We start from the raw sequence: 50,081 nt of genomic DNA, 5'->3' as shown, positions 1-50,081 counted from the left end.
GGCGCGGCCGTCGGTGCCTCGCGCGCCGCCGTCGACGCCGGCTGGTACCCGCACAGCAGCCAGGTCGGCCAGACCGGCAAGCAGGTCTCCCCGCAGCTCTACATCGCCAACGGCATCTCCGGCGCGATCCAGCACCGGGCCGGCATGCAGACCTCGAAGACCATCGTGGCCGTCAACAAGGACCCCGAGGCCCCGATCTTCGAGCTCGCCGACTACGGCGTGGTCGGCGACCTGTTCGAGGTCCTGCCGCAGCTCACCGGCGAGGTGAAGGCCCGCAAGGCCTGACACCGGTCTGACGGCAGGTGACGGCGCGGGGGCGCCCCCGGGAACTCCCGGGGGCGCCCCCGCGCCGTCGTTCGCCCTGGCCCACGGGCGGCGCGCCCCGGCCCGTAGAGTCGGTCGGCGGCGCCGGTCGCGGATCCCCGCGGACTCCGTGGATCCCATGGACCTCATGGACCTCATGGACTCTGCGGCCTCGGCGTCCGGCGCACAGCGGACCGTGGGCATCCGGCCCACCGTGGACAGGGGCGAGGGCAGACGCATGACACTCTTGACGGCGCTTCGGGGCGGCTCCGGCGACTCCGCCGACGCACTGCGGATCTCCGACGGACCGGGGCTCTCCCGTGAGCAGCTGCTCGGCGCGGCCACGGCCGTCGCCGACCGGGTGGCCGGCGCCCCCGCCCTCGCGGTGCTCGCCCGGTCCACCGCCGAGACGGTGGTCGCGGTCGTCGGCGGCCTGCTCGCCGGGGTCCCGGTCGTCCCGCTGCCGCCCGACTCCGGGCCCAAGGAGCGCGCGCACATCCTGCGCGACTCGGGTGCCGCCCTGCTGGCGCACGCCGCCGGTGACAGCCTGCCGGAGGACGCCGGTGTCGCCGGGCTGCCGGTCGACCTGCGGGAGCGCTCGGCCACCACGTACGCCGAGCCGGACCCGGCGGCGACCGCCTTCGTGCTCTACACCTCCGGCACCACCGGCGCGCCCAAGGGGGCGGTGATCGACCGCTCCGCCGTCGCCGCCGACCTCGACGCGCTCGCCGACGCCTGGCAGTGGACCGCCGAGGACACCCTGGTGCACGGCCTGCCGCTGTTCCATGTGCACGGGCTGGTGCTCGGCGTGCTCGGCGCGCTGCGGACCGGCAGCCGGCTGGTGCACACCGGCCGGCCCACCCCCGCCGGGTACGCGGCCGCGGGCGGCAGCCTCTACTTCGGCGTGCCGACCGTCTGGTCCCGGCTGGCGGCGGATCAGGAAGCGGCCGCCCGGCTCGCCTCGGCCCGGCTGCTGGTCTCCGGCAGCGCTCCGCTGCCCGTCCCGGTGTTCGAACGACTCGCCGCGCTGACCGGCCACGCCCCGATCGAGCGGTACGGCATGACCGAGTCGCTGATCACCGTCTCCACCCGCGCCGACGGGGAGCGCCGTCCGGGCAGCGTGGGCCTGCCGGTGGCCGGGGTGCGCACCCGGCTGGTCGGCGAGGACGGCGGACCCGTCCCGCACGACGGCGAGAGCGTCGGCGAACTCCAGGTGGCCGGGCCCACCCTGTTCCGGGGCTACCTCGACCGGCCGGACGCCGATGCCGAGGCGTGGACCGCCGACGGCTGGTTCCGGACCGGGGACGTCGCGGTGATCGGCGCCGACGGCTTCCACCGGATCGTGGGGCGGGCCTCCGTCGACCTGATCAAGAGCGGCGGGTACCGGATCGGGGCCGGCGAGGTGGAGGCGGCCCTGCGCGACCACCCGGCCGTGGCCGACGCCGCCGTGGTCGGCGCACCGGACGCGGACCTCGGCCAGGCGATCGTGGCGTACGTCGTGCCGGACGGTCCCGTGACGGGTGAACAGCTGACGGACTTCGTGGCGTCGCGGCTCTCGGTCCACAAGCGGCCGCGGCGGGTGGTGCTGGTGTCCGAACTCCCCAGGAACGCCCTGGGGAAGGTGCTGAAGAAGCAGCTGCTGGCGGACTCCGCACACGGGTGACGGGCGGTCACCCGGCGCCGGGTCGGGTGACGGTCGCTCACCTTCCGTGAGCCTTCCTTTGGCGCACTCCACTGCGCGCTGTGACCGGACGCGTGCCTACCGTGACAAGCGGTGCGGACCGGGTCCCCAGGGACCCACGCACCGCGTCCAGCGATTGGCGACCAGCGTTCGGCGCGACCGAGACGATCGGCGCGTCAGCGCGATCAGTGAAGGAAGACAGCAGCATGACGACCGTCAACACCGGCGCACCGGGTGCCGCCGACGACGCGACCGGGCAGCCCACTGCCACCACCTCCCCCCGGCCGGCGCGCGGCGCCCGCCCTTCGCGGGCCGCGCGGGTCCGCCGGGGGATAGGCATGGTGGCCGTGATCGCGGCCGGTGCCGGCGTGATCGGCCTCGGCACCGGGGTGGGGACGGCGGCGGCCGAGCCGGCGCCGGCCCACGCCGGGTGGGACGGTTCGCGGTACTGGTTCAAGAACAGTCAGGGCCAGTGGCGCTGGACGACGCACTACGACGTCTACCTGGCGCGGACCGGCGGCTCGGCCGCGGGCACCACCCCGGCCGCGGGCGCCTCGGCGACGGCGACGACCGTCCCGTCCGGGGGCATCACCCAGGGGTGGGACGGTTCGCGGTACTGGTTCAAGAACAGCCAGGGCCAGTGGCGCTGGACGACGCACTACGACATCTACCTCGCGCGCACCGGCGGCTCGGACACCTCCTCCGCCTCGGGTTCCTCGGCTTCCTCGACGTCCGCCACGGGGACCGGTTCCTCGGCCGACGCGGCGGCCCCGGCGGCGGACGGTGACGTCGAGGCGGCGGTGCAGTTCGCGCTGGCGCAGCTGGGCAAGCCGTTCAGGACGGCCGGCAACGGTCCGGACGGCTACGACTGCTCGGGCCTCGTCCAGCAGGCCTTCCGGCGCGGCGACATCGAGCTGCCCCGGGTCGCCAACGACCAGTACGCCGCCACCACGCCGGTGACGGCCTCCCAGCTGCGGCGCGGGGACCTGCTGTTCTGGTCGGACGACGGCTCCGCCCGGGGCATCCACCACGTGGCGATCTACCTGGGCAACAACCAGTACGTGGAGGCCGCCCGGCCCGGCACGCTGATCCGGATCTCGGGGATCAGCAGCGGCTACTACCCGACCCACATGGGGCGGCCCTGAGGTCTGCGTCTGTCGGCTCGGACCGGCGCCCGGACCACCGTGGTCCGGGCGCCGGTCCGTGGGCGCTGGGGTCCGTGGGTGCTCCGGGAGTGGTCAGGAGGGGCGGGCAGTCGGGTCGATGAGGTCGGCCGGGCGGGGGAGGGCGCCGCGGGCGCCCAGGGCGGTGACCGCGAAGGCGCCGGCCGCGACGGCGGTGGCGGCGGCCTCGGGGAGGGACGCACCCTGGGCCAGCCGGGCGGCGAGGGCGCCGCAGAACACGTCGCCGGCGCCGGTGGTGTCGACGACGGCCACCTCGGGGGCGGGGACGCGGTGGAGCGCGCCGCCCGCCGCGACCAGGGCGCCCGCCGCGCCGAGGGTGACCACCGCCCCGTCGCCGAGCGCCGCCAGTGCGGTGGCCGTCGTGGCGGTGGCGTCCCCGGTGCTGTCGGTGCGGTCGGTGGCTTCGGCGCCAGGGGCCGGTCGGCCGGTGAGCTGGGCGGCCTCGACGGCGTTGGCGACCAGGAGCGGGCGGCGCAGACCCGGGTCGGACCAGTCCGGGAGGACGCCCGCGGGCGCCGCGTTGTGGATCCAGCGCGGCCCGGCGGGCAACGCGGAGGCCGTCGCGCGGATGCACTCCTCGGGCACCTCACCACTGGTCAGGACGGTGTCGGCGGCGGTCAGGGCGAGCTCGGCGAGGGCCTGGGCGACCTCGGCGCCGGTGAGCCGGGCATTGGCGCCGGGGACGACCACGATGCTGTTCTCCCCGGCCGGGTCGACCAGGACGACGGCCAGCCCGGTGGGCGCGTCCGGGTCGGTGTGCACGGCGTCGGTCGCCACTCCGGCCGCCCGGAGGTCGGCCAGTGCGGCCCGGCCCTCGGCGTCGGCACCGACCCGGGCCACCAGGCAGGTCGGCGCGCCCATGGCGGCCGCCGCCACGGCCTGGTTGGCGCCCTTGCCGCCGAAGCCCTGGGCGGAGCCGGCCGCGAGGACGGTCTCCCCGGGGGCGGGGAGCACGGGGCAGCGCAGGATGCGGTCGATGTTGACGGAGCCGATGGCCACGACGCGGCCGGGCGTGCTGGGTGCGGTCATCGTTCCTCTCTATGCGTTCGGCCGCCGATGGGCAAGCACGGGCCCGGCCCGGCGGCGCCCGCCGTACGGTGGGGTGTACGGACCTTGGGGTGTACGGACGGTGGGGCGTACGAGGTGCGGAGGGGGCGCGCGCGATGGTGTCGGACTCCGGTGTCCGAGGGTGCGCGCTCCGGCGCGGCGAGGGTTGTACCGGTCCTGTGGTAGGCCCTCTGACCTGGGCACATGCCGCTGTCAAACGGAACCGGGAACCGCCATGAGCCGGGCCGGCGTGGAGGTATGGGGAACGGCGCGGCGCGGGTACCACCTCGGGTGGCGCTGGTTCGGCTGACGGGGGCGCCGCCCGGTGCGAACGGCACCGGGAGAGGTCGAGAAACAGGGGACGTTAGTGATCGTCTGGGTCAATGGCACGTTCGGGGCGGGCAAGACGAGCGCCTGTCGCGAGTTGGTGGAGCTGCTGCCCGGCAGCATGCTGTTCGATCCCGAGCTGGTCGGCTTCGGGCTGCGGGCGATGCTGCCGGCCGACCGGATGGCGGCGGTGTCGGACTTCCAGGACCTGCCGGCCTGGCGGCGGCTCGTCCCCGAGACGGCGGCGGCGCTGCTCGGCGAGGTACCCGGGCCGCTGGTGGTCCCGATGACGCTGCTGCGGGAGGACTACCGGGACGAGATCTTCGGTTCACTGGCCTCCAACGGCATCGCGGTGCACCACCTCGTCCTGGACCCTGAAGAAACGATCCTGCGTGCGCGCATTGCCCAGCGCGAGGAGGTGCCCGAGGACCCCGAGCGCAGCGAACGGATCCGGCAGTGGTGCCTGGAGCACGTGCCCCGCTACCTCGCCGCCCGCCGCTGGCTGCGCCGGGACGCCAGGCTCGTCGACACCTCCGGGCTCACCCCGCGCGAGACCGCCGCCAGACTCGCCCAGCTGGTCGGCGACGGGTCGGCCCGCTGCCCGATCGTGCAGAGCCCCGACCCCACCGGGGACACCGTGGCCGCCGCCGTCCTGTTCTTCGACGAGCAGGACCGGGTGCTGCTCGTCGACCCGGTCTACAAGCCGGACTGGGAGTTCCCCGGCGGGGTGGTCGAACGCGGCGAGGCGCCGACCGACGCCGCGCTGCGGGAGACCGCCGAGGAACTCGGCCTCCGGCTGGACCCGGCCTCGCTGCGACTGCTCGCCGTCGACTGGGAGCCGCGCACCGGCCCGCGCCGGGGCGGGCTGCGCCTGGTCTACGACGGCGGCCTGCTGGACGCCACCGCCCGGCAGGGGCTGCTGCTCCAGCAGGACGAGCTGCGGAGCTGGCGCTTCGTCAGCCTGGAGGAGGCCTCCGGGCTGCTGCCGCCCGGGCGGTACCGGCGGCTCGCCGCGGCGCTGGACGCCCGCCGCTGCGGGGAGCTGCGCTACCTGGAGGCCGGGCGGCGGGCGGGGGTGGGGCTGGCGTCGACGGCGGACGCGGCCTGAGCGGAGCGGCGGGTCGGGTGCGGGCCCGGCCCGGGCCCCGGCGCCCGGGTCGGTGGAGCGGTCGGTCCGGCGTCCTCGGCCGGGCCGGCCGCTCCGGCGTTCCGACGGTGGTGCCTGGTGGTGCCCGGTGGGCTGCGGTGGGTGGGCCGAGCCGCGCGGGGCGGGTGCGGCGGCCGTGGCCGGGGGCGGCAGGATGGGGCCATGCCGTTCACCCTGAGTCACCCGGCCGCCGTCCTGCCCCTGCTGCGCGTGGCGGGGGAGCGCGGGCCGCTGGTCGCGTCCGCGCTGGTCGCCGGCTCGATGGCGCCGGATGTGCCGTTCTTCGCCGAGTCGCTGCTGCCCGGGGTCTACCGGTTCGGCGGGGTGACCCACCGTTGGTGGGGGGTGCCGACGGTGGACGTGGCGCTCGCGGCCGGGCTGGTGGCGGGCTGGCACGGGCTGGTGCGCGGGCCGCTGGTCGCGCTGCTGCCGCCGCCGTGGTCCGGCGCGGCCGAGGCGCTGACGGTCCGCCGGGCCGGTCGGGGGCGGCCGACCCGGGCGGACCTCGCCTGGTTCGCGGCCTCGGCCGCGGTCGGCGCGGCGAGCCACGTCGGCTGGGACGCCTTCACCCACCACGACCGGGCCGGGGTCCGGCTGTTCCCGGTGCTGGGGCGGCCGGTCGCGGGCGGGCCGCCGCTGTGCGAGGTGCTGCAGTACGGCACCTCGGCGCCCGCGCTGGCCGCCGTGGCGGGGTACGCGGTGCGGGCGGCCCGGTCGGTGGAGCCGGTCCGGCCGGCCGTCGAACTGTCCGGGCGGGCCCGGCGGGCGGGCGCGGCGGTGCTGGGTGCGGCCACCGCGGCGGGGGTGGTGCACCGGCTCGTTCCGCTGCGGCGCGGGCTGGTGGGGGAGCTGTGCTTCGGGGCGGGGGCCGGGCTCGCGGTCGGCGCTGTCGGGTGGGCGCTGGCCCGGGCCGCGGTGACGGGGGTCCGGGGTGGTGCGGACCGGACGGCCGGTGCGGCCGGGGTACGGGCGGCGCGGGGGTAGCGGCCGACGGCGCACAGGTGGAACGGGGTGGTGCGGGGAGTGTGGGCGGGGCGCGGCGGCCCCGGGACGCGCGGGCGTGCGGCAGCGCGGAGCAGGCGTGCGGGGAGGACCAGGCGGGGGTGCCGCGGACGTGACGCGGGCCGCGTCGTCCTGGTGGACGGCGCGGCCCGCGCAGCCGGGATCAGAGGGGTCAGACCGAACGCAGCTCGGCGTAGCGGCGCAGGAAGAGCGCCTCGGTGAGGGCCATCCGCTCCAGCTCCAGCGGGTCGACGCTCTCGTTGACCGCGTGGATCTGGGTGGTCGGCTCCTCGACGCCGATCAGCACGATCTCGGCCTCCGGGTAGAGCGTGCGCAGCGTGTTGCAGAGCGGGATCGAGCCGCCCTCGCCGGAGGCGACCATCGGGGTGCCGAAGGCCTCGGCCATCGCCTCGCCCATCGCCTCGTAGGCCGGACCGGAGGTGTCGGCGAGGAACGGGGAGCCGTTGCCCTGGCGCTCGACGGTGACCTGCGCTCCGAACGGCACCTGGGCCTCCAGGTGGGCGACCAGCGCCTCCTGGGCGGCGTCGGTGTCGGTGCCCGGCGGGACGCGCAGGCTGACCGAGGCCTTGGCGAAGGACTGCACGGAGGAGGTGGCGCCGACCACCGGCGGGGCGTCGATGCCGAGGACGGTGACCGAGGGGCGGGCCCACAGCCGGTCGGCGACGGTGCCGGTGCCGGTGAGCGCGACCCCGTCCAGCACCTTGGCGTCGGCGCGGAACTGCTCGTCCGGGTACTGCACGCCGGTCCAGGTCTGATCGGTGGTCAGGCCGGCCACGGCGACGTCGCCGTGCTCGTCGTGCAGCGAGGCGAGCACCTTGACCAGGGCCTGGAGGGCGTCCGGCGCGGCGCCGCCGAACGCGCCGGAGTGCAGGTTGCCCGCGAGGGTGCGGACCGACACGTCGACCACGGTCATGCCGCGCAGCGAGGCGGTGACGGTGGGCAGGCCGGCGGCGAAGTTGCCGGTGTCGCCGATCACGATGGCGTCGGCGGTGAGCAGCTCGGGGTGGGCCTCGGCGTACTGCTCCAGGCCGCCGGTGCCCTGCTCCTCCGAGCCCTCGACGATGATCTTCAGCCCGACCGGGTAGCCGCCGTCCGCCTGGCGCAGCGCCCGAAGGGCCGTCAGGTGCATCAGGACGTTGCCCTTGCAGTCGGCGGCGCCGCGCCCGTACCAGCGGCCGTCGCGCTCGGTCAGCTCGAAGGCGGGGCTCAGCCACTCGTCCTCGGCCAGCGGGGGCTGGACGTCGTAGTGCGAGTAGAGCAGGACGGTCGGGGCGCCGGCCGGGCCGGGCAGCTCGGCGTAGACGGACTGGGTGCCGTCGGGGGTGTCGAGCAGTCGGACACCGGTCAGACCTTCGGCGGCGAAGGCGTCGGCGACCCAGCGGGCGGCCTTCTCGCACTCCTCGACCGGGAACTGACGCGGATCGGCGACCGAGCGGAAGGCGACCAGTTCGGCCAGGTCGGTGCGGGCGCGGTCCATCAGGGACCGGACGGCGTCGGCCAGGGGCTGCTGCGGCATCGGGTGTGCTCCGGGTAGGGGTGGTCCGTCCGGGGGGTGCTTCGGGCGAACGGCGTTGACGGGGGGTAACGCCGATCATAGGCGGACACGAACGGACGGCCCCGGGGGGAGCGGTGCCGGGCACCGTCCGCGCGGCCGGGGCGGGCCGGTACTGCCACGATTCGTTCGCGCGTTCGGTGCGGTGCGGCCGACGTCTGTGGGGACGGCCGCATAGGATTGTTGCCCGTGACTGACTCCGGAAGCCCCGATTCTCGTAGCCCGCTCGACGCCGAGGCCGCCGGGCCGGACCGGCCGGACCCGTTGGACGGCGTCTGGGACGTCGTCGTGGTCGGTGCCGGGCCGGCCGGCTCCTCCGCCGCGCACGCCGCCGCCGCCCAGGGCCGGCGCGTGCTGCTGCTCGACAAGGCCGAACACCCCCGGTACAAGACCTGCGGCGGCGGCATCATCGGCCCGTCCCGGGACAGCCTGCCGCCGGACTTCAAGCTGCCGCTCCAGGACCGGGTGCACGCCGTCACCTTCGCCTACGGCGGCCGGTTCACCCGGACCCGGCGTTCCAAGCAGATGCTGTTCGGCCTGGTCAACCGGGACGAGTTCGACCTGCGCCTGGTGCAGGCCGCCAAGCAGGCCGGCGCGGTGCTGGTCACCGGAGTGACCGTCACCGGGGTCGAGCAGCGCGGCGGCGAGCACCGGACCGCGCTGGTGACGGCCGCCGACGGGCGCAGCTTCGAGGCCCGCGCGGTGGTCGGCGCGGACGGCAGCGCGAGCCGGATCGGCCGGCACGTGGGTGTCTCCTTCGACCAGATCGACCTCGGCCTGGAGGCGGAGATCCCCGTCCCGGCCGAGGTGGCCGCGGCCTGGGCCGGTCGGATCCACCTCGACTGGGGGCCGCTGCCCGGCAGTTACGGCTGGGTGTTCCCGAAGACCGAGTCCAGCAGCCTGACCGTCGGGGTGATCTCGGCGCGCGGGGACGGCGAGCGGACCAAGCAGTACCTGGCCGACTACATCCAGCAGCTGGGCCTCGCGGGGTTCCGGCCGAGCGTGGAGTCCGGGCACCTGACCCGCTGCCGGGCCGAGGACTCGCCGCTGTCGCGCGGCCGGGTGCTGGTGGCCGGGGACGCGGCCGGACTGCTGGAGCCGTGGACCCGGGAGGGCATCTCGTACGCGCTGCGCTCGGGCCGGCTGGCCGGGGAGTGGGCGGTCAAGGTGGCCGAGGCGGGCACGGCGGCGGAGGTGCGGCGGGAGGCGCTGAACTACGCCTTCGCGATCAAGGCCGGTCTCGGGGTGGAGATGCGGGCCGGCAAGCAGATGCTGACCGCCTTCGAGCGCCGGCCGTACCTGTTCCACGCGGCGGTCTGCCTGGTCGACCCGGCCTGGCGGGCGTTCGCCCGCACCACCCAGGGGCACACCACCTTCGCCCAGGTGATCCGTCAGTACCGCTCGGCCCGCCGCCTCGCGGCCCTGGCCTCGCGCTGAGGTGACGCCGGGTTCGGCGGGGGGGTACCCGCCGAACCCGGCGTGCGCGGACTCGGCGTGCTCGAGTCCGGTGTGCGCGGACTCGACGTGCTGTCCGAGCCCGTTGGCGTGCTACTTGAGGCCGTTGTCGATCGCCGTGATCAGGGTGCCGCCGGGGGTGTCGCCGGTCATTTCCCAGATCATCGCGCCGAGCAGGCCCTTCGATTTCAGGTAGGCCGTCTTCTTGCCGATCGACCAGGCGTCGTCGAAGGTCCACCACTGGCCGCCGGCGCCGGTGTAGCCGTAGGTCGCGACCGACTGTTCGTCGTGGTACACGGCGAGGTTGGGGAAGGTGGTGATCAGGTTGTTGTACCCGCGGGTGCCGGCCTCCTCGGCGAACTGGCCGGGGGCGGCGCCGGTCGCGCTCTGCCACTCGCCCTTGACGCCGCCGTCGGCGACGCCCTGCCAGCCCCGGCCGTAGAACGCCAGGCCGATGGTGAGCTTGCGCGGGTTGACCCCGGCGTCGAGGTAGGGCTTGACCGCCGCGTCGACGCTGAAGTGGTTGGCGTACGGGTCCTGGGCGTCCTGGTAGAGGTTGCCCTGGTGGCCGGTGCGGTTGGGCTCCCAGGAGTTGTCGCTGCCCGCGCCGTGGAAGTCGTAGCCCTGGACGTTGGCGATGTCGAGGTAGTTGAAGATCTTCGAGAGGTCCCAGCCCTGGTCGATCTTCACCGGGTCGGCCGGGGTGAAGGCGGTCAGCAGCTTGTGCGAGCCGCCCAGGGCGTCCAGCTGCTTGCGGAACTCGGCCAGCAGCAGGGTCAGGTTGGCCTTGTCGTTGGCGCTGTAGTGGTTGCCGGCGTGGCCGTCGGGCGAGCCGGGCCACTCCCAGTCGAGGTCGATGCCGTCGAAGATGCCGGCCGCGACGCCGTCGCCGCCCGCGCCGTTGTAGACCGGCAGGTTGCCCTTGATCCACACATCGAGGCAGGACTTGACGAGCTTCTGCCGGGACGCGTCGGTGGCCGCCGCGTCGGAGAAGTACTTGGAGTACGTCCAGCCGCCCAGCGAGACGACGACCTTCAGGTTGGGGTACTTCGCCTTGAGCTTCTTCAACTGGTTGAAGTTGCCGCGCAGTTTGCCCCAGCCGTCGTCCGCCACGCCGTCGACCGACTGGGCGGCGCTCATCGGGCGGGCGTAGTCGGCGTCGGCGTCGCCCGCGCCGGTGCCCTGGTCCGGGTCCTGCGGGTTGGCGGTGGTGCCCTTGGTGACGCCCGCCAGGCAGGTCAGGTTGACCGGGTCGATGTTCTCGAAGGCGTAGTTGATGACGTCGAGCTTGGCCGCGCTGCCCGAGGTGTCGAGGTTCTTGACGAAGTACTGGCGGCCGTAGATGCCCCACTGGGTGAAGTAGCCGACCCGGGCGTACTTGCCGGCGCCGACCAGGTCGGAGGTGGTGACCTTCAGCGGCGCCGAGGCGGGCGAGGCGTTGTCCGCGCCGTCCCTGGCCTTGACGGTGAAGGTGTAGGCGGTGGACGGGGAGAGGCTGCCGACGGTGGCGGTCAGGGTGGAGCCGGTGACCGTGCGGACCAGGGCGCCGTCCTGGTAGACGTCGTACGCGGCGACCTTCAGATTGTCGGTGGCGGCGTTCCAGGCGAGCGTCACCTCGCTCGAACCCACCGCGGTGGTGCGGAGGTTGGTGGGCGCGGTGGGCGGCGTCGGGTCGGTCGCCGGGTCGAAGGTGGAGGCCGTGACCGACGCGCTCAGCGGGCCGTTGTTGCCGCGGGTGTCCTTGGCGCGGACGGTCAGGGTGTAACTGGTCGCCGGGGTCAGCCCGGTGACCACCACGTCGGTGGTGGCGGTGGTGGCGACCACAGTGGTGCCGTTCAGCACCTCGTAGGAGGCCACCGGGAAGTCGCCGCCGGTCGCGGCGGGCCACTTCAGCGCGAGCGTGTGGGCCGTCGCGTCGGTCACCGCGGGGGCGCCCGGGGCGGACGGCAGGACGTCCGAACTGCCGTCGCACTTGTCGCCGTTGATCCGGCAGCCGGTCGGCGTGCCGACCGGGCCGTTGGCGACGAACCAGAAGCTGTACGGCTCGGTGGTCTTCCCCGCGGGGACGTTGGCGTTGTAGAACGCGGCGACGGCGGTGACGTGGCGGCCGTTGACCGTGGCGGTCCCGTTGTAGCTGTTCTGGACGGTGACGCCGGCCGGGAGGTCGAACTCCAGGGTCCAGCCGTTGACGGCGGCGGCGTTGTCGTTGCGGACGATGTAAGTGCCCTTCCACCAGGATCCGTTGTTCTCGGTGGTGAAGGCGGCGGTGAGCTTGCCGGCCGCGTTGGCGGGGGTCGCCAGGGCGGTGATCGCGGCGATCGGGAGGAGCAGGACGGAGAGCAGCGCCAGCAGTCTGTGGCGGGTGCGGCGCGCCTGGTCTCGGCGCGCGCGGGATCGGACGGACATGGTTCTCCCTGTGACTGTGGGGTTGGACAGGGTGGCGCAGAACCGTGCGGGTGGAGCCCGGTGGTGCCAGGTGGTGCTGGGTGGTGCCCGGTCGGGTGGTGGGGTCGGTGCGTGGTCGACCGGTGCCCGCGTCGTGGGGGACGCAGCATGGGGGCACTGTAGGAGGACTGGACCAATGCGTCAACAGGTCTGTACCACTGGCGAGTTGAGAGCGCTGGTCGCGGCCGCGCGGCGAGGGTCGCGGCGCGGCCCGGTCCTCAGCCGCGGCGCGGGTGGCCGGACAGCTCGTCGCCGAGCGGGCTGCGGCTGTACAGCACCGAACGGCCGTGCCGCGCCCGGTTCACAAGCCCGGTCCGGTGCAGCACCGCCAGATGCTGGCTGACCGCGGCCGGTGTCACCCTCAGCCGGTAGGCGAGGTCGGTGGTGCTGGCCGGCTCGGCCAGCAGCGCGAGCAGTCGGGTCTTCGGTGCGCCGAGCAGCTGCTCCAGTGCGCGCGGGGTCACCGGCGCCGCCGGAGCGGACATCCCCGCCTGCCCCCGGGCCGGGTAACTGATCTGCGGCGCCCGGTCGTTGCTGATCATCGTGATCGCGCCCCGGGCGAAGAAGGTCGGTACCAGGACCAGCCCGCGCCCGTCCACGGTGATCTCCCCGTCCCACTCCTTCCACCGGCGGTCGACCGACAGCAGCCCGTCCGTCCAGCGCAGCCGGTGGTCCAGGTCGGCGAACAGCGCGGCCGCGCCCTGCTGCGCCAGCACCCGGGAGCGGTAGACCAGGTCCGCCTCCAGCACCGCCCTGGCCTGCGGCCACCAGCTCGGTGCCAGGCAGCACTCCCAGTACTCCTCCAGGGCGTCGGCGATCCGCGCCAGCAGCCGGGCCGGGTCGGCCAGGCCCGCCGCGAGCAGCGGGGGCAGCGACTGGTGGTGGGGCAGGAAGGTCTGCTCCAGCTCGGGCCGCAGCCGCTCGGGCGGCAGCGCCCGGACGGCGGCCAGCTCGGTGCGGAAGTCCGGCCACGGGGTGGCCGGGCGGGGCGTCAGGAAGTCCGGGATCCAGCGGTGCACGGAGACCAGCGAGAGCAGCAGTGCGGAGTCCAGCCGCTCGAAGGCGGGGCGCAGTCGCTCGAAGGCGGCGGACTGGAGCGGGAAGTACCCGGGGTGGGTCCACATCCGTAGGCTGAGCGCGGCCTCCTGGACGGGGGAGCAGGCGAACCAGGTGGTGGCGAGGTCGGCCAGGCCGAGCTTGAACCGGTGCACGCGCCCCCTGGCCCCTCTCCCCGTCCGGCTGCGCCGCCGCCCGCCCGTGCCGCCGGTGCGCTGCTGGTTTTAGCCCGAGCCTAAATGATTACTGTCGAGTGGCGGTGCCGGGGTGTGATCGTGGGCATGACCACCCCACCGGCGGCGACCGCCGCGCCGAGTCCCGACCTGCCGACGTCCAGGGCGTCGCGCCTGCTGCACCCCGACCCGACGGTGCGCCGGCTCGCCCGGATCACCCTGCTCAACACGGCCGGCAGCGGCCTCTCGCTCTCCGTCGGCGTGCTGTTCTTCACCCGCTTCCTCGGCCTGAGCGCCGGTCGGCTCGGTTTCGCGCTCACCGCCGCCGGGCTCTGCGGGGTGCTCGCCAGCGTCCCCGCCGGGCGTGCCGCCGACCGCTGGGGCGCCAGGCCGGTGCTGGTCGTGCTGGTCACCCTCACCGGCCTCGGCACCGCCGGGTACACGTTGGTGGACGGCTACCCGGCGTTCGTGGCGCTCGCCTGCCTGGTCTCCGCCGCCGACCGGGGCGGGGCCGCCGTCCGCAACGCCCTGTACGCGGAGGTGCTGCCCGCCGACAAGCGGGTGGCGGGCCGGGCCTACCTGCGGGTGGTGACCAACGTCGGGATATGCCTCGGCACCGGGGTCGGCGCGATCGCGCTCCAGGTGGACTCGCGGGCCGGCTATCTGACGGCGATCCTGGCGGACGCCGCCTCGTACCTGGCCGTCGCGGTGCTGTTCCAGCGGCTGCGGGTGCCCGGGTGGTCGGGTGCCGCTGCGGGTGCTGGCGCTGATGCGGGTGCGGGTGCGGGTGAGGCGGACAAGGCTGTCGAGGCGGGCGCGGCCGGGGGAGGGCGGCGCAACCCGGCGCTGCGGGACGGGCCGTTCCTGGTGGTGACCGCGCTCAGCTCGGTGCTCGCCCTGCAGTTCGCGATGCTGGAGGTCGGGGTGCCGCTGTGGATCGTCCAGCAGACCGACGCACCCCGGATCACCGTGGCCGGCACTCTGATCGTCAACACCGTGCTGGTGATCGCGTTCCAGGTCCGCGCCACCCGGGGCACCGAACACCCGGCCGCCGCGGCCCGGGCCTGCGGGCGCTCGGGGCTGGTCCTGGCCGCCTCCTGCCTGGTCATCGGCCTCGCCCACGGCACGCCCGCCGCGCTGGCCGCGGTGGTGGTCCTGGTCGGCGTGGCACTCCAGGCGGTCGGCGAGGTGCTGGGCCAGGCCGGCACCTGGGCGCTCAGCTACGACCTGGCCGGCGAGCGCGGGCACGGCGCCTACCAGGGAGTCTTCAACGCGGGCACGTCCGCCGCGTTGATGATCGGCCCGGCCGTCGTCTCGACCGCCGTCATCGGCCACGGCCTGGCGGGCTGGGCCGCTCTCGGCGCGCTGCTCGCCGGCGCCGGCCTGGCGATGGGCCCCGCCGTCCGGTGGGCCCGGCGGCGGGGCGCGGTTCCGGCCTGACGCGGCGCGGCCTGTGGCCCGCCGGCTACTCCGGAACCACCGCGAAGGCCTCGATCTCGATCAGCACCTCCGGCAGGAACAGCGCCGCCACCTGCATCGCCGAGCTGGCCGGCGGCGGCAGCTCACCGAGGGCCTCGTTCCGCGCCTTGCGGACGGCGTCCAGGTGCCCGATGTCGGTGAGGAAGTACGTCAGCTTGACGACGTGCGAGAAGTCCGCGCCCGCCGCCGCCAGGCAGCGCCGCAGGTTCTCGAAGATCTGCCGCGCCTGTGCCTCGGGGTCGCCCGCCCCGACCAGCCGCCGCTGCTCGTCGAAGGCGACCTGCCCCGACACCGCCACCAGCCGCCCGGTGGCCGACACCACCTGGGTGTAGCCGGTACCGGGGGCGACCCCGGGCGGCTCGGTGATGTGGGTGAGGCCGCTGCCGTTGCGCTGTGATTCCGTGGTCATGCGCCCATCGTGGCCGACAGGTGATCATCGCACCACGGCTTTCACGCAGGGTATTCTCCAGGCGCACCCCGCGTGACGGGAACGACTGTCAGGGAAGGAGCCCGCTTCGTGAGCCCAGCCCCCCGACTCCCCGGCGACCACAGCACGGTGACGGATCCCGAACGGGCCCTGAAGTACGCGGTGCAGCACGTCGCGGGCGACCGGGCCGAACTCGTCGAGGGAGTCATCACCCCGCTGTCGCCGACCTGGGCGCACGAGAGCGCCGCCGAGGTCGTCCGCCGGCAACTGATGCCGAGCCTGGACGCGTTGGGCCTGGTCTCCGGGGCCGGCAATCTCGATCTGCCGGGCTCGGAAAACTGGTTCATCCCCGATCTCGCGGTGGTCCCGGCGGATCTGGCGGCCAAGACGGAGGGCGCGCTCCTTCCCGATCAGACGCTGCTCGTGGTGGAGGTCACCTCGCCCTCGAACGGGGAGACCGACCGGACGGTCAAACGCCGCCGCTACGGCCAGTACGGGGCACCGCTGTACCTTCTGGTCGACCGGCAGCACCGTGCCTGCACGCTCTTCAGCGGGCCGACCCGGCTCGGCTACGCGGTCGAGGATGGGCCGCACCCCTTCGGGACGCCGGTCCGGCTGCCGGAGCCGTTCGACCTCGACTTGGACACTTCCAGGCTCTGAGTGGTGACGGCGGTGGCAGTCGGGCGTCGGGAAGCCTGGTCGAGCGGAGGGTGGGCATGTCAGAGTCGTCCGGGCGCCGCCGCCCACCCGTGGCCGCGGACCCGTTCCGACCCACCCTCAGCCGGAAAGCAGGACCGTACCGATGACCAGTGAAGCGCCCTTCGTCCGTGTCGCCACCGAGGACGCCGTCACCACGCTGACCCTCGACTCGCCGCACAACCGCAATGCGCTCTCCCGCCGGCTGATGGCCGAGCTGACCGCCGGGCTGGCCGGGGCGGCCGCGGATCCGGAGGTGCGTGCGGTGGTGCTGACGCACGTGGGCAAGGTGTTCTGCGCCGGGGCGGACCTCTCCGAGGCGACCGGGGCGGACCCGACGGTCGGGCCGCGCGGGCTGGTCGACCTCCAGCGGGCGATCGTGGACTGCGCCAAGCCGGTGATCGCCGTCATCGACGGGCACGTCCGGGCCGGCGGGCTGGGGCTGGTGGGCGCGGCCGATCTGGCGATCGCCGGACCGGCCGCCACCTTCGCGTTCACCGAGGTCAGGCTCGGCCTCGCGCCGGCCGTGATCTCGCTGCCGCTGCGCCCCAAGCTGGACCCCCGCGCGGCCTCCCGCTACTACCTGACCGGCGAGGTGTTCGACGCGGCCGAGGCCGCCCGGATCGGTCTGGTCACCCGGGCGGCCGACGCGCCGGAGGCGGCCGAGGTCGCGCTCAAGGAACTGCTGGACGCCCTGCGGCTGGGTTCGCCGCAGGGCCTCGCGCAGTCCAAGCGGCTCGCCAATGCCGAGGTGGTGCGCTCCTTCGAGCGGGACGCGGACGAACTGGTCGAGCTGTCGGCGCGGCTGTTCGGCTCGGAGGAGGCCCAGGAGGGCATGCGGTCGTTCCTGGAGAAGCGGCCCGCCCGCTGGGTGCGGTAGGACGCCCGCCGCCCCGGCTCAGTTGATTGTGGCGGTCTCGCGCCAGAGGTCGAGGAGCGCCTCGTCGCCGGAGTGCTCCACCCGCCCGGTCCCGGCGGGCAGCCGGTTCCAGAGCAGCAGGTAGAGGTCCCGGGCCGGGCCGGTGAGGGTCAGGTCGGCCGGGGCCTCGGTGAGCTCGACGGACAGCGGTTCCTCGCTGACCGTCAGCAGCCAGCGGCCGGGCCCGTCGGTCGTGCTGATCAGGACGGTGCGCGGCTGCTCGCTGCGGAGTCGGGAGCGGCCGCGGGACAGGAAGCCGCGCAGCAGTTCGTCGATGCCGTCGAGCGCGAGCTCGGGTGCGGTCGCCGGTCCCTCGGCGCCGGCGGCCGCGTCGGCGTCGATCCGGTGCACGGCCGTCTCGTGCGCCTGTCGGCGGGCCCAGAACGCGAGCGGGCTCGGGGCCGTCGGCAGGAAGGTCCAGCAGTCCAGGTCGGCCGGGGCGGCGAGGAGCGTGTCGACCAGCGCGCCGTGGCCCGCGCGGAACCAGTCGAGCAGGACGGCGTCGTCCGGCGTCTCCGCCCAGATCGCCTGCTGGCTCGCCTCGTCCATCGGCGTCGGCCGGCCGTCCCGGACGTGGGTGGTGGCCCAGCGGTGCACATGGCCGGTGTGGAGGACGAGGTCCCGCAGTCGCCACTCCGGGCAGGTCGGGACGGGAGCGTCGAGGTCGGTGCGGGCGGCGGCGTCCGCGAGCAGGCCGCCTTCGCGGCGCAGCGCGTCGAGGTGTGCGGTGATCTCCATGATCGGGAGTCTGGCAGCATCGGCGGTATTCGGACATGCGTTCCCATGAATGGCCAACGGAAATGTTGCGGGGCACGGGGGTGGGGGTGGCGCGGCTTCGGGTCGGCGACGGGCCGTGTGACCTTGGCCGCCTCGGCGCCGGGCGGACCGTACGGACCGGTAACGTGAGCGCATGTCGATCACGCGTTCCCTGTTCAGCGCCGTCCGGGCCGGCGGCCGGCGCGCTTCGGGGCGGCTCGTCCACCGGGGCTGGCAGTGGGTGCAGCGGGCCGGCGCGGTCTCCAGCGAGAACCCCGGGCCGTACCGCTTCGGCGAGCTCGGCGCGGGGACGAAGCTGAGCTTCCCGCTCGGCGCGGTCTTCAACGAGCAGTGGATCACCATCGGCCCGTTCTCGATCATCGGCGAACGGGTGACCATCAGCGCGGGCTTCCTCCCCGGCCTGGACCTCGGGCCCGAGCCGATCGTGCGGATCGGCGGCGGCTGCGTGATCGGCCGGGACAGCCACATCGTCGGCCACCAGTCGATCGTGCTGGGCGACGACGTGTGGACCGGTCCCGGCGTCTACATATCCGACCAGGCGCACGAGTACCGGGCGACGGACCTGCCGATCGGCAAGCAGTGGCCGCGCAACGAGCCGGTGGAGATCGGCTCCGGCAGCTGGATCGGCACCGGAGCGGTGATCCTCCCGGGTGCCCGGCTGGGCCGCAATGTGGTCGTCGCGGCCGGTTCCGTGGTGCGCGGCGAGGTGCCGGACCACACGGTGGTGGCGGGCGCGCCGGCCAGGGCCGTCCGCCGCTGGACGCAGGAGGAGGGCTGGCAGCCGCCGTTCCGCAACGAGCCGCCGCGGCCGCTGCCGGACGACCTGACCGCCGCGCAGCTGCGGGCGCTGGCGGGCTGGGACCTGCGGCTGCCGGGCGAGTCCGAGGTCTGACGCCGGGCAGCCGGGCAGCCGGGATCCAGCACCCAGGAGGCGGGCCCTAATTCGGTTGCCGCCGCTCCGCGGGGTCGGATAGGAAGCTCACATGCTTCGAGGCGAGAAGATCGGGCTGCGGGCCCGGCACGAGGACGACATCCCAGTACTGCTGACCGAGCTCCACGACGACGTGGCCAACTCCTCGCGGGTCGAGAGCGCACCGTGGCGGCCGATCCCGCCCGGCGCGAAGGAGTCCCGGGTCTCACTGGACCGCACGGACGACGCGATCGTGCCGTTCTCCGTGGTGGATCTCGAAGACGGCGCGCTCCTCGGCAGCGCGAGCCTGTGGGGCATCGACAACCACAACCGCTCCGCGCACCTCGGCCTCGGACTGCGCCCCTCCGCCCGGGGTCGGGGTCACGGCACCGAGGCGGTCGCGGTGCTGTGCCACTACGGCTTCGTCGTGCGCGGCCTGCGGCGGCTGCAGGTCGAGACCCTTGAGGACAACGCCGCGATGCTGCGCGCCGCCGAGGGCAACGGCTTCGTCCGGGAGGGCGTGCTGCGCTCCTCCGCCTGGGTGATGGGCGAGTTCCTGGACGAGGTGCTGCTCGGCCTGCTGGTCCAGGACTGGAAGGCCCGGGGCTAAGGGGCGGTCCGGGTGCCCAGGGCGTGTCCTGCGGCGGCGCGTTCGGCGTCGCGGGCGGCGAGGGCGGCCGTGATCCGGGGCAGGTCGGCGGGCCGGGTGGGGTCCAGGCCGGTGCGGACGGCGATCCGCCGGAGCCGGTAGTCCACGGTGTTGGGGTGCAGGTGGAGCACCTGGGCGGTGTGGCGTCTGCTGAGACCCCCGGCGAGGTGCACCCGTAGGGTGGTGAGCAGTTCGCCCGCGTCGTCCAGCGGGGCGAGCAGTGCCGCGAGCCGCGACCGGGCCCGGCTGGGCCGGCTGAGCTGGTACTCGACCAGGAGGTCGTCCAGCCGGTGCAGCCCGGGCGCCCGTCCCACCGCCAGGGCCACCTCGAGGACCTCCGCCGCGAGCGCGGCCGCCGCCGGGACCTCGGCGGGCACCGAGGCCGACCCGCCCGCCCGGACGGTGACGCCGGCCGCGCGCGCGACGCGCCGCAGGGTCTCGGCCAGCCGCTCCCAGACCTGCTCGGGCACGGCCTCCGGGTCGTGCTCCAGCGGAACCAGCACCACACCGCCGCCGGCGGTGAGCGCGGACAGCGCCGACTGCCGGGTGGCGTGGTCGAGTTCGGTGCGCAGCCGGCGCAGCTTGCGGTGCCCCGCCACCGCCCGGTCGACGTCCGGGGAGCGCTCGTCGGGGTGCTCGGCGACGGCGAGGCGCAGCACCGCGTACGCGGGCGGCAGGCCGATCCCGGCCCGGGCGGCCGCCGACTCGGCCTCGGCCCGCGCGCCGTCCAGCAGCGCGGTGACCAGGGCCCCTCGGGCGGCCCGCCGTTCGGCGGCATCGCCGTGGCCCTCCTCCAGGTAGCCGGCGCAGGTCGCGGCGGCGGCCCGGCGCAGGTGGTTGAGCATCAGCCGGTTGAGCAGCAGCAGGTCGGCGGCGTCGCCGTCGTCGGCGTGGCGGGTGATCAGCTCCCAGCAGACCTCCAGACCGAGGTGGTGGGCGAACAGCACGGCGTCCAGCGGCACGCCCTCCTCGGCGCGCCGGGCGGCGGCTTCCCGGACGGCGGTGAACTCGCCCTCGGGGGCGGGCAGTCCGGTGCGGACGGCGTGGGCGAGGGCGCGGATCCGGCGGGCGGCGACCGGGACCAGTTCGCCGGTGGCCAGTTCGCGGGGGAAGCGGCGGTAGGCCGGCACCCGGTCCAGCAGTGCGGCGACCACGGCCTCGGCCAACTCCGGTACGGCGCTCAGCAGACGTTGGTCGGCGGCGGTGCCGCCGATCACCGGGATCCGCCAACCGGCTGCGGTGGGGGGTGAATTGTGACCGGTCACAGAGAACTCCGTCGAGGTCTGGAAGCCGTCCGAGGCCCAGGTCGGAGGGGCGACCGCAGGATGGAGGCACTCGGGTTACCTGTTGGTAACAAACTTCCGCTCCGGAGGCAACCGTTGAGAACCCCACTTCTCCGCTCCGCCGCAAGGCCGTTGCGCCGCAAGCTCCTTGGGGCTGCTGGTGCGGCGCTCCTGGCCGGCGCACTGCTCGCCGGCACCCCCGCCGGTGCGGCCCGGGCGGCGGACGCGACCCCCACCGCGCCCGCCGCCGCTGCCTCCGCCCAGGCCGCGGTCCCGGCCGCCGCGGGTCAACTCCCGCCCGACGGTGACACGGTGGCCTCGCCGCCCGGAGCCAACGACTGGACCTGCCGGCCGACCGCCGCCCACCCGAACCCGGTGGTCCTGGTGCACGGCACCTTCGCCAACCGGTACGAGAACTGGCTGGTGCTCTCGCCGCTGCTGAAGAGCCTGGGCTACTGCGTCTTCGCCCTGGACTACGGCACGGTCCCCGGCATCACCTCGTCCGGCAGCGGGCTGCTGCTGCCGATCGGCGGGCTCGGCCCGGTCACCGACTCGGCGGCCCAACTCGGGCGCTTCGTCGACCTGGTGCGCGGGGCGACCGGCGCGGCCGAGGTCGACCTCGTCGGCCACTCGCAGGGCGGCATGCTGCCGAACTACTACCTGAAGTTCCTCGGCGGCGCGGCCAAGGTCGGCAAGCTGGTCGCCCTCGCGCCGTCCAACCACGGCACCACGCTGGACGGCATCACCAACCTCGCCCCGTACTTCCCGCGGGTCGCCGAACTGATCTACACGGCCTGCGCGGCCTGCCGCGACCAGGCGGTCGGCTCCGACTTCAACCGGCGGATGGCCACCCGGCCGGACACCGTCCCCGGCGTGCGCTACACCGTGATCTCCACGGTCTACGACGAGGTCGTCACGCCCTACCGGAGCCAGTTCCTGGACGGTGCGGGCGGCGCCGGTACGGCGGCCGTGGACAACGAGGTGCTCCAGGCGCACTGCCCGCTGTCGCTCGCCGAGCACGTGGCCGTCGCCTTCACGCCCACCGCGCTGCACCTGGTCACCAACGCGCTCGACCCGGCCCACGCCACCCCGGTGCTCTGCGGCTGAGGCCGCTGCTCGGGAGGACCCTGCGACCCGACTCCCCCTGGTGCGGGGGAGTCGGGCCGTGCGTGTTCCGGCCGGATCGGACGGGTGGCCCGCCTGCGGCGCTGCGGCCGGTCGTCCGCTCTCCCAACCACCCTCCGTGGACGGACCGTTGGCGTGATCTTCACCCCGCCTTGTTGACCTTGCTCATGTCGCACCCGAAGCTTTCACGCGGCCCGCACAACTGTCGCGTCCTCGTCACCACGATTCCCGGACAGGCGGGTCTGCCCGGTCTCCCTCGTCGTAAGGACTTCCCCGTGCGCCGTATCGCCTCACTGTTCGCCACCGCCCTGCTCGCGGGAGCCGCCGCGCTCACCGCGCCGGCCGCCGCCGGTGCCGCCGAGAGCCCCGCGACTGCCCCCGCCCCGGCCCCCGCCGCGCTGTCCGCAACGACCGTCCCGGGCCCCGGCGGTGTCGGGAGCTGTCAGGACTACGGTGCGTCCGCCACCTGTACCGGCCTCGACCCGATGCAGACCTGGACCGTCGGGGGCACCTGCGCGACCTACGACTTCAACACCGGCTTCTACACCTACTCGCCGGCGTGGAACAGCTGGGTCACCGGCGACGGCACCACCTCCGCGGGCTGCTTCGGGTCGTCGATGTTGTGGTGGGGCAGCGGCGTCACGTTCGGGCCTGCCGTCCCGGCCGGTCCGGTCGGGCAGGTCACCGGTCTCGCGGGCAAGTGCCTGGACGTGCGCGGTGCCAGCACGGCCAACAAGACGCCCACCCAGATCTGGGACTGCCTCGGCAACGTGAACCAGCGGTGGCGGATCGGCACCGACGGCACCATCCGCGCCGTCGGCGTGTGCCTGGACATCTGGGACGGCCGCACCGGCAACGGCACCCAGGTGCACACCGGCCCGTGCAACGGCAACGTCGCCCAGCAGTGGTGGGTCCGCAGTGACGGCGCGATCGTCAACACCAAGTCCGGCCGCTGCCTGGACGTCCGGGACTTCAACAGCAGCAACGGCGCCATCGTGCAGATCTGGGACTGCAACGGCACCTCGAACCAGCTCTGGCACCTGCCCGTCTGACCCGACCGGGCCGCCCGGTCCCGGGGCCGCCCCGTACGGACGCCGTGAAGCAGCAGGCCGGACTGCACGCCGGCCTGCTGCAACCGGCTTCAGGGCTGCGGTCGGAAGGTCAGGACAGCGGTGGTGCCCGCGGGGTGGAACAGGTGGCTCGCCGGGGCGGTGAGCAGGGCGGCGTCGTAGCGGGCGAGGGCGGTGGCGCTGTCGAGGGTCGCGGTGCCGGAGAGGCAGACCAGCAGGACGGTGGCCCCGGCCGGGACCACGACCGGCCGCGGCCCGGTGACGAGGTCCAGCTCGGCGGTGGCCAGGCCGCGCCGGGTCATCACGTTGAAGTCGACCAGCGGGCCGCCCAGCAGCCGGCAGTCGGTGGCCGCGTCGCCGGAGAACGCGAACGGGCGGAACGGCGCGTCGACGACGTGCTCGGTGCCGTCCACGGTCAGGGCCATGCCCGGGCCCTCGACCAGGGTGATCACCCGGTCCACCCCGGGGAAGGCCGAGAACGGTCCGGCCGCCCCGACGTCGGCGAGGCTGACCCGCCACTGGAAGTCGTCCAGCCCCGAACCCGCCGGGTACCCGGCGACCTCCCTGGTCACCCCGCCGCCGTTGCGCCAGGCGGTGGCCGGGCGTTCGGCGGCGCGGAGGAGCTGGACCGGTCCGGTGCTGTTCGTCATGGCGCGATCCTTGCACGGGCCCGGCGGCGTGGGGGAGCCTCCCGGCGCGGACCCGGTGCGGACCCGGTGCGGACCCGGCGCGGCCTCAGGGCGGCTCGGTGCCGCTCAGTGCCGCCGGACGGCCAGCGGGAGCAGGGCGGCGACGACGGCCGCGGCCGCGACCGTGGTGAGGGCGAGCGGCAGGCTGGTCGCGTCGGCCAGGAAGCCGATCACCGGCGGGCCGATCAGCATGCCGCCGTACCCGAGCGTGGAGGCGAGGGCGACACCCCGGGGGCCGCCGGCGGCGCCGGCCTGGGCGATGGCGAGCGGGAAGAGGTTGGCCAGGCCGAGCCCGACCAGCACGAACCCGGCCAGGGCCAGCGGGACCAGCGGGGCGAGCGCGGCCAGCAGCATCCCGGCCGCCGCGGTGAACCCGCCGAGCAGCATCACCCGGTGCTGGCCGAGCCGCACGGACAGCCAGGTGCCGCCGATCCGCCCGGTGGTCATGGCGAGCGCGTAGGCCACGTAACCGGCGGCGGCCACCTGCGCGCCGGCGTGGACGTCGTCCGTCAGGTGCACGGTGGTCCAGTCGGCTATGGCGCCCTCGCCGTACGCGGTGCAGAGCGCGGTGAGGCCGAGCAGCAGGACCAGCACGCGACCGGCACCGGAGGCGCTGCCGGACGCGGTGCCGGACGCGGTGCCGCCGGAGGAGGACGCGGCGGCGGACGCGGTGCCGACCGGTCGCGCCGCGGGGCTGCGGAGCAGGGCGGCACCCGCGAGGGCGGTGACCGCGAGGCCGAGCAGTCCGGCGGCCGCGAGCCACTGGGCGGCCGTCAGGGTGCCGGCGAGCAGGCCGCCCGCTCCGGCGCCGAGCAGGCCGCCGAGGCTGTAGCCGGCGTGGAAGCTGGGCATGACGGGGCGTCCGAGCTCGCTCACGATCTCGACGGCGGCGCTGTTCATGGCGACGTTCGCACCGCCGTAACCGGCGCCGAAGAGCAGCAGGACGCCGCCGAGCGCGGGCACCGAGTGGGTGTGCGCGGGAAGCGGGACGGAGACCGCGAGCAGGGCGAGCGAGGCGACGGTGATCGGCCGGGAGCCGTAGCGCAGGCAGAGCCGGCTCACGACCGGCATGGTGGCCACGGCGCCCGCCGACACGCAGAGCAGGGCGAGGCCGAGCGCCCCGTGCGAGGCGCTGACCTGGTTGCGGATGTCGGGGATCCGGACGACCCAGGCGGCGAAGAGCAGGCCGTCGACGGCGAAGAAGGCGGTCAGGGCGAGCCGGGCGCCGCCCCAGGAGGAGAGGGCGGACGCAGGGAGGGTGCGGGATCGGGCGGCGTTGCTGCGAGACTGGGGGGACGGCCGGTCGGCGGGGGCATGGGGACGAATTTTGTTTCGGAGCGGCACAAAGTAAGAATAGGGACGTGCAGCTCTCACCTTCAAGTCCGAAGCCCGGGACCGGGGCCGAACTCGACGCGCAGCGCGACGCCCACCGCCGCGCGGCCCCCGACCGCGGCCGGACGCTGCTCGGTCCGGCGCTCCAGCTGATCCACACCGGCCAGACCCCGACCCGCTCGGCGCTCACCCGCGCGCTCGACGTCACCCGGGCCACGGCCGGTGCCGTCACCGCCGAACTGGAGGCGCTCGGGCTGATCACGGTCGACTCCCGCCCGGCCGGCGGTGGCCGCGGCCGCCCCTCGCACCGGCTCGCCATCGACCCCGCGGGCCCGGTGGTGGTCGCCGGACAGATCCACGCCGACGGGCTGAGCGTCACCCTGGCCGGCCTCGGCGGACTGCTCGACCCGCCGGTCCACCTGCCGCTGCCCGCCGCCACCGACCCGGTGCGGATGCTGCGCGCGGTGGCCCAGGCGGGCGCCGAACTCGCCCGCGCCACCGACCGCCGCTGCCTCGGCGCGGCGCTCGCCCTGCCGAACCCGGTCACCGAGCCGGACGGCACGGCACTGGCCGCGCTGCACTTCGCCTGGCCCAGCGGCACCCCCGTTGCGGACCTCTACGACGTCGAGGTGGGGCGCGCCGACCACGGTCCGAGGGCGCTCGACCCGCTGCCCACCTCGATCGCCAACGATGCCAACCTGGCCGCCCTCGCCGAGTACCGGCACGGCGCCGGCCGGGGCGCCCGGCACCTGCTGCTGGTCACCTCCGGCCACCGCGGGGTCGGCGGCGCGCTGGTCATCGACGGGCGGCTGCACACCGGCAGCGCCGGGCTCGCCCTGGAGGTCGGCCATCTGACCGTCGATCCGCAGGGCCGCCCCTGCCAGTGCGGCAACCGGGGCTGCCTCAACTCCGAGACCGACCCGGACGCGCTGTTCGCCGCCGCCGGTCTGACGCCGGACCCGGAGCGGCCGCTGCTCGACCAGGCCGGTGAGCTCTGCCGGGCCGCCGCCGTCGACGAGCGGGCCCGGGCGGCCGTGGAGCACGTCATCGACCGGCTGGGACTCGGCCTCGCCGGGGTCGCCAACATCCTCAACCCGGACCGGGTGGTGCTCAGCGGGCTGCACCGCGACCTCCTGGAGGCCGCGCCGGACCGGCTGCGGGCGGTGGTGGCCGACCGCAGCCTCTGGGGGCGCAGCGGCCGGGTGCCGATCGTCGGTGCCGAGCTGGCGCACAGCGCGCTGGCCGGCGCGGCGGAGCTGGGGTGGCGTCCGTACCTGGCCGACCCGCAGTCGGTGGGCGGGGTGGGCGGATAGCGGCCCGGCGGGGCAGGGCCGTCAAGCGGGGTCGACAAGCGGGGTCGACGGGCAGGGTCGACGGGCAGGGTCGACAGGCGGGGTCGACGGGCGGGGTCGACAGGCGGGGTCGATAAGAGAGGTCGGCAAGCGTCGATAAGCGGAGCCTGGGGCTACGCATAATGTCACTTATCGTGACACTCGTACACTCGTAGTGAGCGCATCGAAGGGGGGCTTCGAAGGACTCGCACGAGGAGAGTGGCAGGCCATGGGGACCGAACCGACCGTCGACGTCGACCGTACCGACCCGGAGTACCGGAGCTGGCTCAAGGAGGCGGTCCGCAAGGTCCACGCGGACGCGAACCGCTCGGCCGACACCCACCTGCTGCGCTTCCCGCTGCCCGCCGAGTGGGGCATCGACCTCTACCTCAAGGACGAGTCCACCCACCCCACCGGCTCGCTCAAGCACCGGCTGGCGCGCTCGCTCTTCCTCTACGGGCTCTGCAACGGCTGGATCCGCCCCGGCAAGCCGGTCATCGAGGCGTCCAGCGGCTCCACCGCCGTCTCCGAGGCGTACTTCGCCCAGCTGGTCGGGGTGCCGTTCATCGCGGTGATGGCCAAGTCCACCAGCCAGGCCAAGATCGACCTGATCGAGTTCCACGGCGGCGAGTGCCACCTGGTGGACCGGCCCGACGAGGTCTACGAGGCCTCGGCCCGGCTCGCCGAGGAGACCGGCGGCCACTACATGGACCAGTTCACCTATGCCGAGCGGGCCACCGACTGGCGCGGCAACAACAACATCGCCGAGTCGGTCTTCGCCCAGCTGCGCCTGGAGCCGCACCCCGAGCCGGCCTGGATCGTGGCCACCGCCGGCACCGGCGGCACCTCGGCGACCATCGCCCGCTACGTCCACTACATGCAGTACGACACCCGGATCTGCGTCGCGGACCCGGAGAACTCCTGTTTCTTCGACGGCTGGGTGCGGGAGGACCCGGACGCCGTGTGCGACCGGGGCTCGCGGATCGAGGGGATCGGACGGCCCCGGATGGAGCCGAGCTTCGTGCCCGGGGCGATCGACCGGATGATGAAGGTCCCGGACGCCGCCTCGATCGCCGCCGTCCGGGTGCTGGACGGGGTGCTCGGCCGGAAGGCGGGCGCGTCCACCGGGACCGGGCTGTGGAGCGCGCTGCGGATCGTCGCCGAGATGCGGTCGGCGGGGGAGCGCGGCAGCGTGGTCACCCTGCTCTGCGACCCGGGCGACCGCTACCTCGACAAGTACTACGCGGACGAGTGGCTGGCGGGGGAGCGCATCGACATCGCGCCCTACCGGGCCGGGCTGGAAGCCTTCCTGGCCGGCGGCGCCTGGACGGGCTGACCGGCGGCGGCCGTCCCCCACCGCCCTCCCGCGCTACGGCAGTCGGGGCGCGGGAAGGTCGGTGGGGACGAGCAGTTGGAGGTCCTCGGTGGACGGGTCGTCGAGCTGCGCAACCCGCATGGCGTGCCGCTCCACCATGGTCTCGAAGACCTGGCGGGCGGTCCGGCCGTTGCCGAAGGCGGGACCGCGCTCGATGCCGGCGAAGTGCTCCAGCAGCGCCAGTGCGGTGGCGTCGGCCAGCGCGTACTCGTGCTCGGCGCACTGGGCGCGGGCGATCTCCAGCAGCTCCTCGGCCGAGTAGTCGGGGAAGGTGACGGTCCGGGAGAAGCGGGAGGAGACCCCGGGGTTGGCGGACAGGAACCGCTCCATCTCGGTGGTGTAGCCGGCCACGATGACCACCACCTCGTCCCGGTGGTCCTCCATCAGCTTCACCAGGGTGTCGATCGCCTCCCGGCCGAAGTCGCGGGCGCCGTCCTCGGGTGCGAGCGCGTACGCCTCGTCGATGAAGAGCACCCCGCCGCGGGCCCGGTCGAAGGCGGCGGCGGTGCGGATCGCGGTAGAGCCGATGTGCTCGCCGACCAGGTCCACCCGGGCCACCTCGACCAGGTGCCCGCGCTGGAGCACCCCGAGCGAGGCGAGGATCTCGCCGTAGAGCCGTGCCACCGTGGTCTTGCCGGTGCCGGGGGCGCCGGTGAAGACCAGGTGGCGGCGGAGCGAGGGAGCCTTGAGGCCGGCCTGCCGGCGCCGCCGGCCGACCGAGATGAGGTCGATCAGGGTCCGGACCTCCTGCTTGACGGTGGCCAGGCCGACCAGCCCGTCGAGTTCGGCCAGCGCCTCGTCGGCGGGCCGGCAGTCCGGGATCGGCCCGATCACCGCGGGCGCGGCGGAGGCCAAGGATCCTGCGGCAGTGGCGAGTTGGACGCGCGGCCCGGGGATCTCGGTGGCCGGCGACGGCAGCGCCGCCACATCGTCCGAGGTGCAGCCCTCCACCACCGGGCCGGGCTCGGAGAATTCGAAGCCGGCCCGCTCGTTCTGCTCGGCCCGGCAGCGCGTCAGCACCGTGCGGCAGCCGTCGATGATGTGGAAGCCGAAGCCCTTGCCGTGCGAGACCCGGCAGTCCTCGAAGGTGCCCCGGCCCTGGGCGGAGACGTAGACGCCGGCGTCCGAGCCGGCCCGGACCGTGCAGTCCCGGAACACCGGGTCGGCGCCCTTGGTGACGATCACTCCGGTCGCCACGTCGGAGATCTCGCACTTGGTCAGCAGGCCGCCGCTGCCGTGGTCGCGGAACCACAGCCCGGTGCCCGCCTCCTGCACCCGGCAGCCGCTGAGCGTCACCGTGGCGCCACCGCTGACCGACACCGCCGAGCTGCGGATCCGGCTGAACGAGCAGCCCTCGGCGACGGCGGCGGAGTCGCGGTCCAGTACGAACAGGGCGTCCGGCAGGTCGTGCAGGGCGCAGTCGGTGAGGGCGAGCCGGGCGCCGTCGCTGACCCACAGCGCCGGGTACTCGCCGTTCGAGCCGTGGATCTCGCAGGACTCGGCGCTCGCCTCGGTGCCCTGGTCCCAGACCGAGAGCGCGCCGCGCCCGAAGTCCCGCACCGTGGAGTGGGCGAGGCTGAGCCGGGCCCGGCCGCGCAGGTCGGCCGCGTTCTCCGGCAGGTCGTGCACCCGGCAGCCGGTCAGGACGAGTTCGGCCTCGCCGTCGAGGGTGAGGCCGTTGCCGGTGACCCGGTGGATGTCGCAGTCGACCAGCCGCCCGGCGGCCTGGGCCTCGGCCTGCACCCCGCTGCCGCGGATCTCGTAGATCTCGCAGCCGGTCAACTCGGCGGCGCTGCCCGGGTCGGAGAGCAGGACGCCCGCGCCGGTCGCGTGGTGCACCCGGCAGCGCTCCAGTGCGACGGTCGCGCCGCCGAGCACGGCGAGCCCGGCCTGGCCGGCGGCGGACACCTCGCAGTCCTCGAACGCCGCCGCGGTGCCGGGGCCGCGCAGCCGCAGTCCGAGTCCGTCCGGATTGGCCACCACACAGCCCTTGAGGGTCGGCCGGGCGCCGTCGGTGATCTCGACCCCGGCGGCGGAGCGGGTCTCGACCCGCAGGCCGGTGAAGGAGGGGGACGCGTCCGCGCCGGACACCAGCACGGCGGGGGAGGACCGGTCGCTGCCCTCGATCACCAGGTCCCGGACGGTGGCCGAGGCCGTCACGGTGAGCGGGACGCCGCCGGGAGGGTCGATCCGGACGGTGCCGGGGCCCTGGGCGGGGACGATCGTGACCGCCTTGTCCACGACCACGTTCTCCCGGAAGGTGCCCGACCGCACGGTCACCGTGTCGCCGGGTTCGGCGGCCGCCAGGGCCTCGGTGAGCGTGTCGTACTCGCCGGCGCGGCGCCGCCAGCGGGATGCGCTGTCCTGGGTGACCCGGACCCTGTGCTCAGCCATGACGGTTTGTTGTCCCCACCTTCATCGAGCCGGCGATCTGCGGACCGGACGCACGCGGGCGCCGTTCGCCCGGACGCGGCGCACGGGGTGCGCGGGTCGTCCGCCCACCGTAGCGCGCCCGCACGGATGCTCCCGCCCGTTCGGTGCCGCCCGGTGGCGGGCGGGGCCGGGCGCCGTCGCGGGTTCACCACATGCTTCAACGAGTGCGCACAGTTCCGGTTCCGGGACGCGGGTGCGGAACCGGCCGGGGGCCGGTGGGGCGCCGGTGGCGGAGCAGCGGTTGTGGGGCCGGCGGGGAGCCCCGGGCGCGGGAAACGCGCGCGGGAACCGGCGCGTGGGCGCCGGCCCCGTGCGCCGGGAGCGCCCGGCCGACCCCGGCCGCTGGCCCCGGCCGCCGCACCCGACCGCCGTGAGCGGCGGCCGGGCGGGCCGGTCGGTCAGAACAGCCGGTCGGTCAGAGCAGCCGGTCGGTCAGTGCAGCCCGTCGGTCAGAGCACCCGGTCGGACGGCCACTCCATGCCGCCCTCCAGTACCTCGACCTCGTCACCGAGTCGCAGCGTGCCCAGCGCATCGCCCTCGACGCCCGCCGGCCGCTCCGGAATCAGGTTCTGCCCGAACGCGGCCTTCTTCAGCAGCCGGTGGTGCCGGGCCAGGGTGCGCAGCGGCTCCGGGCCGCGCCGCTCGCCGCTCTCCTGGTCGGTGGTGGTGACCACGCAGCGCCCGCACGGCTTGACCACCCGGAAGGTCAGTCCGCCGATCCGGATCCGGCGCCAGCCGTCCTCGGCCCAGGCGTCGCTGCCGGAGACCACCACATTGGGGCGGAACCGCTCCATCGGCAGGGTCTCGTGGCCGTCCGGCTGCGCCTCGGCGATCAGGGCGTTGAGCTCGGCCAGCGAGGCGGTGGTGGTGAGCAGCAGCGGGAAGCCGTCGGCCATCGAGACGGTGTCGCCCGGCGAGGAGAAGTCCGGGTCGACGGGCCGGGCGCGCGGGTCGTCCAGGTGCACCAGCCGGTAGTCGCCGAGCTGCTCGGCGATCCACAGCTGGGCCTCCTTCCCGGCCTCGGCGGCGTGGAAGCGGGTGCCCCAGACCTCGACGTCGGCGAGCTGGTCGCCGACCGCGACCGAGGGGGCGGGGATCTCGGCGCGGGAACCGCCGGGCGTGGTGAGCACCAGGGAGCCGGCGGCGGTGAGCTCGGTGCGGACCTGGCCGAGGGCCGGGTTCTCGCGTTGGCTGACGAAGCGGCCGTTGGCGTCGGCGAGCATCCAGCGGCGGTCGCCGGCCAGGCCCCACGGTTCGACGCGGGCGCTCTCGGGGCTCAGGCGGTACATGGACTTGACGGGGTAGACGTGGAGTCCGGTGAGCTGCATCCCTCCATCCTGCCAGCCCCGCTCGAACCGGCCGCAGGTGAGTCCGGCGTCGTTCGCGGACCTGCGGTCCGGTCCGCGCAGCCGGATCGCGCGGTCGGACCGTGACCGGACCCGTGCGGCCGGAAGACGCCGGGGGCGGTGCCGCGACAGGCTGCCCCGACACGCTGCCCGAACGCGCACGGACCGCCCGGAACGCCTGGGTGGGGCGGCGTTCCGGGCGGTCCGTGGATGACCCGTTCTCCGTACGCCCGGCGTCGTTCGGTGCGCGCCGGGTGGTGCTCAGGTGGTGCGGGTCCGGGCCGGGTGGGGGTCCGGTCCGGGGTGGTGTCAGTAGCCCTGCGCCTGCGGCTGGTAGCCCTGCTGGTACTGGCCGTGCTCGCCGTACGGGCCGGGCCGCTGCGGCTGCATCGGGCGGACCGGGGCGACCGGGGTGACGGCCGGACGCAGCTGGGCGCCGCCGAAGGACTGGTCGGCCGAGCCGCCGAAGCCGCCCTGGTGGCCGCCCTGGCCGCCGAAGCCCTGCTGGCCGCCGAACGACTGCTGACCGCCGAAGGACTGCGGGCCGCCCTGGGGCTGGCCGGCCGCGCCGTGCGGACCGGCCGGCTGCGCGCCGAAGGTCTGCTGTCCGCCGTTGCCGCCGACGAAGGTGTTCTGGCCGCCGAAGCTCTGGCCGCCGGAGGGCTGGTACCCGCCGGTGGAGGCCTGGGTGAAGCCCGGGGTCGGGGCCTGCGGGCGCTGGCCCGGCAGGTAGGGCTGCGGAGCGCCGTACCCGGGGACCGCCGGCTGGGGCGCGGCGGCGTACGCGGGGGCGGGCTGCGCCGGGATGTACGTGGTGGCCGGACCGGAGGGGGTGCTGCTCGGGCCGGGGCCCAGGGCGAGGCGGGCCGGCGGCAGGGCGGGGAGGTTGCCACCGGGACTGTCGTACCCGGAGCCGTACCGGTTCTCGTAGGACTGGCCGGGGAGGCCGGATCCGTAACCGGTCGACAGGGCCGGCGGCAGGGCGGCCGGCACATTGATGGGCGCGATCTGGGGGACACCGCGCTCTGCGACGAGGCTGTCGTAGATGGGCGTGCCGGAGGAGAAGGACGGAGAGGGGTAGCCGACTCCGTCGTAGGAGCGGGGCGAGGTCATGGGGCATACGGTAAGCCCACAACGAGCCTACTGAGGAGACTGGGAGGCGGAGCAGTTCGAGTGTTTACACAAGCTTCGCTCGAACAAAGGTTTCGAAAGTAGTAAGAACGGACAAATTGGCGATGACTTCAGGCCACCCGCCGCCCGCTCCGGAGGCTCGAACGGGGGCCGGACGCGGCCACCGAAGCCCCGTGCGGTGACGGGGCGGTGGACGGTTCGGGGACTGTCGAAGAAACTTCTGCGGGCAGGGCGTGTACCGGCGCATTCGAGCCCCCGCCGACGGCGCGGTGGGGGCTCGTGAATGTTTCGGGGATAAAGTCCCCATCAGAGCTTTCGCGGGGTTTGTCCGGACAGGGGAGGGGCCGGGTCCGGGCCGCCCGGGGCCGCTCGCGGCCGGTCGGAGCCGCTGAACGCCACTGGAACGCCCCCGACTTGCCGCGACCTGCCGCCGACCTGGTCCCGACCTGCCGCCGGATCGCCGCCGGAACGCCTTCGGACCGCCTTCGGACCGTCGCCCGGTGGCCACCGAACCGCCACCGGGCTGTCGTCCGCGTCCGCTCAGTGCACCGGGGCCGGCCGGGGAGCGCTGCCGTTCTGGGCGGGGAAGCCCGGCAGACCGGCCACCTCGGAGGTGCAGAACGAGCAGCGCACCGCCGCGACCGGGATCTTGCTCAGGCACTCCGGGCAGTCCGCCTTGGCGACCGGCGCCGGCTTGTCCCCGTCGAGCCGCGCCTGGAGCTTGCCGACCGGCACCACCACGATGAAGTAGATCACCGCGGCGACCAGCAGGAAGCTGATCAGCGCGTTGATGAAGACGCCGTACGGGAACCGGGTGCCGGCCACCTCGAAGGTCTTCAGGGTGAAGTCGCCGACCGCACCGGTCGCGACCCCGATCAGCGGCGTGAGGAAGGCCGTCACGAACCCGGTGACCACGGCCGTGAAGGCCGCGCCGATCACGATGCCGACCGCCAGGTCGACGACGTTTCCACGCAGCAGGAAGCTGCGGAATCCCTTGAGCACCGGGAACTCCAAATCCGTACGGGGGAAGGTGGGATGGGACCACGGGCCCCGGCCGGACATCCTGCCGACCGGGAGTACCCGCGGTCCAACCGCGTTCACCCGATCCGCGTAACGGCGACGCGGTCCGGTGCGGTCGGCTCAGGCGGAGCGCAGACGCTCCGCGTACGGCTGGATCCGGGCCACCGCCTCGGCGATCCGGCGCACCGTCGGCGCGTCCATCTGGGACCACAGCGGCACGGTGAGCACCGAGTCGGCGAGCCGGTCGGTGAGCGGCAGCGCCTCGGCCTGGCCGAGGTGGGCGTAGGCCCGCTGGCGCTGCACCGGCGGGTGGAAGTAGCGCCGCGAGTCGATCCCCTCCGCCTGCAGGGCGTCGGCGAGTTGACGCGAGTCGAGGCCGAACGCGGCGGCGTCCAGGATCAGCGTGAGGTCCTTGAAGGTGGAGGTGTCGCCCTCCTCCGGCAGGGCGAGTCGCAGCCCAGGGAGGCCGGCCGTGACGGCGGCGAACTCGGCCACCAGTGCGCCCCGGTGGGCCACCCGTTCGGGCAGTCCGGCCAGCCAGTTGAGGCCGACGGCGGCGTGCAGTTCGCTCATCCGGGCGTTCAGGCCGGGGAACAGCGTGTCGTAGTCGCCGGGGTTGCCGTAGTCGCGGGCGGTGCGCAGCCGCCGGGCGAGCGCGGCGTCCCGGGTGGCGACCAGGCCGCCCTCGCCGGCCACCGCGACCTTGGTGGGGCTCATCGAGAACACCTCGGCGTAGCCGAAGTTGCCGATCGGCACCCCCTTGCGGCGGCTGCCGAAGCCGTGCGCGGAGTCGTACACCAGCGGCACCCCGGCGGCGTCGGCGACCTCCTGGAGGCGCTCGACCTGGCAGGGCGTGCCGTAGACGTGGGTGGCCATGAGCGCGGCCGGGCGGTCGGCGGCGGCCAGCCGGGCGGCGGCGTCCTCCGGGTCGAGGGTGATGTCCCGCTCGCGGGCCTCGGCGAACACCGGGGTGCCGCCGGCCCAGTGCGCGGCGTGCGCGGTGGCGGAGAAGGTGAATCCGGGCATCACCACCGCGCGTCCGCCGTCCACCTCGGCGGCCTGGAGCACCAGCATCAGTCCGGTCGTGCAGTTGGAGACCGCCACCACGTGCGGCACCTCCAGCAGCGCGGCCGCGGCCTCCTCGAGTTCGGCGACGGTGCGGCCGTTGGTGAGCTGTCCGCTGTCGAGCACGGTGCCGAGCCGCTCCAGCAGCGCGGCGCGGTCGGGCACCTGGACCCGGGTGAGCGGCAGCCCGTCGGGGAAGGCGGGAGTGCCGCCGAGGGCGGCGGGCAGGGCAAGGGTGTCGGTGGTCATGGCGCGGTCGATCCCCCCTGGGACGTTGACGGTGACGGTGACACGATGAACGGCGGTGCGGTGGAGGACGGTGCGGTGGTGGAGGACGGTGGGACGGTGACCCGGACCGCTGGTGCTGCCGCCGGGCCCCCCGGTGGCTCGGGCGTCCGCCGGGCGCCCCACTGCCCGGGCGAGACCCGCCAGACCGGTGGTGGCCGGCGGGCCGAGGTCCTCCCCCGGCTCGCGGTGGCGGCCGGGACGACCAGCAGCACCAGGGCGAGCGGCAGTACCTGGACCCGTTCGCGGGACAGGATGCCCATGTTGTTGATGGTCGAGAAGGCCCAGCAGAACAGCAGCGTGTAGACGGCGGCGAAGGCCACGTACGAGCGCTGCACGAACAGCCGGGGCAGCCGGGACAGCCGGGGCCAGGCCCGGACGAACATCACCAGCAGCGCGAAGCACTCCACCGACTGGATCAGGTTCTGGATGTTGGACGCCTCGAACGGGAACGGCCGGAACAGCACGCTGATCACCGCGACCGGCAGCCCCGCCGGATTGAGGCTGAACTGGGGCGAGGCGTCCTCGGGCGCGGTCGCGTTGATCATCGAATTGCCCTGGCTGGTACGTCTGGAGGTCTCCGAGAGCACCTGGTTGACGGCGTCGCCGCCGGTCCCGTCGGTGCCGAAGAAGGTCGAGACCTGCTGGAGCATCAGCACCGCCATCGCGCCCAGCACCACGGCGGTCAGGATGGTGCGCAGCGGCCCCAGTGCGCTGACCTGCTGCGGACGGCGGCGCAGCACGTACGCCACCATCAGCCCGGCCCCGGCCAGCGCGGTGACGTGCGGGCGGACCATCGCGGTGCCCACCGAGCCCAGCGCGATGCAGAAGAAGGCGCCGAACCGGCGGTCCAGCAGCCGCGCCGTGCCGTAGGTGGTGAGGCCCAGACAGAACATCATCCAGGCGTCCTTGCCGATGCTGGACGGCCAGAACAGCAGCGAGGGCAGGAAGAAGACCAGCTTGGCGTACTTGCGGGTGTCCGCCTCCGGGAAGGCGATCTGCAGCGCCCGCCAGAACAGCAGCAGGCCCCAGAAGCCCAGCCAGGAGAAGACCAGGAAGCCGCCGATCAGCGAGGGGCCGGTGATCGCGTACACGATGCCGGTGACGATGATGACGAAGCCGGTGCCGGCGACCTTCATGCCCAGGTCGTAGTGGACGCCGCCGAGCAGGTCGGCCTGGTCCAGGTAGGCGGCGAGCTCGCTGCCCTTCTGGTGGTACATCTTGGCGTCGGCCGCGCCCCCGTACAGCACGAAGGCCATCAGGTAGCGGGGGAAGGCGCAGAGCAGTTTGGCGGTCATCGCCAGCAGCAGCAGCCGGAAGACGTCCCGTTCGGGGTTGGCGGCCGCGATCCGGGCCAGCAGCGGGGTGCCGATCGCCATCAGCGCCGGGAGGATCAGCAGCGCGCCCCAGGTGTCGTACGAGGTGTGCGCCGAGGCGAGTACGAAGAGCGTGACGTAGCCGGTGACCAGGGCGGCGGCGAGGGCGGACGGCCAGGGGACGCGCCGGAGCACCGCCGTCGCGGCGCCCGCCGGGCCCGGTCCCCCGGGCGCCGCCGCCATCAGAACACCTCCAGGTCGCCGAGGCTGAACCGCCAGTCGGCCAGGGTGAGCGGGGTGGCGCCGGCCGGGGTGCGGGCGGCGAGGGTCATCCCGGTGCGCGGGGCCCGCAGGTAGCCGGCCCGCAGCGCCGCGTCGGCGGCCTCGGTGCCGGGGGAGAGGTGGGTGGCGACGTGGTCGCAGCCGGACTCGCGGGCGGCGGCGCGCAGCAGCCGGACGGCACTGTCCCGGTCGCCGGGGCGGACCACCAGGTCGGCGAGGGTGAACTCGGCCAGCGGGCCGCGCCGTCGGGGCCGGCCGACGGCCAGGCCGGTCAGTTCCTCGCCGCGGTGCACGGTGAGCACCCGGTAGTCCAGGCCGGGGGCCTCGCCGTACCGCCAGCGCAGGAACTCCGGGGTGCGGTGGACGGCGAGCCGGTGGTCGGCGGCGTCGGCGGCGGCGCGTTCGCGCAGCAGTTCGGCCAGCGGGCCGTGCGCGCCGGTCACCGCCGGATCGGCCAACCAGGCCCGGGCGGTGGGCAGTCGGCAGTCCGGGGGGCCGGTCGGTGCGGCGGCCGGACGGCGGGCGAGGGCGGCGCGCGCGCCCCGGGCGAAGGCGGCCGGGCGGACGGCGCGGACCGCGATCGGTACCCGGCCCAGCTCCTGCCAGCCCATCTTCCGGTAGCCGGGCAGGCTGTTGCCGTTGGGTGTGTTGAACACCAGCTCGGTGTCCCCGGCGACCTGGTCGAGCAGGTCCAGGGTGAGCCGGCGGAAGATGCCGCGGCCCTGGAAGTCGGGGTGGGTGGCGGTGTCCACGGGCCGGACGGCGTTGACCGGGCGGCCGTCCGCGCCGCCCGCCCGCCACTGCCAGCGCAGGAAGAGGCGGACCCCGGCCAGCCGGCCGTCGGCGGTCTCGGCGACCAGCCCGGGGCTGGCGCCGAAGGGATTGCGGAGGTGCTTCCAGGCGAAGAACTCGGCGGTGCGGGTGCCGGTGGGTCCACCCGCCAGGGAGGCGGTGAGCAGGTCGAGCACGGCGGGGAGGTCGGGCTCGGCCGGCGGGCGGAAGGTCAGCTCGGCGGGGGCGGGCAGGGCGCTCACGTCCGGACTCGCTCTCCCATCGGTGGTCGGGGGGTCAGCTCGGGGGGCAACTCGGTCGGGTCAAGGGGGAAACGCCGGCGCTCCGGGGTTCTCCGGGTGGGGCTGTCCGCTCAGTGCCGCAGGATCCGCGCGTACACCGCCTCGACGGCGCGCTGGGCGCCCGCCACGTCGAAGCGCTCGGAGCGCTCCCGGGCGGCGGTCGCGAGCCTGGTGCGCAGCTCGGGTTCCTCGGCCAGCCGGGCGAACGCGTCGGCCAGCGCGGACGGGTCGCCGGGCGGGACGAGGTAGCCCTGCTCGCCGTCGTCCAGCACCTCGGGCATGCCGCCGACCCGGGTGACCACCGACGGCAGTCCGCTGGTCATCGCCTCCATCAGGGCGACCGGCAGGCCCTCCTGACGGGAGCTCAGGGTGAACACGTCCAGTGCGGGCAGCAGTTGCGGCACGTCGGGGCGCGACCCGGTCATCAGGACGGCGTCGGCAATGCCCAGTTCGGCGGCCCGGGCGCGGAGTTGCCCCTCCAGTGGTCCGGCGCCGATCAGCACCAGCCGGGCCAGGGGGTGGCGGCGCAGCAGGTCCGCGTGGGCGGCGAGCAGGGTGGCCTGGTCCTTCTTCGGGGTCAGGTTGCCGACCGTGCCGACGACGAACGCCTCGGTCGGCAGGCCGAGTTCGGCGCGGGCGGCGGCCCGGGCGGCCGGTCCTGCGGCGGCCCCGGCCAGGTCGGGGCCGTGGTGCACCACGGTGACCCACTCGCCGGGGCGGCGCCGTCCCGGCGGGACGGTCCGGGCGACGGCGTGCGAGACGGCGATCACCGCGTCGTTGCGCCGGTAGGTGAGCGCGTTGGCCCAGCGGGTGGCCGGGCGGTAGCGCTCCCAGACGTTGTGCTCGGTGTGCACCAGGCGCGGCCCGGGGCCGGTCAGGGTGGGGGCGAGCAGCCGGGCGGCGGCGGCCGGTACCGGCATGTGGGTGTGCACCAGGTGGTACCGGCGCTCGGCGAGCAGTCGGCGCAGCCGCAGCGGCCAGCGCGGATCGGCCCGGCCCGGGGTGCCGGGGACGCCGCCCAGGCAGTGCACGGTCACCCCGGCCTCGGTGAGCGCCGGGGCGAGCGCGTCCTTCCACGGCAGGACGTAGGCGACCTCGATCCGGTAGCGCGAACGGTCGGCGTGGCGGGCGCAGTTGAGCAGCAGCTGCTCGGCGCCGCCGCGGCCGAGGCCCTTGGCCAGCCACAGCACCCGCACGGGGGCGTCCGCCGGCCCGGGCTCCGGCACCCGTTCCGGCGCCGGCTCTGCCCGCGGCGGCTCGTCCAGTGGCCCGCTCATCGCTCCTCCGCCTCGCGCAGCAGGGCCGGTTCGCCCTGGTCGCCGCCGTGCCCGTGGCCGTTGGCGCTGCCAGCACCGGTGCCGTGCGGACCTGCGCTGTTCGCACCGGTGCCGTTCGGACCTGCGCTGCCCGGGCTGCCGCCGTTCTCCCCGGACGCGCGCCGCGCCCAGCTGGGGGTGGTCCGTCCGCCGCCGCGCTCCCCGGACGGTTCGGCGGCCCGTTCCGGCCCGGGAACGGACGTCCGCTCCGGCGTCGGCCCGGACTGGCGCGGCAGCGCCGCCTGCGGCTGCGGCCCGCCCCGCCCGGCCGGTCCGGACCCCCCGGTGCCGCCCGCGGGCCCGCGCCGCCGCCGACCGGAGGGGCCGTAGGTACCGAGCAGGGCCACGCCCGCCACCGGCACCCCGGTCCGGGAGAGCAACTCGGCCACCCGGTCGGCCTGTTCCGGGGTGACATTGCCGCTGCGCACGGTGACCAGCACGGCGTCCGCGTGCTGCACCAGGTCGTAGGCGTCGTTGGCGTGCAGCAGCGGGGAGGTGTCGATCAGGACGACGTCCGCGTGCGGCCGGACCCGCCGCAGCACATCGCCGGCCCGCAGCACCAGCGCCGCCGGGTACGCGGTGGTGTTGCCGCCGGTGATCAGCGAGACCCCGGCGACATTGGTCGGCCGGATCAGGTCCTCCAGTTCGTCGAGCCGCTCACCGCTGAGCAGTTCGGCCATCCCGGGTCCGTCGCCCACGCCGAGGTGGGTGTGCAGCTGCGGGTGGCGGAAGTCGCAGTCCAGGACGAGGACGCCGCGGCCGGTCTCGGCGAGCGCGGCGGCCAGGTTGGCGATGGTGATGGTCCGGCCGTCGCGGCTGCCGCCGGAGGCGACCAGGACCACCGGCGCCGGCTCGGTGAGCGGGCGCGGGACGGCCCGCTTCGGGTCCCGGTCGTCACCGCCGGCCGGCCGGGCCAGGGTGTCCGGGCCGGTCAGCAGCAGGGTGGAGCGCAGCGAGCGGTAGGCCTCGGCGGCCGGGTCGGACGGCCGGGCGCGCACCAGCGGTTCGCGCACCCGGCGCTGCCGGCGGGACAGGTGCGGCACTTCGCCGATCACCGGCAGGTTGAAGGCCTCCTCGACCGCGTTGCGGCTGCGCAGCCGGGTGTCCATCCGGCTGAGCATGAGTGCCGCGACCACACCGAGCGCGAGGCCGAGGAACACCGCCAGGCCCAGCCGCACGCTGCGGCTGGGGGAGGAGAGCAGGTTGCTGGTGCCCTGGCGGGCGTCGATGCTGCCCCACTGCTGGATGGCGTCGGTCTGGGCGCTGTTGGCCAGCTTGCTGATCGTGGTGAGGGTGGTGGTCAGCGAGGTGTTGGCGGCGGTCAGCTTGGGTTGGAGCTTGGGCTGGTCGGCGGGGGAGGAGCGGTTGTACTGGGCCTGGATCTCGTTCAGCTGCTGCTGCTGGGCTTCCGCCTGGGCCTGCAGCTTCTTGATCGTCTCCGCGGTACTGCGGGCCGACTCGTCGCTGTAGCCCTTGATGATCGCGGCCGAGTAGGCGGTGGCCAGGTCGGAGCAGGACTGCCCGGTGGGGCCGGTGGTGGCGATGGTCAGCATCTGGGGGCTGTCGGCGGTGACGGTGCGGCGGGCGATCACCTCGGAGGCGTCGGTGATGCCGAGCTGTTTCGCGGCGGCCGCGGCGACGTCCGCGCCCTGGGCGTAGGAGAGCACCTGGTCGGCCCGGACGGTGTCGCCGGCGCCGGCGACCGGGGTGATCGCGACCTTGCACTTCCATTTGGCGTTGTCCACCGTGTCACCGGTCGGGGTCAGCAGCCAGCCGACGACCAGCGCGGCGAGCGTGCAGCCGACGAGCAGTCGCCAGTAGCGCCGCAGGACGGTGAAGTGGTTTGCCGGTTCCACCGGTTGGATCCCCTCGCGTTCGTGGTGCGGTGGTGCTGTCAGCGCCCGTCGCCTCCCGGTCCGGGAGGGCGGCGGGTCCGGGTACCGCTGGTCGGGTCACGCCCCGGGGCGTGACCGGCACACCCTCGCGGGCACGGTGGAATCCCTCGGCTGATGTCGCAACCCGCCCCCCTGACGACTCGCGGACAACGTCCTGAACGACGTACTCCCCACGGCGTGGTCCGGCCCGGTGGTGCATCGCGTGCGCCGCACGCCGACCGCCGCCCCCGCCGGATCCCCTTGCGATGCTTCCCGAGCCCCGACGTGCGGCGCAACCGCTTTGGCGATACTGGCCCGGGAGATCGCGTACACCGGCCGCCGACCCGCCCGGATCCGGACAGAACGGGCCGTCGGCGTGTGTGCGTCCCCGCACTCGGCCGGTTTGCGTCCCCGCACCCGGGCCGGGCGCGCACCGCCGACGGGTCCGGCCCCCGGAGTGCCCGGGCCCCGGACGGGCTCAGACCGTCCGCAGCCGCAGCGAGCGCTCGTAGAACCCCACCATCTGCGCCGACACCTGGTGCAGCGTGAACGAGGTCAGGAACCGGGCCCGCGCCGCCTTCGCCCGCACCCGCGCCGAGGCCCGGTCCTCCAGGGTGTCGACGAGCGCCGCCGCCAGCGCGGCCGGGCGCTCCGGCGGCACCAGCCGGGCGTAGTCCTCGGACCCGACCGTCTCCCGCAGGGCCGGCACATCGGCGGCCACCAGCGGCACCCCGACGCCCATCGCCTCCATCGCCGCGCTGCCGAGCCCCTCCCAGCGGGACGGCACCGCGAACGCGTCCGAGGCCGCCATCAGGTCGAACACGTCGTCGCGCGGCCCGAGGAACCGCACCCCGCCGGTCGCCGCGGCCAGCGCCCGCAGCCGCTCGCTCTCGCCGCCCTCGCTGCCGGCCAGCAGCAGCACCGCCTCCGGCTCCGCCCGCAGCACCTCGGGCCAGGCCTCCAGCAGGACGTCCAGGCCCTTCTGGTACTGCTGCCGGGCCGCGGCCAGCACCACCGGCACGTCCTGCGGCAGCTCCAGCGCCGTCCGGACGGCGGCCCGCCGGTCCGGCGTCACCGAGCCGAGCAGCTCCGGGTCACGCCCGCGCGGCACCACGTCGATCCGCTGCGACGGCACCCGCAGCCGCCGGGCCATCGCCCCGGCCACGTACCTGGTCAGCGCGTGGAAGCGCCGGGTGCCCTGCGCGGTGGTGGCGTCCACCGCCTGCGCGGCCCGCACCTTCCACGGGTTCAGCCCGCGCGCGTTGCGGTGCTCCGGCCCGTACGCCGCGTTGACCAGGCTGGTCACCACCGGGGTGCGGGCCGCCAGGGCGGCCGCCCGGCCCAGCACGTCCGACTCGTAGAGCGTGGTGTGCACGAGGTCGGGCCGCCGCTCGCGGACCAGCCGGTGCAGTGCGGCGACGGTGCCGCCCCGGGTGGGCCGGCCGACCCCGAACACATCGGCCCCGGCCGAGGTGAGCTCGGGCTGGAAACCGCCGGGCGAGTCCTTGAGGTACGCGACGTCGAGCTTCACCCCGGCCCGTACCAGCTGGGGGGTCATCGCCACCAGGCCCTGCTCGGCCCCGCCGACCCGGCTCACGCTGTCGATCACATAGAGCACATGCACAGGCCAACCCCCGCCCTCCTGGGCGCCCCCGGTCTCCCGTGCCGGGAGGGCGCCCTGACTGCCGCTCAGCATCGCAGGTCGCGGTCGGCACCCGCCAGCGGTTCGGTCAGACCGGCGCGGGGGCGGGTGCGCCGCAGGCCGGGTGCCGCGGACCGGACGCCGGCGAACGGTCAGGGGGCGGTCGACGGCGCGGAACGGGGGCGCGTGCACCCCGGGTGGGGCGCACGACGGCTTCCGACCGGCGCCCTCCCGGAGGCCGTACGCCGACCTACGGACCACCGCCGGGTTGCGCGAAGGGGTCGTCCCTGACGGGGCGCTGTGCCAAGGTCGTTGCCATGCCCGAAGCGACACCGGTCAGGACGGCCGGAACCCGCCCCCGCATCCTTCACCTCATCACCGATCCACGCCGTCGCGGCGCCCAGAACCTCGCCCGCGACCTGCACCGCGAACTGCGCCGCCGGGGCCAGGCCTCCGCACTGCGCGCCCTCGCCCCGCACCCCGACGCCCACCCGGACGCCCCCGACACCCGCGCCACCGCGGTGCTCGGCCCCGGCCGGCTCCACCCGCGCACCCTCGCCGCCCTGCGCACCGCCGCCCGCACCGCCGACCTCGTGGTCGCCCACGGCTCCTCCACCCTCCCGGCCTGCGCCCTCGCCCTCGCCGGCACCAGCACCCCGTTCGTCTACGTCTCCATCGGCGACCCCCGGCACTGGACCGCGGGACCGGTCCGCCGGCTGCGCACCGGCGCCCTGCTGCACCGCGCCGCCGCCGTCACCGCCCTCGCCGACGAGGCCGGCGAACTGCTCGTCGAACGCTTCCGGCTGCCCGCCGGCCGGGTCCGCACCATCCCCAACGCCCGTGCCGCCGACCGCTACCCGCCGGCCGCCGACGAGGCCGACCGCCGCGCCGCCCGGCAGGCGCTCGGCCTGCCCTCGGACGGCCTGCTGGTGGCCTGGCTCGGCGCGATCGCCCCCGAGAAGCGCCTGGACCTCGCCCTCGACGCCCTCGGCCGGCTCCCGGACGTCCGCCTCGCGGTCGCCGGCGACGGCCCGCAGCGCTCCGCCCTGGAGCGACATCCCGCCGCCGCCCGGGCCCACTTCCTGGGCACCCTCGCCGACCCGGCGCCGCTCTACCGGGCCGCCGACGCCGTCCTGCTCAGCAGCGACAGCGAGGGTGTGCCCGGGGTGCTGATCGAGGCGGCGCTGGCCGGCCTGCCGGCCGTGGCCACGGACGTCGGCTGGGTCGGCTCGGTGGTCCGGGACGGCGTCACCGGCGCGCTGGTCGCCCCCGGCGACCCGCCGGCCCTCGCCGAGGCGCTGGCCAAGGTGCTGGCCGGCGACCGGGCCGGACTCGGCGCCGCGGCCCGGGCGCACGCGCTCGCCCACTGCGAGCTCGACGTGGTGGCCGACGCCTGGCAGCGGCTGTTCGGCGAGGTCTGCGGACGCGGCGGCGCGGCCGGACCCGCCGGACCCGCCGGGCCTGCGGCGAAGGACGGCCCGGACGGTGCGGCGAAGGCGGGCCCGGACGGCGGACGCGGCTGACGCGTCCCGGTGCGCCGGGCCGGGTGCGCCGATCGGGCGAATCCCGGCCCGACGCACCGGGACGACCTGGCCGATGACGTTCCGTCACCGCCACACTGCCCCGTGTGAAGTCGATCCTTCGAACCACCCTGCTGCTCGCCGTCGCCGCCGGGATCGCCGCATCCCCCGTCCAGGCCGGCGCCGTCACCCACCAGCCGCCCAGTGAGGGCGCCCAGTACGTCCGCCTCGACCACCCGCAGCCGGTGCGCGAGAGCGCCCGCACCGAGGCGATCGAGTTCTTCTGGTACGACTGCGGGCACTCCCAGCAGCTCGAACAGCCGCTCCAGGCCTGGACCGAGCGGCACCGCGCCGACGTCGACCTGCGCCGCGTCCCGGCCATCTGGCAGGGCAGCCGCGAGGAGACCGCCCAGCGCGGCCACGCCCGCCTCTACTACACGCTGGAGCGTCTCGGCCTGGTCGAGCGGCTGCAGGCCGCCGCCTTCCGCGCGGTCCACAGCAACGAGCAGGACGTCACCACCGAGGACACCGCCACCGACTGGGCCCTGCGCCAGGGCGTCGACCAGCAGGCCTTCCGCGAGGCCTACCGCTCCGAGGACACCCTGCGGGCCGTCGACGAGGCGGCCGCGCTGTTCGTCCGCTACGGCATCAACGAGCTGCCGACCGTGGTGGTGCAGGGCGAGTACCGCACCTCGCCGACCAACGCCGGCGGGGTCGAGGCGATGCCCGAGGTGATGGACCACCTCGTCACCCAGGACCAGCAGCGCCACCCGCGCGCCCACAAGCTGTACTGACGTCACGCCACCCCTCCCGACCTCCGACGGGCGGGCCGGTCGCACCGCGACCGGCCCGCCCCTTTTCGGTCGTCGGCCGAGGTGGGGCCGATCACCTTCACCGAACCGACCCCCGGCGGCCACACTCTGTGCCAGAGTGGGGCCGGGCCGCACCGTGACGGCGTCAACAGCCTTGGTGACGGGCCCACTTCTCGATACCGCCGGTACCGGAGAGGGCAGGTGTCCGTGGGGGGACAACGCGCGCAGCTCGTCGACGAGCGCGACAGCCAGACAACGCAGGCCCCGGGGCGACGCCCGTCGGCCGCCGACGGGCCGCCGCCCGAGCTGATCTTCAAACGCGGGCTCCGCCCGGCCCAGGTGGCCCGCGAACTGTGGGGCGCCCGCGAACTCGTCCGCGCGCTCGCCGAGCGCGACCTGCGCGCCCGGTACAAGCAGGCGGTGCTCGGCTTCGCCTGGGCGGTGCTCACCCCGCTCGCGCTGTGCGCCATCTTCACCCTGGTCTTCCGCCGTGCCGTGCACGTCGAGACCGAGGGCGCCGCGTACCCGCTGTTCGCCTATGTCGGCCTGATCGTCTGGCAGTTCTTCAGCAACACCATGAACCAGGGTGCGCTGAGCCTCGCCAACAACCTCAGCCTGCTGAACAAGGTGTACTGCCCGCGCGAGGTGTTCCCGCTCGCCACGATGCTGGTCGCCACCGTCGACATGCTGATCGGCACCGCGGTGCTCGGCCTGCTCTTCCTGGTCTTCTGGACCGCCCCCGCCGTGACCTTCCTCTGGGTGGTGCCGCTGCTGGGCATCCAGTTCGCCTTCACCTACGGCATCGCCCTCGTGCTCTCGGTGGCCGTGGTGTACCTGCGCGACGTCCGCCACCTGCTGCCGATCATCACCCAGATGGGAGTGTTCGCCACCCCCGTCGCCTACCCGCTGGCCCAGATCCCGGAGCGGCTCCAGGAGCTGTACGTCGGCGTCAACCCGCTCGGCGCCGTGATCGAGGGCTACCGCAACGCCCTGCTGTACGGGCGGGCGCCGGACGCCGCGCTCACCACGATCGCCGCGGTCTCCTCGGTGGTGTTCCTGGTCGGCGGCTACCTGCTGTTCAAGAAGCTGGAGACGGGGATCGCCGATGTCGCCTAGCCAGACCCTCCCGCTCGGGACCATCCGCACCGACCAGGTGTGGAAGCGCTTCAAGGCCGACCAGCAGCGGATGCTGCTGCGCGACAAGGTCGACTCGCTGGCCCGCCGGCTGCGCGGCGAGAAGGGCGAGGACTGGCGCTGGGCGCTGCGCGACATCTCGATGCACATCGAGCCCGGCGAGTCGGTCGGCCTGATCGGCTCCAACGGCTCCGGCAAGTCCACCCTGCTGAAGATGCTGACCCGGGTGATGTACCCGTACGGCGGGGTGATCGACGTGCGCGGCCGGATCGGCGCGCTGATCGAGATCCGGGCCGGCATCCACCCGGACCTGACCGGCCGGGAGAACATCTACCTGTTCGGCGCACTGCTCGGCCTGCGCCGGCGCGAGGTGGCCACCCGCTTCGACGACATCGTGGAGTTCGCCCGGCTCGGCGGCGCCATCGACCGGCAGGTGAAGTTCTACTCCTCGGGCATGCAGATGCGCCTCGGCTTCGCCGTCGCCGCCTATCTGGAGCCGCATGTGCTGCTGGTGGACGAGGTGCTGGCGGTCGGTGACGCGGTGTTCCAGCAGCGCTGCCTGGACCGGATGCGCGAGGTCGCCGAACAGGGCACCACCATCGTCTTCGTCTCGCACGACCTGCCCGCGGTGGAGTCCATCTGCCGGCGCGGCATCTGGCTGGAGCAGGGATCGATCCGGGTGGACGCCGGGATCAAGGACGCGATGGCCGGCTACCGCGACTCGATCGAGGCGCAGTCCGAGGCCGGCGGGCGCACCGGCGAGCCGCTCCAGCTGCTCAAGCACGAGGTGCGCGGCGAGGACCGGGACAGCCTCACCACCGACGAGCCGATGACCGTCGAGCTCACCCTGGGCGGCGAGTACCGGGGCGACGCGACCCTGCACCTGGGCGTCAGCGAGGGCACCTCCAGCCCGATCTTCCAGATCAGCCACGAGATCCGGCTCACCGGCGGGGACCGCCAGGTCTCCTGCGTGATCCCCCGGCTGCCGCTGCCGCGCGGCCGGTACACGCTCTGGGCCGGCGTCTACAGCATCGGCCGGACCGACGGCGGCACGCTGATGAGCTGGCACTCGGTGGGCCAGTTCGACGTGTTCGGGCCCATGCTGGACTCCCCGCCGCGTGCCGTCGTGCTGGCCGCGCCGGTGTTCGTCCCGCACCACTGGGAGGAGTGAGGCGTGAGATCGGTCCGGGTGCTCGTCCATCTCAACAATCTGGCCCTGGGCGGCGCCCAGTTGAACGCCGTCGACATCGCCCGCACCCTGCGCGACCGGGGCCACGACCCGGTGCTGTTCGCCCAAGGGGTGGACGGTCCGGCCCCGTTGGTCGAGGTCGCGGCCGGCCACGGCCTGGACGTGGTGGTGGCGGGCGGCCCCGACACCCCGCACTCCGAGGTCCGGCGCCGGCTGGGCCGGCTGGCCGCCGAGCACGGCAGCCAGCTGCTGCACGCCTGGGAGGTCAGGGCGGCCCGCAACTCCTACTTCGGGCCCGGCCGTTACGGCCGGATCCCGGTGGTGACCACCTTCTACGGGATCCGGATGCTGCGCGGCCTGCCCCGGCACCAGCCGCTGGTGCTGGGCCTCGGCGCGCTGCTGGGCGACGGCCGGGCCTTCGGCCACCGGGACGTCAGCCTGATCGAACCGCCGGTGAACACCGCCACGGACGCCCCCGGCCTGGTCGACGGCGCCGCGTTCCGCCGCCAGCACGGCATCGGGGAGGAGGAGTTGCTGCTGGCCATCGTCACCCGGCTGGTCCCCGCGCTGGAGAAGGACGCCGGCGCGGAGCTCACCGTGGACGCCGTCCGGCAGCTGGACGACCCCCGGGTCCGGCTGGTGATCGTCGGCACCGGCCCCAGTCTGGAGCCGCTGCGGGCCCGCGCCGCCGCCGCCAACGAGGCCCTCGGCCGCCCGGCGGTGCTGGTTCCGGGCCAGCTCGCCGACCCGCGCCCCGCCTACCAGGGCGCCGACATCGTCCTCGGCATGGGCGGCTCCGCCCTGCGCGGACTCGCCTTCGGCAAGCCGGTGGTGGTGCACGGCGCGGCCGGGTACACCGCCGTGCACGAGCCGGGGCCGCTGGTGGAACCGCACGCCTCGCGCTGCATGTACGGCTTCGGGGACGGCTCGCGGGCGCCCGAGGCGCTGGCCGCCCAGCTGCGGGGACTGCTCGACGATCCGGTGCGCCGGGCCGAACTGGGCGCCTGGGGGCGGGAGTGGGTGGTCGGCCGGTTCTCGCTGGAGAGCGTCACCGGCGCCTTCGAGGAGCTCTACGCCCGGGTGCTCGCCCGGCCGGGCCGCGTGGTCGGCTGGCTGAAGGACCTGGAGCAGATGACCAGGTACGAGTTCACCAAGCCGACCGCCCTGCGGCTGCTGGGGCGGTGACGTCGGTTCTCTCCTGATCGGTTCTCTCCTGATCGGCTCTTCCTCTAACCGGTACTCAGGTGTTTAATGGTTAGCATGAGCGAGCTGACGATCCCGCACATCCACCACCGCCACGTCGACGTCGACGGCCTGCGCATCTTCTACCGGGAGACCGGGCCGGCCGACGCCCCCGTGCTCCTGCTGCTGCACGGATTCCCGTCCGCCTCCCACCAGTTCCGGCGGCTCTTCGACGCACTCGGCACCCGCTACCGGCTGATCGCCCCCGACTACCCCGGCTTCGGCCACAGCGACAGCCCCGCACCCGAGGCCTTCCGTTACCGCTTCGACACCCTGGCCGATGTCGTCGAGGGCTTCTGCCTGGCCCTCGGCCTCGACCGCTTCGCCCTCTACGTCTTCGACTTCGGCGCCCCCGTCGGTCTGCGGCTCGCCACCCGCCACCCCGAGTGGATCACCGGCCTGATCGTCCAGAACGGCAACGCCTACGAGGAGGGACTCTCCGCGCAGGCCCGGGAGTTCATCGCCAACCGCCCCGGCGTCGAGGGTGCCGCGGAACGCGCCCGCGCCATCCTGGTCGAGGAGATCACCCGGGCCCAGTACGAGGGCGGTACCGGCGACCCCTCACTGGTCGCCCCCGACGGCTGGACCCTCGACCAGCACCACCTCGACCTGCCCGGCCGCAAGGACATCCAGGTCGAACTCGCCCTCGACTACCACAGCAACGTCGAGCTCTACCCCGTCTGGCAGGACTGGCTGCGCACCCACCGGCCGCCGGCCCTGGTGGTCTGGGGCCGCAACGACCTGTTCTTCACCGAGCCCGGCGCCCGCGCCTTCCTGCGCGACCTGCCCGACGCCGAACTCCACGTGTTCGACACCGGGCACTTCGCGCTGGAGGAGAAGCTGCCTGAGATCGCCCCGCTGATCGACGACTTCCTCGCCCGCCTCAAGCCCTGAGGGGCGTCCGTCCCGCCGGGTCAGTCCCGGCGCAGCAGGAGGGTGACGAAGCCCAGCGTCCCCCGGTAGCCGTGCAGCCACTCCGCACGGTGCAGATCGGCCGCCGCCCGGGCGTCCGCCGCGTCCGGGTGTCCCGGGTGGTCCAGCGCCCAGGCGGCCAGCGAGCCCGTCCAGGAGAACTCGTAGTCGTCCCACTCCGCCGGGCTGCTGACACGGCCGAACACCGGCGTCCACCCGGCCGCCACCACCCGGTCGACGGTGGTGGCCAGGTCCGCGTACTCCTCGCGCGCGGCACCCAGGCCGCCCAGCGCCGCCGACGAGGGCTCGCGCTCCCAGAAACCCTCGCCCACCAGTACCCGGCCGCCCGGCGCCAGATGCTCCCGGGCGGCGGCCAGCGTCGGCAGCAGCCCGCCGAAGGCGTGCGTCGCGCCGACGTTCAGGACCAGCTCGAAGGGCTCGCGGTCGGTGAACTCCCGGGCATCGAGATGGTGCAGCCCCAATCGCCGCTGCCCCCCCGCCGCCTCCGCCGATTCCCGGGCCCGGGTCAGCGCGCCCGCGTCCAGGTCCACCCCGACCGCCCGCCGGCGCGGCCGCGCCGCCAGCGCCCGCAGCAGCCAGCCGCCCTGCCCGCAGCCGAGGTCGAGGATCCGCCCCTCCTCCTCCGGGCCGAGCGCCCGCTCCAGCAGCGTCGCCACGGCCTCGTCGGAGAGCGGCGCGGCGATCGGGTGATGGGCGTGGGCGAGCCGGGAGATCGTCTGACGGTCCATTCGAACAGTGTGGCCCACCCGGCCCCCGTCCGTCCGGCCTTCGCCCCGCCTGCCCTTCGCCCCGCCTGCCCTTCGCCGCATTCGGCCTTCGGCCCGTCCGCCTTTTGGGCGTCCGCCCCCTACCCGTACGTCCGGCCCTTCCAGGCGGCACCCCGGCCGCGCCAGTGCTGCACCGCCGAGTCGACCGTCATCAGCAGGTACAGCGCAGCCGTGAACGGCAGCAGCAGCGCGGCCGCCGCCGGCTGCCGGTAGTAGCGCAGCATCGGGACGAAGGTGCCCGTCATC

General features: G+C 74.8%; 41 protein-coding genes and 1 pseudogene. 21 read left to right on the top strand and 21 right to left on the bottom strand.

Annotation, left to right across the window (positions count from 1 at the left end):
- The 3 genes from ADK60_RS29360 to ADK60_RS29350 all read left to right on the top strand — a co-directional run.
- The coding region (locus tag ADK60_RS29360; protein ID WP_199839787.1) for an electron transfer flavoprotein subunit alpha/FixB family protein at positions 1–285 on the top strand (285 nt) is incomplete at its 5' end.
- A 256-nt stretch (positions 286–541) separates the two neighbouring features.
- The gene (locus ADK60_RS29355) at positions 542–1,966 is read left to right on the top strand and encodes an acyl-CoA synthetase (RefSeq protein WP_053649934.1); all 1,425 of its coding nucleotides are present in this window, start codon (positions 542–544) and stop codon (positions 1,964–1,966) included.
- 224 nt (positions 1,967–2,190) lie between these two features.
- Positions 2,191–3,129 carry a C40 family peptidase gene (locus ADK60_RS29350; RefSeq protein WP_053649925.1) on the top strand — a complete coding sequence of 313 codons (939 nt, stop codon included), beginning with the start codon at positions 2,191–2,193 and terminating at the stop codon, positions 3,127–3,129.
- Positions 3,130–3,222: 93 nt separating this feature from the next.
- Here ADK60_RS29350 and ADK60_RS29345 read toward each other — a convergent pair whose 3' ends face one another.
- A complete protein-coding gene (locus ADK60_RS29345; protein WP_053649923.1) occupies positions 3,223–4,197 on the bottom strand; it encodes a PfkB family carbohydrate kinase in 975 nt (324 codons plus the stop codon).
- A gap of 385 nt (positions 4,198–4,582) precedes the next feature.
- Here ADK60_RS29345 and ADK60_RS29340 point away from each other — a divergent pair, with 385 nt between their 5' ends.
- Positions 4,583–5,650, top strand: coding sequence for an NUDIX domain-containing protein (locus tag ADK60_RS29340; RefSeq protein ID WP_045942797.1), 1,068 nt, complete (start codon positions 4,583–4,585; stop codon positions 5,648–5,650).
- Between the two features lie 201 nt (positions 5,651–5,851).
- On the top strand, positions 5,852–6,673 hold the full coding sequence (locus ADK60_RS29335) for a DUF4184 family protein (protein WP_053649921.1): 822 nt from the start codon (positions 5,852–5,854) through the stop codon (positions 6,671–6,673).
- A gap of 190 nt (positions 6,674–6,863) precedes the next feature.
- Here ADK60_RS29335 and ADK60_RS29330 read toward each other — a convergent pair whose 3' ends face one another.
- Complete coding sequence (locus ADK60_RS29330) at positions 6,864–8,228, bottom strand: dipeptidase (RefSeq protein ID WP_053649919.1); 1,365 nt, start codon at positions 8,226–8,228, stop codon at positions 6,864–6,866.
- A gap of 300 nt (positions 8,229–8,528) precedes the next feature.
- On the opposite strand from ADK60_RS29330, the gene ADK60_RS29325 reads away from it, so the two are divergent.
- A complete protein-coding gene (locus ADK60_RS29325; RefSeq protein ID WP_053649917.1) occupies positions 8,529–9,701 on the top strand; it encodes a geranylgeranyl reductase family protein in 1,173 nt (390 codons plus the stop codon).
- Positions 9,702–9,812: 111 nt separating this feature from the next.
- Here ADK60_RS29325 and ADK60_RS29320 read toward each other — a convergent pair whose 3' ends face one another.
- Together ADK60_RS29320 and ADK60_RS29315 are read right to left on the bottom strand one after the other, a co-directional pair.
- Entirely contained in the window at positions 9,813–12,125 is a 2,313-nt protein-coding gene (locus ADK60_RS29320; RefSeq protein WP_053649914.1) for a glycosyl hydrolase family 18 protein, read from the bottom strand.
- A gap of 257 nt (positions 12,126–12,382) precedes the next feature.
- A complete protein-coding gene (locus ADK60_RS29315; protein WP_053649912.1) occupies positions 12,383–13,375 on the bottom strand; it encodes an ArsR/SmtB family transcription factor in 993 nt (330 codons plus the stop codon).
- 126 nt (positions 13,376–13,501) lie between these two features.
- On the opposite strand from ADK60_RS29315, the gene ADK60_RS29310 reads away from it, so the two are divergent.
- The gene (locus ADK60_RS29310; protein ID WP_159400633.1) at positions 13,502–14,833 is read left to right on the top strand and encodes an MFS transporter; all 1,332 of its coding nucleotides are present in this window, start codon (positions 13,502–13,504) and stop codon (positions 14,831–14,833) included.
- A 25-nt stretch (positions 14,834–14,858) separates the two neighbouring features.
- On the opposite strand, the gene ADK60_RS29305 is transcribed toward ADK60_RS29310, so the two are convergent.
- Positions 14,859–15,281, bottom strand: coding sequence for a RidA family protein (locus tag ADK60_RS29305; protein WP_045942787.1), 423 nt, complete (start codon positions 15,279–15,281; stop codon positions 14,859–14,861).
- A 108-nt stretch (positions 15,282–15,389) separates the two neighbouring features.
- Between ADK60_RS29305 and ADK60_RS29300 the strand changes: the two genes are divergently transcribed.
- Both ADK60_RS29300 and ADK60_RS29295 read left to right on the top strand, forming a co-directional pair.
- Positions 15,390–15,959: a Uma2 family endonuclease gene (locus tag ADK60_RS29300; RefSeq protein ID WP_079008768.1), complete on the top strand. Its 570-nt coding sequence runs from the start codon at positions 15,390–15,392 to the stop codon at positions 15,957–15,959.
- Positions 15,960–16,101: 142 nt separating this feature from the next.
- Positions 16,102–16,875 carry an enoyl-CoA hydratase family protein gene (locus ADK60_RS29295; protein WP_053649908.1) on the top strand — a complete coding sequence of 258 codons (774 nt, stop codon included), beginning with the start codon at positions 16,102–16,104 and terminating at the stop codon, positions 16,873–16,875.
- 18 nt (positions 16,876–16,893) lie between these two features.
- Here ADK60_RS29295 and ADK60_RS29290 read toward each other — a convergent pair whose 3' ends face one another.
- Positions 16,894–17,652, bottom strand: a complete 759-nt coding sequence (locus tag ADK60_RS29290; protein WP_053649906.1) for a maleylpyruvate isomerase family mycothiol-dependent enzyme — start codon at positions 17,650–17,652, stop codon at positions 16,894–16,896.
- 172 nt (positions 17,653–17,824) lie between these two features.
- On the opposite strand from ADK60_RS29290, the gene ADK60_RS29285 reads away from it, so the two are divergent.
- Both ADK60_RS29285 and ADK60_RS29280 read left to right on the top strand, forming a co-directional pair.
- Positions 17,825–18,583: an acyltransferase gene (locus tag ADK60_RS29285; RefSeq protein ID WP_053649904.1), complete on the top strand. Its 759-nt coding sequence runs from the start codon at positions 17,825–17,827 to the stop codon at positions 18,581–18,583.
- Positions 18,584–18,674: 91 nt separating this feature from the next.
- Positions 18,675–19,211, top strand: a complete 537-nt coding sequence (locus tag ADK60_RS29280; protein ID WP_053649902.1) for a GNAT family N-acetyltransferase — start codon at positions 18,675–18,677, stop codon at positions 19,209–19,211.
- Here the strand turns inward: ADK60_RS29280 and ADK60_RS29275 are convergent.
- Positions 19,208–20,515, bottom strand: coding sequence for a PucR family transcriptional regulator (locus tag ADK60_RS29275; RefSeq protein ID WP_053649900.1), 1,308 nt, complete (start codon positions 20,513–20,515; stop codon positions 19,208–19,210). The genes ADK60_RS29280 and ADK60_RS29275 overlap by 4 nt on opposite strands.
- 201 nt (positions 20,516–20,716) lie before the next feature.
- Between ADK60_RS29275 and ADK60_RS29270 the strand changes: the two genes are divergently transcribed.
- Positions 20,717–21,640 carry an esterase/lipase family protein gene (locus ADK60_RS29270; protein ID WP_502687467.1) on the top strand — a complete coding sequence of 308 codons (924 nt, stop codon included), beginning with the start codon at positions 20,717–20,719 and terminating at the stop codon, positions 21,638–21,640.
- A gap of 293 nt (positions 21,641–21,933) precedes the next feature.
- Positions 21,934–22,710, top strand: a complete 777-nt coding sequence (locus tag ADK60_RS29265; RefSeq protein WP_053649898.1) for a ricin-type beta-trefoil lectin domain protein — start codon at positions 21,934–21,936, stop codon at positions 22,708–22,710.
- Between the two features lie 89 nt (positions 22,711–22,799).
- Here ADK60_RS29265 and ADK60_RS29260 read toward each other — a convergent pair whose 3' ends face one another.
- Complete coding sequence (locus ADK60_RS29260; RefSeq protein ID WP_053649896.1) at positions 22,800–23,378, bottom strand: HutD/Ves family protein; 579 nt, start codon at positions 23,376–23,378, stop codon at positions 22,800–22,802.
- 105 nt (positions 23,379–23,483) lie between these two features.
- Complete coding sequence (locus ADK60_RS29255) at positions 23,484–24,761, bottom strand: MFS transporter (protein ID WP_053649894.1); 1,278 nt, start codon at positions 24,759–24,761, stop codon at positions 23,484–23,486.
- Between the two features lie 116 nt (positions 24,762–24,877).
- Here ADK60_RS29255 and ADK60_RS29250 point away from each other — a divergent pair, with 116 nt between their 5' ends.
- Together ADK60_RS29250 and ADK60_RS29245 are read left to right on the top strand one after the other, a co-directional pair.
- Positions 24,878–26,062: an ROK family protein gene (locus tag ADK60_RS29250; RefSeq protein WP_053649930.1), complete on the top strand. Its 1,185-nt coding sequence runs from the start codon at positions 24,878–24,880 to the stop codon at positions 26,060–26,062.
- A 247-nt stretch (positions 26,063–26,309) separates the two neighbouring features.
- Positions 26,310–27,416, top strand: a complete 1,107-nt coding sequence (locus ADK60_RS29245; protein ID WP_053649891.1) for a PLP-dependent cysteine synthase family protein — start codon at positions 26,310–26,312, stop codon at positions 27,414–27,416.
- A 33-nt stretch (positions 27,417–27,449) separates the two neighbouring features.
- Here the strand turns inward: ADK60_RS29245 and ADK60_RS29240 are convergent, their stop codons facing one another.
- The 10 genes from ADK60_RS29240 to ADK60_RS29195 form a co-directional block, all read right to left on the bottom strand.
- On the bottom strand, positions 27,450–29,849 hold the full coding sequence (locus tag ADK60_RS29240; RefSeq protein ID WP_053649889.1) for a right-handed parallel beta-helix repeat-containing protein: 2,400 nt from the start codon (positions 29,847–29,849) through the stop codon (positions 27,450–27,452).
- A gap of 488 nt (positions 29,850–30,337) precedes the next feature.
- On the bottom strand, positions 30,338–31,216 hold the full coding sequence (locus tag ADK60_RS29235) for an MOSC domain-containing protein (RefSeq protein ID WP_053649888.1): 879 nt from the start codon (positions 31,214–31,216) through the stop codon (positions 30,338–30,340).
- Between the two features lie 327 nt (positions 31,217–31,543).
- Entirely contained in the window at positions 31,544–32,347 is an 804-nt protein-coding gene (locus ADK60_RS48520) for a DUF6643 family protein (RefSeq protein ID WP_052709453.1), read from the bottom strand.
- Between the two features lie 558 nt (positions 32,348–32,905).
- Positions 32,906–33,367 carry a large conductance mechanosensitive channel protein MscL gene (gene mscL / locus ADK60_RS29225; protein WP_045942774.1) on the bottom strand — a complete coding sequence of 154 codons (462 nt, stop codon included), beginning with the start codon at positions 33,365–33,367 and terminating at the stop codon, positions 32,906–32,908.
- A gap of 138 nt (positions 33,368–33,505) precedes the next feature.
- Positions 33,506–34,699 (bottom strand): DegT/DnrJ/EryC1/StrS family aminotransferase, encoded by a 1,194-nt coding sequence (locus ADK60_RS29220; protein ID WP_053649886.1) that lies wholly within the window; start codon positions 34,697–34,699, stop codon positions 33,506–33,508.
- Complete coding sequence (locus ADK60_RS29215) at positions 34,696–36,294, bottom strand: hypothetical protein (protein WP_053649884.1); 1,599 nt, start codon at positions 36,292–36,294, stop codon at positions 34,696–34,698. The genes ADK60_RS29220 and ADK60_RS29215 overlap by 4 nt, the downstream gene beginning before the upstream one ends.
- Positions 36,294–37,367, bottom strand: coding sequence for a GNAT family N-acetyltransferase (locus ADK60_RS29210; RefSeq protein ID WP_063783288.1), 1,074 nt, complete (start codon positions 37,365–37,367; stop codon positions 36,294–36,296). Before ADK60_RS29210 ends, ADK60_RS29215 begins: the two co-directional genes overlap by 1 nt.
- Before the next feature lie 110 nt (positions 37,368–37,477).
- Positions 37,478–38,683: a glycosyltransferase gene (locus tag ADK60_RS29205; RefSeq protein WP_079008765.1), complete on the bottom strand. Its 1,206-nt coding sequence runs from the start codon at positions 38,681–38,683 to the stop codon at positions 37,478–37,480.
- Positions 38,680–40,578: a polysaccharide biosynthesis tyrosine autokinase gene (locus ADK60_RS29200; RefSeq protein WP_053649882.1), complete on the bottom strand. Its 1,899-nt coding sequence runs from the start codon at positions 40,576–40,578 to the stop codon at positions 38,680–38,682. The genes ADK60_RS29205 and ADK60_RS29200 overlap by 4 nt, the downstream gene beginning before the upstream one ends.
- A 496-nt stretch (positions 40,579–41,074) precedes the next feature.
- Positions 41,075–42,205 carry a glycosyltransferase family 4 protein gene (locus ADK60_RS29195; protein ID WP_234371323.1) on the bottom strand — a complete coding sequence of 377 codons (1,131 nt, stop codon included), beginning with the start codon at positions 42,203–42,205 and terminating at the stop codon, positions 41,075–41,077.
- 350 nt (positions 42,206–42,555) lie between these two features.
- On the opposite strand from ADK60_RS29195, the gene ADK60_RS29190 reads away from it, so the two are divergent.
- The 6 genes from ADK60_RS29190 to ADK60_RS29165 all read left to right on the top strand — a co-directional run bounded on the left by ADK60_RS29190 (position 42,556) and on the right by ADK60_RS29165 (position 49,029).
- Positions 42,556–43,761, top strand: coding sequence for a glycosyltransferase family 4 protein (locus tag ADK60_RS29190; protein WP_053649880.1), 1,206 nt, complete (start codon positions 42,556–42,558; stop codon positions 43,759–43,761).
- 104 nt (positions 43,762–43,865) lie between these two features.
- Complete coding sequence (locus ADK60_RS29185; protein WP_045942763.1) at positions 43,866–44,552, top strand: thiol:disulfide interchange protein DsbA/DsbL; 687 nt, start codon at positions 43,866–43,868, stop codon at positions 44,550–44,552.
- 225 nt (positions 44,553–44,777) lie between these two features.
- The gene (locus ADK60_RS29180; RefSeq protein WP_045942765.1) at positions 44,778–45,686 is read left to right on the top strand and encodes an ABC transporter permease; all 909 of its coding nucleotides are present in this window, start codon (positions 44,778–44,780) and stop codon (positions 45,684–45,686) included.
- Positions 45,676–46,875, top strand: coding sequence for an ABC transporter ATP-binding protein (locus ADK60_RS29175; RefSeq protein WP_045942762.1), 1,200 nt, complete (start codon positions 45,676–45,678; stop codon positions 46,873–46,875). Before ADK60_RS29180 ends, ADK60_RS29175 begins: the two co-directional genes overlap by 11 nt.
- A gap of 3 nt (positions 46,876–46,878) precedes the next feature.
- On the top strand, positions 46,879–48,078 hold the full coding sequence (locus tag ADK60_RS29170; protein WP_053649878.1) for a glycosyltransferase family 4 protein: 1,200 nt from the start codon (positions 46,879–46,881) through the stop codon (positions 48,076–48,078).
- A 75-nt stretch (positions 48,079–48,153) separates the two neighbouring features.
- Complete coding sequence (locus ADK60_RS29165; RefSeq protein ID WP_045942761.1) at positions 48,154–49,029, top strand: alpha/beta fold hydrolase; 876 nt, start codon at positions 48,154–48,156, stop codon at positions 49,027–49,029.
- 20 nt (positions 49,030–49,049) lie between these two features.
- Here ADK60_RS29165 and ADK60_RS29160 read toward each other — a convergent pair whose 3' ends face one another.
- A complete protein-coding gene (locus ADK60_RS29160; RefSeq protein ID WP_053649876.1) occupies positions 49,050–49,796 on the bottom strand; it encodes an SAM-dependent methyltransferase in 747 nt (248 codons plus the stop codon).
- A 119-nt stretch (positions 49,797–49,915) separates the two neighbouring features.
- A pseudogene (locus ADK60_RS43920) lies at positions 49,916–50,081 on the bottom strand (glycosyltransferase); the annotation flags it as partial.

Source organism: Streptomyces sp. XY431 (assembly GCF_001279805.1).
Classification (GTDB): Bacteria; Actinomycetota; Actinomycetes; order Streptomycetales; family Streptomycetaceae; genus Kitasatospora; species Kitasatospora purpeofusca.
Note: the sequence above shows the minus strand (reverse complement) of the source record. Positions and strands in the feature narration are given on the sequence as shown.

Bases quoted from the DNA above. Each gene is read 5' to 3' on its own strand.
- ADK60_RS29355 (WP_053649934.1), top strand. From the start codon at position 542: ATGACACTCTTGACGGCGCTTCGGGGCGGCTCCGGCGACTCCGCCGAC.
- ADK60_RS29350 (WP_053649925.1), top strand. From the start codon at position 2,191: ATGACGACCGTCAACACCGGCGCACCGGGTGCCGCCGACGACGCGACC.
- ADK60_RS29345 (WP_053649923.1), bottom strand. From the start codon at position 4,197: ATGACCGCACCCAGCACGCCCGGCCGCGTCGTGGCCATCGGCTCCGTC.
- ADK60_RS29335 (WP_053649921.1), top strand. From the start codon at position 5,852: ATGCCGTTCACCCTGAGTCACCCGGCCGCCGTCCTGCCCCTGCTGCGC.
- ADK60_RS29330 (WP_053649919.1), bottom strand. From the start codon at position 8,228: ATGCCGCAGCAGCCCCTGGCCGACGCCGTCCGGTCCCTGATGGACCGC.
- ADK60_RS29320 (WP_053649914.1), bottom strand. From the start codon at position 12,125: ATGTCCGTCCGATCCCGCGCGCGCCGAGACCAGGCGCGCCGCACCCGC.
- ADK60_RS29310 (WP_159400633.1), top strand. From the start codon at position 13,502: ATGACCACCCCACCGGCGGCGACCGCCGCGCCGAGTCCCGACCTGCCG.
- ADK60_RS29305 (WP_045942787.1), bottom strand. From the start codon at position 15,281: ATGACCACGGAATCACAGCGCAACGGCAGCGGCCTCACCCACATCACC.
- ADK60_RS29295 (WP_053649908.1), top strand. From the start codon at position 16,102: ATGACCAGTGAAGCGCCCTTCGTCCGTGTCGCCACCGAGGACGCCGTC.
- ADK60_RS29290 (WP_053649906.1), bottom strand. From the start codon at position 17,652: ATGGAGATCACCGCACACCTCGACGCGCTGCGCCGCGAAGGCGGCCTG.
- ADK60_RS29285 (WP_053649904.1), top strand. From the start codon at position 17,825: ATGTCGATCACGCGTTCCCTGTTCAGCGCCGTCCGGGCCGGCGGCCGG.
- ADK60_RS29280 (WP_053649902.1), top strand. From the start codon at position 18,675: ATGCTTCGAGGCGAGAAGATCGGGCTGCGGGCCCGGCACGAGGACGAC.
- ADK60_RS29260 (WP_053649896.1), bottom strand. From the start codon at position 23,378: ATGACGAACAGCACCGGACCGGTCCAGCTCCTCCGCGCCGCCGAACGC.
- ADK60_RS29245 (WP_053649891.1), top strand. From the start codon at position 26,310: ATGGGGACCGAACCGACCGTCGACGTCGACCGTACCGACCCGGAGTAC.
- ADK60_RS29240 (WP_053649889.1), bottom strand. From the start codon at position 29,849: ATGGCTGAGCACAGGGTCCGGGTCACCCAGGACAGCGCATCCCGCTGG.
- ADK60_RS29235 (WP_053649888.1), bottom strand. From the start codon at position 31,216: ATGCAGCTCACCGGACTCCACGTCTACCCCGTCAAGTCCATGTACCGC.
- ADK60_RS48520 (WP_052709453.1), bottom strand. From the start codon at position 32,347: ATGACCTCGCCCCGCTCCTACGACGGAGTCGGCTACCCCTCTCCGTCC.
- ADK60_RS29220 (WP_053649886.1), bottom strand. From the start codon at position 34,699: ATGACCACCGACACCCTTGCCCTGCCCGCCGCCCTCGGCGGCACTCCC.
- ADK60_RS29215 (WP_053649884.1), bottom strand. From the start codon at position 36,294: ATGGCGGCGGCGCCCGGGGGACCGGGCCCGGCGGGCGCCGCGACGGCG.
- ADK60_RS29205 (WP_079008765.1), bottom strand. From the start codon at position 38,683: ATGAGCGGGCCACTGGACGAGCCGCCGCGGGCAGAGCCGGCGCCGGAA.
- ADK60_RS29190 (WP_053649880.1), top strand. From the start codon at position 42,556: ATGCCCGAAGCGACACCGGTCAGGACGGCCGGAACCCGCCCCCGCATC.
- ADK60_RS29175 (WP_045942762.1), top strand. From the start codon at position 45,676: ATGTCGCCTAGCCAGACCCTCCCGCTCGGGACCATCCGCACCGACCAG.
- ADK60_RS29165 (WP_045942761.1), top strand. From the start codon at position 48,154: ATGAGCGAGCTGACGATCCCGCACATCCACCACCGCCACGTCGACGTC.
- ADK60_RS29160 (WP_053649876.1), bottom strand. From the start codon at position 49,796: ATGGACCGTCAGACGATCTCCCGGCTCGCCCACGCCCATCACCCGATC.